We start from the raw sequence: 57,671 nt of genomic DNA on the forward strand, positions 1-57,671 counted from the left end.
GTGATCGTGCCGCCGTTGGCTTCACTCAATTCACTGTTATCTGCGCTTAAGGTTACCGTCGTATCACCTTTATTACCTGCATTGCCAGAATTGCCTGTATTACCAGAATTACCTTTGCCGCCCGTATCACCAGTAATATTGGTATCTACTAAAATTTTAGTTTCTGTTGTTTGGCTAAAAGTTTCAGTCTCAAAGTCAGCCTCTGCCAGAGTTTCATCACCAGTACGTTCTACAGAAACTGCAGACGAACGGCCACCATCACTCGCACTACCGGCAGCGGTACTAACAGGATCGATAAACTCTTCATCAGAAAGGATTAATTCTTGAATGGCACGAATGTCAGCTAAAACATCATCACCAACTTGCGGTTGGCCTGGTGTTGGTTGATCACTCGCTTCAGTAATTTCATCTAACACATCCATCGCTACATCAGACGAGTCAGCATTATCAGTTGCTTTAAAATGCTCATCAATGATCACTTGTGACCCATCTGCATACTTCAATATAACTTGAGCACCAGACGTGACCTCAATTTTGCCGCCCGCAGCTATTTCATAACCACTTTCCAAGGATTGACTATCCTGCTCAAGTATATGTTCCGCTTTACCGTTAACAGATACAACTTGCGCTTGCTGGGGAATGACAAATGTAATCATGAGTAAGTCCTTTTAACTATCTTGTTCCAGGGAACAGGTAAATACCTGCATAATTATCGATTTACACTATGATCATATATACAATAACCACTATTTTTACCGATATAACAATTAACCTAATTCAAGCATCTAATTTAGTACATAATACTCACATTAAAAGCAGAGCGATTAACGTTAAATACACATCTTCAATAAAGAATTAGTTCAAATGGCTTTTTATTATACATATTTAACATTCAATAAACCATTGTATGTTAATAAGTTTAGCTTCACAGAAATGCCTATTCGCCTACCAACAAGTTTAACACTATGGTAACAACTCCTAATTTCAAGTAAGCGATTGTAATTAATAATTATTTTTATTTCATAACGTAAGCATTAACTTGCTATACATACTGACGCTCATAAAATTTAAACAAAAAAAGCCCATCGTTATTGCTAACGATGGGCTTTTAAACTATTGAATTTATAGAATTGTCGGTTATATCACGTATTTCAAATACGCTATTTCCACCATAGCGCCAATTCAGGGAAGATAATAAGTAACGCTAATGCTACAACTTGTAAGCAGATAAACGGTACAAGTGCGCTAAAGATTTCACCTAAGCTAATATCTTTTGGTGCTACCGATTTAAGGTAAAAAGCGGCGGGTCCAAATGGCGGAGATAAGAAGGAAACCTGCATATTCATGCAGAACACCACACCAAACCAAATCGGATCAAAACCTAAACCAACAACAATCGGCACAAAGATAGGCATAGTTAACAGTGCCACACCTACCCAATCCAGGAACATACCCAATACAAACAGTACCGCCATCATGATTAAGATAGTCCCCATTGGGCTACCACCACTCATCGCAAGAATACCTTCGCTGACGAAATCAATGCCGCCCATCAAGTTGTAAACACCAACCAATGCGCTCGCACCAATACCAATCCAGATAATCATGCCACAAGTACGTAATGTCGCAATCGAGCTTTCTTTTAACATGTTCCAGTTAAGCTCACCACGAATCGCAGCACTAATGGCAATACCAACAACACCTAATGCTGATGCTTCAGTAATTGACGCAATACCACTGTAGATACTACCCAATACCACACCAACAGATAGCATTGGAAATAATAAGGCTTTCTTAAAGTTAATATCTTTCGCTGCATCTTCAGCTAATTCTTCAGCCGTCGGTAGTGGCGCTAATGACGGGTTTAAATAACAACGAATCAATACATACAAAATATATAATAACGCTAATATCGCAGCCGGTAAGAATGATGCTTTAAACAAGTCGCCAATGGAAACACTTGCCGTGAGACCATAAATAATCAATACGATACTTGGCGGTAACATAGTACCCAACGCGCCACCAGCACAAGTCGTACCAATCGCCAGTTTACGGTCGTAACCCAAGCGCAGCATTTGTGGTAATGCCAGAATACCAAGTAATACCGTTTCGCCACCAATCACACCTGACATAGATGCAAGTAATACCGCGACTAATAACGTTTGAACGGCAACGCCACCACGGACGTTACGCGCGACCTTTTTCATTGCATCGAATAAGTCACGCGCAATACCAGAACGGTCAAGCAAGGCGGCCATCAATACAAACATAGGCACGGCTAAGAATACGTAGCCACTAACAAAACTATAAATTCGGCTGGTGATCAGTGGTAAAACCTCTGGACCAAACCAACCAAATGTGAAAATAACAGCCACTAAGCCAGTTACAAATGCCAACTGCATACCTGTTAATAACAGGCCAATCATGAGCACCAGCATTAACAAACTGCCGTAACCAATACCGATAGATGAAAGATCAAACATATTATTTATTCTTCTTAACTAAGTCGTGGATTTCTTGAATCAGGTGCAACACAAATTGCACTGACATTAAGCACAGAGTACCAAAAATTAACGCTTTAAGTAGCGCTGGATATGCAGGATCCCAAGCAGAGCCCGATGTTTCTAAACGCATTTCACCCCAAGGTGCATACCAAGCACCTTCAGTCATTGTCCATGCCGCAATAGAAAGTAAAACAGTGAACAATAACCCCATAATATGATGGAATACATTCAAGTACTGTTTTGTACGTTCTGATACATGATCATAAATAAGAACAACACGAACGTGTTTGTCTGTCGCTAATCCATAAGCGCCACCAATTACAAATAATGAGCCGCCAATAAAGGATGCTGTTTCATGTACCCAAATCGTCGGCGCATTAAATACATAACGCATCAACACTTCATAAAACGATATTAATACCGTAAATAAAAACAGCACACTAATAGCATTACCTGCCCATATAATGCCCGCATCAAGGCGGTTTCTTGGTTGCAGCTCTTCTGGATTACTCATCGATTTAGTCATCTTTTAAGTGGGAAAAAAGGCTGCAGCGCAGCCTTCAGGTATAGCACTTACTTAAATTACAGTAAGTTTTTCGCTTTCAAATGTGCTGTTACAGAATCATATACTTTTTGTGCGTTTGGAGAACGTTTTGCATAAACTTCCCATTGGCTACGTGCAATAGTACGGAATTTTTTACGTTCTTCTGCTGGCCAGTCATGTATTGTAATTTTTGGATCTGCCATTGCTTCTGCAACCGCTTCAGCATCTGCTTTCTTTAAGGTATCAACCATAGTGTAAGCAAACGTTTTAACTGAATCTTGCATTATTTTTTGTAAATCAGCTGGTAGTTTGTTCCACGATTTTGCACTAATTGATACTTCAATTGCAGGTAAAGAGTGGAAACCAGGATAGACAGGATGCGGTGCAACGTCATTTAGACCGGCTTTATGGTTCGTTGAAAATACCGTGTAATCGGCAGCATCAATAACGCCTTTACTCAAACCTGTAAATACTTCTGAACCCGGTAAGTTAACTGGTGACGCACCTGCAGCTGCAAATACTTGTTGCACTAGACCTTCAGGCGCACGTAGTTTAAGCCCTTTAAGATCGGCTACACCATTAAGCGGCACTTTAGAAACAAACGCTTCAAGACCCGTTGCTGATGCCCCGATATAGTAGATACCATATGGCTGGTAAATTTCACGCATTAGCTCGTTACCGCCGCCATTATACATGTAATCAAGTAACTGCTCAGGTTCAGACCAAGCGCCTACGGTATTACCCATCAAACCAAATGCAGGATCTTTACCAGCAAAGAAACCCGTTGCCGTAATATGACCTTGTAAAACACCAAACTTAATCGCATCTAGCGTTTCTGTGTGCTTAACAACAGCACCGACAGGCAGCATAGTCACATCGATACGACCATCAGAATCTTTTTCTAGTTGCTCCGCCCATGCTTGTTGCACTTGGAAGTTCTTCTCACCTGATGGATCTGATGATTGGAATTTAAAGTTAAACTCAGCAGCGAATGCCGATGCACTCATTAATGTTGCAACAGACGCTGCAATTATCGTTTTTGAAATCGTTTTCATTAGTAGCGGTATCCTTGTTTCTGGTAAACCCGATAATGATGTTATGTTAACTTTTATGTTAATTATTATGTTACCGGTAACTGTTGGAGCAATCTTACTCTCACAAACCGTTAAACTCTAGGGGTAACATCACATTTTCACATAAAACCATCGGATAACTTCAACTTTAAAGTCACTATTGTTACATATGCACAACTTTTTAGTTTCATTTGAAAGTTAAGTTTGGGGATAAAAAAAACGGCCATATTTTGATTAAAATATGACCATTATTATCTTTTATGAATGTACTGATATTTTATAAAATCAGCAGTAATCAATACAACATCGCCACACTATTTTGCTGATAAAGCGGCTACGCTGAGCGTTACAATGTTATCAATTGTACCATCAATAGGCACAGAAAGTACGTCGCTTTCATCTGCTAAAGGCTGCTCTAACGTATTGAACTGACTTTTTAACATCTCATCACCGCTAAAGAAGTGGCCTGCTCGTGCTTTCATACGCGTTAAAATTAAATCAAAGCTGCCATCTAAGTAGATAAATGTCACGGCTTTATTACCGTCACGAATTTGATCACGGTAATCTTTGCGTAATGCAGAACAAACGATAACGCCTGTTTCGTTCTTCTGCTCAATACTAAAACACGCATCACGGATACGTTCTAACCAAGGTTGACGGTCTGCATCATTTAATGGCTGGCTCGCGGCCATTTTTAAAATATTCGCTTTCGGATGCAGGTCATCGCCGTCAATAAACTTAACGCCAAGTTGCTGTGAAATTTTTAATCCTATCGTGGACTTTCCGCTGCCAGAAACGCCCATGACAATAATGCTTCTACCTATCATATTATGTACTTCTTAACATTACTCGAAATCAACACGGTAATGTTACCGTTAACACGACAAAACACAAGTATTATCAGTACATATTAGGTAGAAGCACGCTCTGAAATAATAAAACCGAGATCCAGATGCTTATTTTCAATCGGTTCATCGTTGATTCTTTTAAGTAACATTGTTGCCGCTTGCTCACCAATATCAAAGCGAGGAATCGCCACAGAGGTTAATTTGGGGTTGGTCGCCGCACAAATATCAAGATCGTTAAAGCCAACTAAGGCGATATCTTTCGGTACTTTCAGGTTACGACGTTGGCACTCAAATAGCGCGCCAGCCGCTAAATCATCATTACAAAAGAAAATACAATCAGTATCTGGCCACTCGCCTAAGATCTCGGTCAGCATATCAGCCCCCATCTGGTAAGTAGACGCATAGTTGCTGGTGACAACACGCTCATCGCTCAAATCGGTTTCCCAAATCGCTTTACGCCAACCATCCAAACGCAGCTGTGCACGTAAGTCCATACGCGCGCCGGCAAAACCAATATTTTTATAGCCTTTACCAATTAAATACTCTGTCATTTTATAGCCAGCTTCTTCATGATCTAAACCAACCGACATATCAATGGCGTTACCATTACATTCCATGATCTCGACAACAGGTAAGTTTGATTTACGTAACAGGCGATTACTGCGTTCGGTATGATGGGTTCCCGAAATGATGATACCGTCGATACCAAACTGTAAATAGGTTTCAATCAAACGTTCTTCTTCTAACAATGAATAACCCGAGTGACCTAATAAGATCTGAAAGCCTTGCGCTAACATCACATCATTAATACCGCGTACAACATCAGCAAATACGCCATTAGATAATGACGGCACAATTAATACCACCGTTTTACTTTGCTTAGCACTTAACATGCTAGCGGCACGGTTAGGTATGTAGCCCATTTGATCTATGGCTTTATGGATAGTTAAGCGTAATGATTCCGATACTTTCTCAGGTGTGCGGATCGCCCTAGAGACGGTAATTTTAGTCACGCCTACTTTATTTGCAACATCTTGTAAGGTCACTCGACCGGACTTACGACTATTGGAACTCATACGCCTAATATCCTTAGTTATAAAATACTTACCACATTATACCTATCTTCAATTAGGGGTAAATAAACTTTTCAATTAACTTTAAATTAGCAAAATCGTATAGTTTTCAACATATTTGTTAATACATTTAACCATTAATGCTACTGATATGTTTAAAGAAATGTTCACAGATACAGTTATATAAACATATTAGTAATTTTAGCTATATTTATATAATTGGGCAGGAAAGAACCAATCTTAAATTTATACAAACTATGATAGTGTGAGGTAGGTCTCATAAGACAATGCGGATTAACCATATCAATTTTAATGATTTAAAATTAGTTTATCCAAAAAGTGTGATTTAGATGAAAAAGACAAATAACGATAGCGTTAACATTGTATCTTTTGCTACTTTCTATATCATGCCTTAAACAATCAGGCATTAGCCAATTCTCACCTTCATGACTTGCCAAGGCACAGAGGAACAGATGAACAATAATATTGATATTGCAGTAATAGGTTTAGGCGTAATGGGTGCCAACATGGCATTAAATTTAGCAGAGCGCGGATTTTCCGTTGCCGCTTTTGACATTAACGAAAGCCGTCGTACTGACATCGTTAAGCGTCATCAACCTCTCACAGCAGCAAAATTAATCGCTGTTGCCGATCTTGCAGAACTAATTAACCAACTAGACACGCCACGTCGTATCGTGCTTTCTGTTCCAGCAGGTCCTGTTGTTGATATTATTTGTAATGACCTAATTGCAGCTGGCTTAGAAGCAAGCGACATTGTGGTAGATACAGGTAATAGCCAATGGCGTGATTCAATTACACGTGCAGATTCTTATGCCGGCAAGTTTAACTTCTTCACTTGTGCAATTTCAGGTGGAGAAGTGGGCGCTCGTTTTGGTCCTTCACTTATGCCAAGTGGCGACAAAGCAGCATGGGAATTGTTAAAACCTATGTGGCAAGCAATGTCAGCGAAAGTAGACCCTGTAACAGGTGTTGAAATTGCGCGTACACAAGTAGACCAGCCGTTACCTGAAGGTGAACCTTGTGCCGAATATATCGGTCCAATCGGTTCTGGCCATTTTGTTAAAATGGTACATAACGGTATCGAATACGCTGATATGCAAATGATTGCTGAAGTTGTGCAATTCATGCGTCAAATCTTAGGTATGTCAGCTGTTGAAGTTGGCGAAGTATTCAGTGAATGGAATAAAGGCAAGCTGCAAAGCTACCTTATCGAGATCACAGGTAACATCCTGAAAGTTGTTGACGAAGCAACAGGCAAACCTATGGTTGACGTGATCATGGATCAAGCAGGCCAAAAAGGTACGGGTAACTGGACTGCACGTGAAGCACTCGAGCTTGGCGTACCAGCAAACGCAATTGCAGAATCTGTATTTGCACGTTGCCTAAGTACCCAAAAGTCTATCCGTCAGGTTGGCGCGATGAAACTCGCAGGTCCAGCAGTTACTATCGAAGACCGTAACGTATGGTTAGAAAAATTATCTGACGCATTATATTGTTCAAAAATCTGTAGCTACGCGCAAGGTTTTGAATTAATGACTGCGGCTGAAAAAGAACATAACTGGACACTTGATTACGTTGCAATTGCAAAAATTTGGCGTGCTGGTTGCGTGATCCGAGCGCACTTCTTAGATGATATTTCGAAAGCTTACCAAGCTGAACCTGAGCTATTAAACTTAATGTTAGCTGAACGTTTCACTAATACACTAGCTGAAAGCCAAATGGCATGGCGTGAAGTGTTAGCGAAAGCAATCATGCAAGGTATGCCAATGCCTTCAATTAGCGCAGCAATGAGCTACTACGATTGTTACCGTGAAGCAGATTCATCTGCAAGCTTGATCCAAGCAATGCGTGATTACTTCGGTGGCCACACTTACCGTCGTAAAGATCAAGATACAAGTCAAAGCTTCCACTATGATTGGCATTTTGGTACTGGCGAGCACAAAGCACAGCACTAATTGATTGATTAATCATAAATCATAAGTAATATGCCTTTATTGGTGTAACTATTTAAAAACCCAGTGCGCTGGGTTTTTTATTACCTCCATTATTTTATTCCCCACAACATGCTACAACATAGTGCACCACCGCCATCACAAGGACTAAGCGATGCAGGATCAACAAGCCGACCCAGAACAAGTACCACAATCAAAACTAAAATCAGCATTAAAAGGCGCCGCAGCAGCAATGCCACTCAGTATTGCGGTGATCCCTTGGGGTATCTTGGCCGGCTCTTACGCCATTGAAGCTGGGTTAGACATGCTCCAAAGCCAAGCAATGTCGGCGATTGTGTTTGCGGGGGCGGCGCAATTGGTTGCTGTCGGTATGATCAAATCAGGGGTGGGGCTAACCAGTATCCTATTAACGACATTACTCATCACTTCACGGCATTTCTTATACGGCATGGCCATGCGTCAGCAAATGAGTCCCCTGCCCTTACGCTGGCGACTGACATTAGGCTTCTTGCTCACCGATGAATTATTTGCCGTATGCAGCGAAACTAAACAGCATAAGTTCGATCGCTGGTTTGCTTTTGGCGGTGGCTTTAGTTTCTATCTCATTTGGAACATTGCTTCTGCGGTCGGTATTGTCGCTGGTCAGCAGATCCCTAATTTAGATGAACTAGGGTTAGACTTTGCCATTGCAGCGACCTTTATAGCGTTAGTCGTGCCAGCCATCAAAACACCCTCGATCCTCGTCAGCGTACTGGTATCACTAGTTATGGCTGTCGTCTGCGAACTATTCCATATTCCCGGCGGATTACTTATCGCAGCATTATCAGGCATGAGTGCAGGAGTGCTAACCGCTAAATTCACCAATGAAGCGCATCCGAATAAAACCCTATTAACAAGACCGGGAGACGACCTATGATCTGGCTAACTATCCTATTAATGACGGTCATCATCTTTTTCAGTCGTTATATCTTCATTGAACCTAAATTACCCCTACGTCTAAGTGCTGGCATAGTAAAGTTTTTAAGCTACTCTGCACCTGCCGTACTCACCGCTATTTTAGCGCCGATTGTATTTTTACAAGACAATACTTTGCACCTAAACCTTGATAACAGTTATTTAATCGGTGCTGTATTTGCGGTATTGTTGATCTTGCTTACCCGCAACACCTTACTCACTGCAGTATTAAGTATGTTGCTGTTTTTCTTGGTCCATTAACATCTAGGGTAACCGTTATGCATAACTTTGATATGAACCTCATTAAGCCTTTTATTAAGGTTTATGAGTTTAACTCTTTTACCAAAGCGGCTGATTTTTTAGATGTTTCACAGCCAGCGATTAGTGCCTCAATAAAGCGCTTGGAAGAATATTTAGGTTATCAATTATTCATTCGCAGCGGCCGTAATTTAACGACAACAACCAGTGCTCAACAGTTTTACCAACAAGTTGTGGGCGTTATTGATGTAGTCGATAATGCCATCGACACAAAAAAGCAATTTATCGTCACTGCACCAGAGAGTATTCTTTTACAATTAATCGGCCTGCCTAATATCCAGCTCATTCAATCTGGCGATACTGAAGAAAAAACATTTAACGACTTGCGGATGCGCACGATTGATTTAGCCATTGATAACATCACTCAAAAAGACAGTAACTTTTGTTTTGAGTTAATCCATACAGAACCTTTAGTATTGATTTGTTGTCAAAATCATCCAGAAATTCAAGGCCAGATAAGCTTAGACCAGTATCGACAAGCAGGTCATGTGGTGATGAGGTTATTACGTCATAATATGCATGCGGTAGAATTTTTTAGTAAAACGACAATACTACGAGAGCGAGATGTGAGGGTGCAAGTATCTAGCCCGGCAAATTTAATGCTGGCGGTACAGGGAACCCCTTACATTGCAGCAATGCCAGCAGGACTCTCTCACATTGCCAAATCTTTAAATTTACAAGTCCTACCATTGCCTTTCGCGATTAGTGATATTGAATACCACATGATTTATCACAAGCGTTTCATTAAAGACCCTGTACACAAAAAACTGCGAGAAACATTCAAGGACAAACTTATTTAATATAAACACTGGTTATAATAAGTATATCCCCCACCCTATTTTTAATTATACCTAGGTCACTTATAGTTCGCTCATCAAAACGAGGCGATGCATACCGTCTTATCTTATTTTTAATATGAGTGATGATAATATGAAAAAAACAACCTTAGCAATTTTAATATCTTCGATATCATTCGGAGCAATGTCAGCTCAGCATCCTCACGAACACCTGAGCGATATTGGTAACCAAGGTGGTAAAGCTGCAACGAAAGCAACTGTTGAGTATAACAACGAGTTTGCTAAAACACTTAACTACAAAGATGTCCAAGCTTTCAAAAATAACAACCGTGGTCTAATTGCAGAGTTTGATCAAAAAACTGGCGATATCATTCACAACAGTTTCAACTTCATTGATCCTGATGCTGCAAAAGCAGATCAAGCACCAGACTCTGTAAACCCATCTCTATGGCGTCAAGCGGTATTAAACCAAGCAGCTACAGGATTATATGAAGTAGTACCGGGTAAAATCTATCAGGTACGTGGTACTGACTTAGCTTCAATCTCATTTATTCGCAGTGACAACGGTTGGATTGCATACGACGTACTATTAACACAACAGTCTGCTGCACAGTCACTAAAATTCTTCCAAGAGCACGTGCCTGAAGGCGGAAATCTGCCCGTTGTTGCGATGATTTACTCGCACTCACATGCTGATCACTTCGGTGGTTCTCGCGCAATTAAAGAAGCTTACCCAAACATAAAAGTATATGGTGCCAAAAACATCACTAAAGAAATTGTTGATGAAAATGTACTTGCGGGTAATGCAATGTCTCGCCGTACGGCATACCAATATGGCGCAACATTAGACCGCCATGAACACGGTATTGTTGATGCAGCGCTCGCAAAAGGCCTATCAACAGGCGAAATAACTTATGTTCTACCTGACTACGAACTAAACCATAAAAGTGAATTTGAAACATTAACCATTGATGGTCTAGAAATGATCTTTATGGATGCATCGGGCACTGAAGCATCATCTGAAATGGTCACTTATATTCCAAGTATGAAAACACTATGGTCGGCAGAGTTAACTTACCAAGGCATGCATAATTTATACACACTACGTGGTGCAAAAGTGCGAGATGGTCTACTTTGGTCTAAAAAAATCAATGAAATGCTACATACATGGGGCAATGAAACTGAAGTGTTGTTCTCTGCTCATTCAGCGCCAGTTTGGGGTAATGAAGAGATCTCAGACTTCTTAAAAATGCAACGTGATGCCTATGGTTTCACCCACAACCAAACGCTTCGCCTAGCCAACAATGGTTATGTAATGCAAGATTTAGGTGACAAGATTTATGATGTAATGCCTAAATCGATTCAAAAAGCGTGGTATACCAATGGTTACCACGGTACTTATTCACATAATGCTCGTGCCGTTTATAATATGTATCTAGGCTACTTTGATATGAACCCTGCAAACCTTAATCCGTTGCCTGTTACACCGCAAGCAGAAAAGTTTGTTGACTACATGGGCGGCAGTGAAATTATTGTCAAAAAAGCTCAGGCTGACTTTGATAAAGGCGAATACCGTTTTGTCGCCACCGTATTAAATAAGGTAGTTCAAGTTGAACCAAAAAACCAAGATGCACGTAAGCTATTAGCCGATACCTACGAGCAACTTGGTTACCAATCTGAGGGTGCTGGTTGGAGAAATATCTACTTAACAGGTGCTCAAGAATTGCGTATCGGCACTAAACCTGGCGCACCTAAAACTGCATCACCTGATGTACTTGCTAACATGACAATTGAAAATCTATTTGATTACATGGCAGTACGTGTTGATTCATTAAAAGCACAAAATACCCCATTCACACTGAATGTTGTGTTGCCGGATTCAAAAGAAACGTTTTTTGTCGAGATGTCTAACGGCAACATGAGCAACATCAAGGTAGATAAAGCCTTAGAAGCAGATGCTACACTTTACGTTAACCGTACTGATGTGACGAAACTGGTATTAAAACAAACGACACTAAAAGCCTTATTCGAATCAAAAGCCGCCGGACTTAAAGGTGACAAAGAAGTATTAAACAAACTCATGGCATCTTTAGTTGTATTTGATGAAGAATTTGAAATTGTACCGCGCCCAGCCAAAGGCGAAGAAGTCGATGCGCAGTTATATGAAAAAACTGACGACCATACAGGCCATAAACATTAACATTAACATTAACATTAACATTAACATTAACATTAACATTAACAACGTTTATTAGCGTCACTACTAACACCACGATTAACTTCACTATTCAAGCCAGCTTATGCTGGCTTTTTTAGCTTCTAAACTTATTCCTTATTTAAGCATTAAAATATTAAAGTCAGGCTTGGATTAGATCCAGCATTAGGGATATACGAAACATTAATCGGCGTTAGTTTCATTAATTATGCTGAAACCACACATAAAGAGTAAGTTTAAATAGACAAACGAAACAAACGAAACTAAAATGCAACCACTTCGAAACTTTCATTGTGTAAAATACGATTTTAAGTACCTAAAGATACTTAATAAAGTAGATAAACTTCAATCAGCCGCTATATTTAATGAAACGTAACCAATACCTTTCATTAAAGTTACGTTTAAAATTGGAATATACAATAATCATTTAATAAAAAAGTTTCGCTCTCGAAATCATTAAAACAAGTTGTATAAGGACGCACGTCTTCACGGACCGATAGACAGTACTATCACGTGGTTATTACTTGTTTACAAAATATTATACAATTTATAAAGCTAGGAGAAGACCATGTGTGGGATTGTTGGTGCTGTAGCACAAAGAGATATCGCTGAAATTTTAGTTGAAGGTTTACGTCGTTTAGAATACCGCGGGTATGATTCTGCTGGTGTTGCAATTGTTGATCAAGATAACAACCTGCAACGTATTCGTAGCTTAGGTAAAGTAAAAGAGCTAGCAGCAGCGGTTGATATTGAACAACCTATTGGCGGTACGGGTATTGCCCATACACGTTGGGCAACACATGGTGTACCTTCGCAAGAAAATGCCCACCCACATGTATCTGGTGACATCGCCGTTGTACATAACGGTATTATCGAAAACCATGAATCACTACGTAAATTATTACAACAACGTGGTTACGTTTTCCAATCGCAAACAGACACAGAAGTCATTGCTCACTTAGTTGAATGGGAACTACGTTCAACGGATAGCCTACTGGATGCAGTACAAAAAACCGCAGCACAGTTAGATGGCGCTTACGGTACTGTGGTACTTAACCGTTTAGAACCAGGTAAATTAATTGTTGCGCGTTCAGGTAGCCCTATTGTGATAGGTTTGGGTGTAGGTGAAAACTTCCTAGCATCAGATCAACTGGCATTACTTAGCGTAACACGTCGCTTCATGTATCTTGAAGAAGGCGATGTCGCGGAAGTAACTCGTCGCGATGTAAACGTATTTGATATTAACGGTGACGCGGTAACACGTGAAGTAGTTGAATCAAACGCTGAACATGACGCTGCCGATAAAGGTAAATTCCGTCACTACATGCAAAAAGAAATCTTTGAGCAGCCTGTTGCATTAACCAATACCATGGAAGGTCGTCTTTCAGCTAACAGTGTGATCACCCAAAGTATTGGTGTTAACGCCGCAGAGATCTTACCTAAAGTTGAACACGTGCAAATTATCGCTTGTGGTACTTCTTACAATGCTGGTATGACTGCCCGCTATTGGTTTGAATCATTAGCTGGCGTAAGTTGCGATGTCGAAATTGCATCTGAATTCCGCTATCGTAAATTTGTAACGCGCCCGAACAGCCTACTTATCACCTTGTCACAATCAGGTGAAACAGCAGATACCTTAGCAGCATTACGTCTTGCTAAAGAAAAAGGCTACATGGCTGCAATGACTATTTGTAACGTGGCTGGTTCTTCGTTAGTACGTGAGTCTGACTTTGCATTCATGACCCGTGCTGGTACTGAAATTGGCGTTGCTTCAACGAAAGCATTCACTACCCAACTTTCTGCTTTATTAATGCTAGTGACTGCATTAGGTAAAGAGAAAAAGGTAATTAACGCCGAAAAAGAAGCTGAGATTGTGACTGCACTGCACGCTTTGCCTGCACAAATCGAAACGTCATTATCATTTGATAAAGAAATCGAAGCGCTGGCAACAGATTTTGCCGATAAGCACCACACATTATTCTTAGGTCGCGGTGAGTTCTACCCAATCGCAATGGAAGCAGCGCTTAAACTAAAAGAGATCTCTTATATTCACGCAGAAGCATACGCAGCTGGTGAATTGAAACACGGTCCGTTAGCGTTAGTAGATGCAGACATGCCGGTTGTGGTTATTGCACCGACGAATGAACTGTTAGAAAAGCTGAAATCGAATATTGAAGAAGTACGTGCTCGTGGCGGCCTACTGTATGTATTCGCTGATGCAGACGCTGGTTTTGTAGAATCAGAAGGCATGAAAATCATCACTATGCCGCATGTAAGTGAAATTACTGCACCGATCTTCTATACCTTACCAATGCAGTTGCTTTCGTACCATGTAGCGCTGATTAAAGGCACAGACGTGGATCAACCAAGAAATCTTGCCAAGGCTGTTACGGTAGAATAGTCATTAATTATCGCGACTAAAGAAATAGCCGAGTAACAACGCCCTATACATAGCCTGTTTGTATTATTCTCAATAATTGAGTAAATATAAATGGGCTTTTTTATGTCTAAAAAGAACCTTGTTCCCAAATCGATTGAATCGTCAGTTTGTTGTTAAATGATTTTCAGTTTAATTTACTGTGATCATTGCATTATTCATTCATTCATTCATTCATTAACAACAATGGGGATTATAACTAAATTAGCCATCAAAATTTATTGAATTGTTATTTTTTAGTTTGAAAACAGTGATTTCCTCAAAATAATTGCTGTTATTTTCTATTTATTAGATTTTTGTAAAATTATACAATCCATCGCCTTTTACATGCTTTTCGATAGTTAAGCACGCTCTATCTTCAGGCGTTAATCATCTGTGCTCCTACGTAATCAACACCCAGCATAATCATCTACACCTAAGCGCCTTGGTACAGTTTTCTAGCATTGCCTAACGAATTTTTAATAGGTAATCTCACTGAATTGCTTGTTGAATATCTTTCGTTTAAGCACGTAGATTGAAAATATAATAGATAATGATACTAAATAGAGTTCATTTATCAGGGTGAAGTTTTACAAAGGAGTGTTTTTTATGAAGCGTGAACAATGGGGATCTCGCAGCGGCTTTATTCTTGCCGCAGTAGGTTCCGCTATCGGATTAGGTAATATTTGGCGTTTTCCATACATGGCGTATGAAAATGGTGGCGGGGCTTTTTTCATTCCTTATTTATTTGCGATGTTAACCGCGGGTATTCCATTTATGATCATGGAATTTGGTATGGGTCATAAATACCGGGGTTCTGCTCCGCGCACATTTGCAAAAATAAATAAAAAATATGAATGGTTGGGCTGGTTTCAGGTTCTGATCGCCGCGGTTATTGCGGTGTATTATGTAGCAGTGATTGGCTGGGCCATCTCTTACTTTAGTATGTCGTTCTCACAATCTTGGGGACAGGATACCAATGCTTATTTCTTTAAAGAATATTTACAGCTAGGTGAGAATTCGCCGAGCAAATTGGGCAGTATTCAGTGGCATATAGCGGTCCCAATGATGATTGCTTGGGGCATTACGTTTGCGGCTATTTTTGGTGGTGTTAAAAGCGGTATTGAGCGTGCAAGTAAGATCATGATGCCATTATTATTTATTATGGTTGTTGGGCTAATTTGTCGCATGGTATTTTTACCGGGGGCGTTAGATGGTCTTAACTATTTGTTCCAACCTGATTTCAGCAAAATATCCGATCCCAAAGTATGGTCTGCAGCGTATGGCCAGATCTTCTTCACCTTGAGTGTGGGTTTTGCCATTATGTTGGCATATTCAAGCTATTTACCTGAAAAATCCGATGTCAATAATAATGCCGTCATGACCGTATTGATTAACTGTGGTTTCTCGATCGTGGCTGGTATCCTTATTTTCTCTATTCTGGGTAATATGGCGCAAGAACAAGGTAAACCAATCACAGAAGTCGTGACTGCGGGTGTTGGTTTAGCATTTGTAACGATTCCTGCCGCGATTAACTTATTACCGGCACCGTACATTCTAGGTCCGCTATTTTTCTTAGCACTCGTTGTCGCAGGTTTAAGTTCACACATTTCAATTATTGAAGCGGTGACATCTGCGTTTATTGATAAATTAAATTGGTCACGTAAAAAAGCGGCCACGGTGGTTTGTGGTATTGGCTTTGTCGTGTCAATGGCTTTTGCGACCAACGGTGGTTTACTATTACTCGATCTAGTTGATTACTTCATTAATAATATTGCCTTGTTAAGCAGCTGCCTAGCTGAATTAATCATTATGGGCTGGTTGGTTAAACTTGCTGATATTCGTAAATATGTTAATGAAATATCTGAGTTCACTATCGGTAAATGGTTTGAGGTATGTTTACGCTTTATCAGTCCAATATTCTTAGTAGTGATTTTGGGCACTAACGTTATTAATACGATTAAAGATGGTTACGGCGGTTATGCGCAATCGGATTTATTGCTATTAGGTTGGGGACTGCTGGCGGCTATGCTAGTGGTGAGCATCATTGTAAATCGATCAAGTAAAGAGGTGTAACATGACATTAGGTGCAATTATTATGATGGCACTTGGTTTAGGCATTACTTGGGGTGGCGCAATTTTGTGTATCCGCAAAGCGATGAATAGCTAAGTATTTAATATTATTTTATTGTTTAAAGCAGACCAGTTAACGGTCTGCTTTTTTATTGCTTAGCAAACCCAGAATCAATCTCCCCACCCGATTAAAATATATTTCATATTAACCTCAGACCTCATTAGGCATTAAAAACCGACGAGTAAGGCTCGCATGCTTTTCATTGATAACCGCTCATGGCTTAATATACACCGCAACATGTTACCTATAGTTAAAACCAATCGAAATATCATTACCGATAGATTAAGCATAGCTTTTACCTATCAAAATAAAAGATTCAATCGATTAGACCAATACTGTGATATTTTGCATAATAGCTACATCAAGACGAGGCAGACACAACGTCTTAACCGAATACTTTTTATAAAGAACAATTTATATCAAACACTTTAAATAAAAAAGTAGCTTAATTAAGAGCTACATTAAGGAAAATATTATGACTACATTAGTATCGAAAGAAGGCCAAGCGGTTCCACAAGTTACATTTCCAATCCGTCAAGGCGATGCATGGGTAAACCGTACAACTGAAGAGTTATTTGCTAACAAAACTGTGATTGTATTCAGCCTGCCAGGCGCATTCACACCAACTTGTTCATCAAGCCATTTACCACGTTACAACGAACTAGCAAGCGTATTCTCTGCACACGGTGTTGATGACATCCTATGTGTATCAGTAAACGATACGTTTGTAATGAACGCTTGGAAAGACGCTCAAGAAGCAGAAAATATTACTTTCATCCCAGATGGTAACGGTGCATTCTCTGAAGGTATGGGCATGTTAGTAGACAAGTCTGATATCGGTTTTGGCAAGCGTTCATGGCGTTACAGCATGCTGGTTAAAAACGGCGTGGTAGCAAAAATGTTCATCGAAGCTGACGAACCAGGCGACCCGTTCAAAGTTTCTGACGCTGATACTATGCTTGCTTATGTTGCACCAGAATATAAGGTTCAAGAGTCAATCACAGTATTCTCGAAGCCTGGTTGCCCGTTCTGCGCTAAAGCAAAACAAACATTAATCGACCAAGGTCTAAGCTACGAAGAAGTAGTTCTAGGTAAAGATGCTACAACAGTAAGCCTACGTGCTGTAACCGGTCTTAGCACAGTGCCACAAATCTTCATCGGTGGTAAACACATCGGTGGCAGCGAAGAGTTAGACGCACACTTCGCTTAAGCATTCGGTTTCAATTATTACTGAGAAAAAGACCAAAAGCAGTACTCACGAATAGTCATACTCACATGCCTTGTTCGTCACTTAAGGAAGCAGCAATGCTTCCTTTTTTCGTCTCTAATTCTGTCTATAAAATCCCCACCAGCCCAGCTCAATAAGCATTAACTAACAATCACTAAGCTGTCAACCTTAACTTATATTATTTATCAACGGCAGTTCACAAATACACATCAAGAATGACATTTATAGGTAACTTTTTGTAAAAGCATCATTTAACTAACTACACTTAACATCAATTCAATAACTTACTACAAAACCTGATGATTAAAGCACTCTTACAGGATGTAAAGCGAGGCGCTATGCTAAAAAATCTTAAATTCACGACCAAATTATATGCCGGGTATGGCGTAGTATTATCACTAATGGTGAGTATTACACTCGTCGTTTTGTTTAGTGTTAAATCATTAGAAGACAATTTTAATTGGGTCAATCATACCCACGAAGTCCTCGCCAAAGCATCTAAGATAGAAGCAGCAGCCGTTGATATGGAAACAGGCATGCGCGGATTCTTACTCGCAGGGAAAGAGCAATTCTTAGACCCTTACAAACAAGGTAAAGCTCAGTTTAATCAATTGAGTGATGAACTTGCTGATGCTGTCGCCGATAACCCAGCACAAGTAGCGTTACTCACAGAAAGTAAGCGCACGATAGATAACTGGATAAACATAATAGCCGAAAAACAAATCGTATTACGACGCCAGGTTGGCAATGAAAAAACCATGGATGACGTTGCTACTTTGGTTGGACAAGCTAAAGGTAAACAGTATTTTGATAAATTCAGACAACAAATAGCCACCTTTAAAGCAACCGAATCTAATTTAATGGCCAAGCGTATGGTGTCATTAGCTCAAACCGAATCAACTGTCATCAATATCGCCGTTTTAGGCACGCTTCTGGCTGTGATCATAGGTTGTTTAATTGCAGTATGGTTAACTAGACATATAATGAACTTACTTGGTGGTGAGCCGACTTATATTGCCGAGATCGCCAAAAAAGTCGCAGCTGGTGATTTAAGCATAAAGTTACACAGCACAGGTAAGGATCGTGGTATTTATGCCGAAATGAAAAATATGATCGCCAACTTACAAGATAAGGCAACACTCGCACAAGCAATCGCAGCAGGTGGGCTCGATAATAAAGTGATACTCGCTTCCGACCAAGACTCCGTTGGTCTCGCATTGCAAGCAATGACCAATAACTTAAATGAAGTACTCGGTCAAACTCAATTAACCAGTATTGAAATATCACAAGGCAGCTACAGTGTTTCAGAAACCAGTGCTTCGCTATCTGAAGGCGCATCTATTCAAGCCTCAAGTCTAGAGAATATTTCAGCTTCATTAAATCAACTAAGCACGCAGATCAGTGTCAATGCTCAGAACGCGAACCAAGCACAAGAGTTAGCCATGCTAGCGCAAAGTTCAGCAGAGCAAGGCATCGAAAAAATGGAAACCATGATTGCTGCTATGTCTGAGATTTCACACGCCAGTGAAAGTATTGCAGAGTTCATTAACACCATTGATGACATTGCCGCTCAAACCAATTTACTGGCTCTAAATGCAGCAATTGAAGCTGCTCGAGCAGGTGAGCAAGGTCGTGGTTTTGCCGTAGTAGCAGATGAAGTCCGCAACTTAGCCGCTAGAAGTACAACAGCAGCCGAAGAAACCTCAAAACTGATTGCAAGTTCTGTCGATAAAACTAAAAATGGCAGCTTGATTGCTAGCGAAACGGCACAAAGTTTAAAAAGTATTTTTGAAAGTGTCAGTCAAACTGCCGCGCTAGTTGATCAAATCGCCAATGCCAGTAATGAGCAAGCCATCGGCGCTGAAGAAATTAACAAGGGCGTGAGTGAAGTTGATGGGGTTACACAACAGAATAACAGCGCAGCACAAGAAAGTGCCGCTGCTGCAGAGCAACTATCTCAACAAGCTGAATTACTAAAATCCATGTTATCTCGCTTTAAGCTTGCTGAAAACTACGCATAACACCCACAAAATTCAAAACTGTAGTGCTCTTAAAAAGAAGAACGCTACAGTTTCATCTCTTATATTAATAATACCCCCTTTAAATTGACTAATAATACCGTTAAACCTGTCGACGATTATCTTTAAACCAGCCAACAATTACCTTAAAATTCAACGCCAATCAAAAATAAAACAACAAGTTAATGGTGAATTATTACCTTTAAGGTAATAATCTTTTACCATTTCAGCATATTGTTTTGTTCCTGCCCAAATGTAGAATGCCCTTCATCGAAACAGAAACCACAATCAAAACTAAATAATCAGCACACATGTGATTTGATTCTATAAAGGATATTAGATGTCTACATTAACCAACAAACCGGGTATTTTTCTTTTTAAATCAGGTTCATTCAAATTAAATGATCTAAGCAAGTTGCTTGAAGTGGAAGGCCTAAAAAGCCAAATGGCAGAAGTTGCCGTCACCAACAATAGCAACGCATTAACGATTGGTCATTTTGCAATGCAACCAGGTGTTGAATTTGAATATGCTTATGATTCAGTTGAATACAAGGTTATCACCAAAGGAACGATCATAGTTCGTGACAAAGAAGGTAATAAATACATTGCAGAAGTTGGCGACGTGATCCTTTTCTCACCAGACGTAACAGTTATCTTTGATGCAGAAAGTGATGGCGAAGCTATCTACACTGCACACAGAAACGCTGACGCATCATTCGCACCTGCATCAAACTAATTGGAATTAAAAATGATAAATAAAATTATAAACAAATGTAAAAGTACATTTTGCACAGCAAGTAACATCAATATCCACCCAGCAATGGACGGCGGTATCGCACCAACAGCAAGTAACTTTAATGGCGGTACTCTGCAGTGCCACTGTAACAGTAATAAAGTAACTGTGAAAATCGGCAGCCAAACAGCACATAACCATGCTTGTGGTTGTTCAAAATGCTGGAAACCTAAAGATGCTTTATTCTCACAAGTTGCAGTCGTGTCAAAAGATAAATTAAGCGTAACAAGCAACGCTAAGAAACTAAATGTGGTTGACGCAACAGCAACGATCCAACGCTTTGCGTGTAAAGATTGTGGCGTGCACATGTATGGTCGCATTGAAGATCAAACTCACCCATTCTTTGGTTTAGACTTCGTTCATACAGAACTGTCTAGCGATAAAGGTTGGTCTGCACCAGAGTTCGCTGCATTTGTTTCATCAATCATTGAAACAGGTACTGACCCGAAAGACATGGTCGCAATCAGAGAGCAGTTGAACGCACTCGGTCTTGAGTCTTACGACTGTCTATCTCCAACATTGATGGATGTGATTGCAACACACGTTGCTAACAACAAGTAGTTAACTTTAGATAAGAGAATTAATCTCTAGATATTTAGTTCTGGATAAAACCGTTAATACCTAATGCCAAATATGAAAAAAGCCCGCTAGATGTTATCTAGCGGGCTTTATTCTTTTTATAACACGGTAATAGCTAATATTTCACTAATAAAATACAGCTTACAGCGCCTAACTAATCAACTTTAAGCTTCATAACCAAATGGGTCATCAATCGAGTGCGATGGTTGGGTAAACCACTGCGGTCCTGCATCTGTCATGTAAAAATGATCTTCTAAACGAATACCAAACTTACCAGGAATAACTAACATAGGTTCGTTACTGAAACACATACCTTTCGCTAGTGGCGTGGTATCGTTACCCACTAAATATGGCCATTCATGAATATCTAAACCAATACCGTGACCTGTACGGTGCGGTAGTCCCGGTAAATCATAACCCGGTCCAAAACCATCTGCTTCTAGTGATACCCGCGCCGCCGCATCAACATCCTGACAAGCGACATTAATCTGCGCTGCATCAAACGCTGCTTGCTGGGCATTTTTTTCACTTAGCCAAGCCGCACGTACTTCATCACTGGCTTCACCAAATACATAAGTACGAGTAATGTCAGAGTTATAACCGTGTAGCTGACAACCGGTATCAATCAATACCACGTCGTCTTGCTTTAAGAATTGTGGGTCTTTCACGCCGTGTGGGAACGAGCTAGCTTTACCAAATAATACGATGCAGAAATAAGAACCTTTTGGCGCACCCACTGCTTTATGGGCTTGATGAATGAATTCTTCTACTTCTGTCGTGCAAATATCTAAACGTAAGATACGGGCAGCGGCTTTATGCACTTCTATTGTCATGTCTTTTGCACGTTGTAATAATGCAATTTCAGCGTCTGATTTTTGCTGACGGCAACCTGCTGTAACTACTTTGGCATCGATATATTCAAACTGCGGATGGGCATGGCGAATGTTATTAAACATAAAGAAGGCTGTTGCTTCATCGATACCCACAGTACCGTCGGTAATATCAAGTTTCGCTAAGATCTCACCAAATAACTGCGCAGGGCTTTCATGTTCATGCCAGCAATGTAGCGGACCTTTTACAACCATAAATTCATTAATGGTATCTTGTTCAAAACGCGGTGCTATAAACTGTACATCACCCACAGCTGGTAATATAGCGCCAACCAGTCGTTCACCCGCGCCCCAACGCATACCAGTGAAATAATACAAGTTTGTACCTGCATTAAGATAAATAGCGTTAATGCCTTCACGCTGCATGATCACTTGTGCGCTTTCGATACGATCATTAAATTCTTGTAACGAGACTGCGTTAACATCTGCAGTCATATCAGCCAGTTTAGCTAATTCCAATTCAGCAGTTGAACCACCAATACCAATAGTCATAAAAATCCTTGTTATACAGCATAATTAACAAAATATAGATGAAATCACTTTAGCATACCTTTATAGCGAGATGTAGCACCAAACAGCGCTAACTTAACGCCGCTTCACACTTGCTGCGTAACATATCGCGCAACATCAACATCGCCGGGGTAACTTGGGTACGGTTAGGACAAATTAACCATAAATTAATCGGTGAAGAATTAAAATCACTCAGTAATTCAACCACATTGCCCAAACGCAAGTCCACGGCCATATCTAAGCGCGATTTCATGGTAATGCCTTTGCCAGCAACAACCCAGCGGTGCACAACATCGGCGTCATTACTTAACCGATTACCGGCCACTTTGACATTATATTTACCCGTACTATCCGCAAATGGCCAAGTATCATAAACACGCTCGCCAAACCGATAGAGTAAACAGTTACGTTGTGATAATTCATGAGGATGCATCGGCTCACCATATTTCGCTAAATAGGCTGGTGATGCACAGACCACCCGATCTATTTTGGCGATCAGAAAAGCCACCAGCGATGAATCGTCAGGTTCGCCATAACGCAGCGCCATATCTACTTTGTCATGATAAAAGTCAGCTAAATTATCACCAACATTGAGCTGTATAGATAACTCAGGATAGGCATCCATCACCTCATCAAGCCAAGGCAAGACAATATTCCGGCCTAAATCAGAGGACGCAGATAAACGAATTTCACCGGCAATTTTACCCTGCATTTCATTTAACGACGCTTTGCCTTTCTCTAACGCAGCTAACGCCTCAGTGCAGTGCAATAAGTAACGTTCACCTTCCGCGGTGATCCGTAATTTACGTGTCGAGCGAATAAAAAGTTGTACACCTAACTGTTTCTCTAGGCGTTTTAAGGCTGCACTCGCCGCTGCTGGTGACATTTCCAACTGCAGTGCGGATGCGGTGATATTACATGTTTGCGCTGTTCGCACAAAAAGAGTTAGGTCTTGAATGTTCATTATCAAATATTTTTTGAAACTGTTAGTTGTATTACCATCTTTTAAGAATAGCAATAATCAGGGATAATGTCCTCACTCACTAAGTGAACAACGAATAAAAGGTAGATGAATATGACTATGCCATTAACGCTTGTTGCCAATATCGAAGCCAGAGCAGATAAGATTGAATTCGTCAAAGCCGAATTATTGAAGTTGATTGCACCAACCCGACTTGAAGAAGGTTGCATCCAATACGACTTGCACCAAGATAATAGTAATCCTGCGCAGTTTACTTTTATTGAGAACTGGGCAAGTAAAGCATTATTAGAACAACACCTTAACAGCCCACATTTAACTATGTATGTGCAAGCAACTGAAGGTGCTGTAGTGAATTTCACGTTAAACGAAATCACTAAAATCGCATAAAATATTAATCCCAATTAAACATGATCACTACTTGTATGCCCAAATTTATTAAGGTTTTATTATGACACACCAAATTATCAAAGATTTAAGCAACCGTTATACAACTAAAAAGTTTGATGCTTCAAAAAAAGTATCTCAAGAAGATCTTGCCGTGATCATGGAAGCAATGCGTTTATCTGCATCATCAATTAACTCACAACCGTGGAAGTTTATTGTTATCGAAAGTGATGCAGCAAAACAGCGTATGCACAATACTTTTGCCAATAAATTTCAGTTTAACCAACCGCATATCTTCACTTCATCGCACACGATTATTTTTGCGCATAACCCCGCTTATACTCGCGAAAACTACGAGGCAGTCATTGATAAAGGCATCACAGATAAACGTACTAAACCGGAAGAAAAAGAAGGTGCATTCGGTGCGTTTGCTTTTGTTGAATTAAACACAGGTGAAGATGGCGATACATCGGCTTGGACTAAAGCACAGACGTATCTAGCGCTGGGCAATACTATGCACACATTGGCACGCTTGAATATTGATTCAACACCAATGGAAGGCATTGATACCGATTTAGTTAGCAAAGAATTTGCTGTAGAATTAGATGGTTACGTTACTGATGTGGCGCTCGCAATCGGTTACCGTGATGCAGGAAACGATTACAACATCGCACCACCAAAATCACGTTTAGCAATGGAAGATGTGATAGTAAAACTATAGCTTTAACAAGAACAACCGTACTCTCCCTTTGATACACACTGTTCGTATCAAAGGGATACGCCTTCAGAAAATAGCCATTATCAATAGTTAATCCAACGCACTTCTATCCAGCTCATTCTGCAATAATTCTCTACCATTGGTCTCAATATGCTTTAAAAAAGCAGAGGCTATTAATGTTGGACGTTTCGATGTTAACCACAAAAAGAACCAATGAGAATCTATCGGCAACTCTTTAACCGGTAAACGTATTAATCCGCTTTGACCACCATAAGTAAGCGTGTGAGCAGATATAATAGTGATGCCTAATTTAGACATAACAGCATGCTTAATAGCTTCATTACTTTCGATTGTCATTTTTATATTCGGTTTCAATCCATTCTTTTTAAATAATTCTTCAATCGCATATCGCGTACCTGATCCTTTTTCGCGCATTAAAAAAGGTTCATCACACAAGTCCGCTAAACTAATTGATTTGAGCTTACCGAGCGGATGATCTTGATGGGCAATCGCCACCAAAGGGTTCTCTAGAAACTCCAGACTTTGCGCATCAATATCCTGTGGCGGATGACTAAAAACATAAAAATCATCGACGCCCTGCTTCATCCGCTCAATGGTTTTCTCCCGATTACCAATATTTAATTGAATATCAACATCAGGAAACTGCTCGCAGAAAGGCCCCAGCAGATGAGGAATAAAATACTTTGACGTGGTCACCACGGCCAACCTTAAGGTACCGGGTTTAGTCTTGCGTATATTGCCTAATGTCATGTCTAAACGCGCAAAACTATCGAGTACTTCGACCGCAGTTTTCACTAACTCTAAACCCACATCGGTAAAAATAAGCTGACGGTTTACAAATTTATATAAGGGCTCGCCAATCGCATCGCTGAGTTTACGCATCTGAATTGAAACGGTCGGCTGGGTTAAAAATAACGCTTTAGCAGCCTCATTAATACTGCCCTGATCATGCACAGCCAACAAGATCTCAAGTTGCCTCATGGTGCCAATATGAGCATGAATACGTGATTGCATAATAACTTCCCTACTATATTACGACATGTTGCGGTGCTACGGCATGATGCTAACGCCAACTAAGAATAAATAACCATATAGATAATAGTCTATAGCTAAGATAGATAATATCTATTTTTATCTATTGCAACTTATTGCTATTTTTACCTTCATCGTAATAACACGTTAGATAATTAGGATAATAACAATGACACAATATAAAGTAGCTATCATCATGGGTTCTAAATCAGACTGGCCAGTAATGCGTCACGCGGCTAAGGTGCTTGAGCAATTTGAGATCCCGTTTGAAGCCATGGTGGTGTCAGCGCATCGCACACCAGAGAGATTGTATGAGTTTGCCCAAGCAGCCGAAGAAAACTACAGCGTCATTATTGCTGGAGCAGGAGGCGCTGCGCATCTTCCCGGCATGACAGCAGCGCTTACTTGCCTACCTGTGATTGGTGTACCGGTAAAAAGTAATGCGTTAAAAGGCATGGATAGCTTGTTATCTATTGTGCAAATGCCTAAAGGTGTTGCAGTCGCGACTCAAGCCATCGGTGAAGCCGGTGCCTTTAATGCTGGTTTATTAGCGGCTCAGATGCTGGCAACCCACAACTCTGCATTACAAAGCAAAGTAAAAGCATGGCGTAAGGAACAAACTGCAAGTATCGGTTGGGAGGTAGAATAATGCGTATAGCCATTGTCGGTTGTGGCCAACTGTCGCGTATGTTGGCCCTAGCAGGATTACCTTTAGGGATTAAATTTAGCTTTATTCACGACGATCTAAACCAAAACCAAGACTGTGTGGCAGGTTTAGGCATCATCACACCAGCACCGAATAAATGTGCAACGAGCCAGTGTTATAACGACCAAGACGTTGAGCAGTTGTATCAAGCATTAGGAAAACCTGATTGCATTACCGTTGAAAAAGAGCAAGTCGACCTCGAGTTATTAAAAGCGTTAACGGCTTATTGTGCCATTTACCCGAGTATTGCTGCGATAAGAGCCTGCCAACATCGCGGTGAAGAAAAACAGTTATTAACCAGTTTAGCCATACCAACATCACCGTATCTTTATAATACTAGCGCGCAACAAGCAGTGCAGGCATTAGGCTACCCTGTGATGGTGAAATCATGCACCGAAGGCTACGATGGCAAAAATCAATGGCTGATTAAAAACCACGAAGATGCCCAGCAGTTTGATACGTTAGATATTAAAGACTACATCATTGAAGCCTTTGTCGATTTTGATAAAGAAGTATCGCTGATCTCTGTTCGCCATCAAAATGGTCAAATTGAGCACTACTCTCTTACCGATAATGAACACGTGCAAGGCATGTTAATCCGCTCTACGGCCCCTGCAGCGAACATCACTGTTGAGCTGAGATTGCAAGCCCAGTACTACATGGCAAGCTTGCTGAATAAATTAGATTATGTCGGCATTATGGCAATGGAATGTTTTGTTATTGGCGATAAGCTGATGATTAATGAGCTAGCGCCTCGTGTACACAATAGTGGTCATTGGACGCAACTAGGCAGTATTACTTGCCAGTTTGAAAATCATATCAGAGCCTTAGCTGGACTCAGCCTCGGCAGTACCGCACAAATAGCCCCCACAGGTATGCTGAATATTGTCGGTACTGAGCGCCCGCCTTTTGCCGCGATAGCCGAAAATGCCAAGCTATACTGGTACAACAAAAGCGTTAAACCTAAGCGCAAATTAGGTCATATCAACTTTATTGCTGATAACCAAAATATGCTTAGCCAGCAAATGGCGCAATTTAGCCTGGATAAGTAATGCCAATATAAGCCCCTTGAATAGCGTTTTTACTACGGAGATTTGGATTTTGTTTGGAAATCGTTTTGCAAATATCAATTTAAAAGGTGATGTTTTTGGTGGTGTTACCACAGCTATCATCTCGCTGCCATTGGCATTAGCCTTTGGTGTTGCCTCTGGCGCAGGAGCAGAAGCTGGCCTTTGGGGCGCCATTATGGTCGGCTTTTTTGCGGCGCTTTTTGGTGGCTCGACGACGTTAATTTCAGAACCCACTGGGCCAATGACAGTGATCATGACAGCCGTACTCACCAGCATGATGGCGAAATACCCAGAAACCGGCATGGCGATGTCCTTCACTGTAGTGATGATGGCTGGCGCCTTTCAAATATTACTCGGCACCTTAAAACTGGGGAAATATGTCACATTAATGCCTTACAGTGTCATCTCAGGTTTTATGTCTGGCATCGGTGTTATTCTAATCATCTTACAATTATCACCACTCTTAGGTCATGCAGCACCGTCTGGTGGTGTCGTCGGTACCTTATCAGCATTACCGGATACCTTAGCAAATGTCAGTTTCAGCGAGCTATTTTTAGGCTTACTCACTTTAGCGGTACTATTCTATTTCCCTAAACAATACCGCAAGTATGTGCCTGCTCAGCTGGTCGCGTTAGTGGCCGTAACACTGTTGTCAGTACTGCTTTTTGATACCGACAGTATTCGCCGCATTGGTGAAATCCCCGCAGGGTTACCGTCATTAGTATTACCGCATTTTAATGCCGAAATGTTCACCACTATGGTTATCGATGCCTTAGTACTTGGTACCTTAGGTTGTATTGATACCTTGTTAACCGCAGTCATTGGTGACTCGTTAACACGTAAAGAACATGATTCAGATAAAGAACTGCGCGGCCAAGGCATTGCCAATATGATTTCAGGTTTATTCGGCGCGCTACCAGGTGCAGGTGCAACGATGGGCACAGTAACCAACATACAAGTTGGCGCTCATTCACCACTGTCAGGTATGGTTCGAGCTCTGGTGTTAGCACTGGTGGTATTAATCGCAGGTGGATTAACAGAACCAATCCCAATGGCGGTATTAGCAGGTATTGCGGTGTATGTGGGGTTTAATATTTTAGATTGGAGCTTCATTCAACGGGCGCACAAGGTCAGTATCCAAGGTATGGCTATCATGTACGGCGTGATGTTCCTCACCGTGTTTGTCGATTTGATTGTTGCTGTTGGCCTAGGGGTCTTTATTTCCAACATCATCATTATTGAGCAATTAAGTCGAGCGCAAGCACGACAAGTTAAAGCCATTAGCGATACTGATAACGATGTGCCGCTGACCGAAACTGAGCGTGTCATATTGGATAAAGCCAATGGCAAAGTATTATTTTTCTACTTATCAGGACCGATGATATTTAGCGTATCAAAAGCGATATCGCGCCAGCATGCCAGTATTGCCAATTATCAAGTGATGATATTAGATTTAAGTGATGTGCCTATGATAGATGTGACCGTAGGATTGGCACTAGAGAATGCCATAAAAGATGCATTAGACGCTAACTGTGAGGTGTTATTGTTATGCCCGAATATCGACACGCGTGAGCAATTAGAGAAGTTGAACGTATTGAATTTGATCCCAAGTAACAATCACTGCACATCGAGGGAGCAAGCATTACAATCCGCGCTTGACCATGTGATAAGGTAAAAAATGGCAGCTAAGAGGTGATAAGGTAAAGGGATGACCAGTGGGGGTTGCCGATAAGAGTTGTTGCGGTTAAATATGGTGTCCCCTACAGGATTCGAACCTGTGGCCTGCTCCTTAGGAGGGAGCCGCTCTATCCAGCTGAGCTAAGGAGACACTTGGTATTTATTATATATAAAACAAATACAAATAGCAGCATCACATCACGTTAAAGTAACAATATAAGCTAACATTTGATCAATTTGACCTAACGATCACATTACTTCCTATACGGCGAGACGATGGTGTTTCCAGTTTCCGCATGCTGAGACACGATAACAAAGTCTTGATACAAACGATGGATGTTGGCTTTTGTCAAAACATCACTCGGTTTTCCTTCCGCGATGATCATCCCTTTATCCACTAAAATAAGACGGTCACAAAATTCTGCCGCGGTATTTAAATTATGGATAGCCACTAATGCCGACTTACCTTGCTGGCATTGTTGATATAACACATTCATCAGTTGTGATTCATGGCCAATATCCAGACTTGCCGTCGGTTCATCAAGTAGCATCAACGGCGCACCTTGCACTAATAAACGCGCAAAATGTACCAACTGTTTCTCACCACCCGATAATGCGGTAATAGAACGGTCTTTTAAATGACCGATACCAACTAACGTAAGTGCGTCAATGGATTGCGCGGCAATTATTTTTGCTGACATAGGTTGTGTTTGTTGCTGTACATGAAAACCAAAAGCCACAGTTTCCATCACACTAAATGGAAAGGCAATTTCACTGTACTGTGGTAAATAACTAACATCACGAGCTCGGTCTATATCTGATAACTGAGTTAATGACAGGCCTTTTATTAATACCTCGCCACCGCTGTATCTTTGAAAGCCACTTAAGCATTTCATTAAGGTACTTTTACCAGCGCCATTAGGGCCAATAATGCCCACCAGCTCACCTGGTTGAATAGATAGTGAGATATCGCTTAATAAAGTTTTGTCTCCGGCTTTATAACTTAACTTGGAAACACTCAATAATGTAGTATTCATACAAAGCTGCCTTTACGCTGAAAGCGAATAATTAAGGCTATAAAATAACAACCACCAATGAAGGATGTAATAATGCCAACTTTCAGTTCATTGGGAGCAATAATCCAGCGCCCGAGAAGATCGCAAGCAAGCAGAAAAACAACCCCAAACAGCGCCGAAAACGGCAGCAGTTTCTCATGCGTAGGCCCGACGATTAAACGCACCAAATGCGGTACCATCAAACCAATAAAACCTATGGGTCCGGCGACAGCAATTGACATAGCCGTTAGTAAGGTCGCGTACAACAACAATTTAAACCGCGTTTTTTTTACATTTAAGCCTAAGCCATGAGCACTTTCTTCTCCCAAGGCTAAAAGATTTAACGAGCGACTTTCTCGTAACAATAACACCGCCACAACAGTGATAACAGGTGCTGGCCACATCAACTGTGACCAGGTTCTACCATCTAATCCCCCCATCGCCCAAAATACAAACTGGCTCATTTCATATTGCTGTGCCATTAACAACAAGCCCATTCTAGCCCCTCCTAACAAACTGGATAATGCCAAGCCAGTTAAAATAAGAAACAAAATCTGGGTGGAAGAATGACGAGAGGCTAATAGATAAATTAACCCAGCAGCAACCAATGCACCCACGGTTGTAAAAATAGGTAACCACATTGGGTCCATCACAGCTAAGCCAGTTACAATCGCCAGTACCGCGCCAAAACTACTACCAGAACTAACACCTAATACATCCGGACTCGCCAATGGGTTTTTGAATAACCCTTGCGTGCAAGCACCAGCAAGTGCTAACGCTCCACCAGCGAAAATAGCCGCACAAGCTCGCGGTAAACGGATGTGCAGCACAACCGCAGATGCTAACGGTTGTTCTGCTAGTGCTAATTCGCTGCCACCGACAAGATAGGTTTTAAACAAATCTAAAATATCTCGAATAGGAATATGGATAGCACCTAAGCTCAGATACAGTAAAAACAGCCCTATAAATAGCAACACAGAACACAGTATTTGTATTGAAGTAAATCGATAAAAAGGCATCTTTATTTCTTATACACTGAATGATTAATAAAACGGATCGCATCGACATAATACTGGCTATATACACCGCGCAGCGCATGGGGGACTTGATAAATACGGTTATTTTTAATCGCACTAACCGATTGTAACGAAGGATCAGATAAGACTTGTAGCTTAAATTGCTCGGCGGTATTCTCATCGCCATATACCCACGCCGGTATAAACAATACCTCTGGATTTAACGTGATGATCATTTCTTTAGAAATAGGCACCTGTCCGTATTTATCTGTCGTATAGTCTTTAATTATATTAACCACATTAGCTTGTTCTAACAGACCATTCCACGAAGAATCTCTGCCACTGGAGGTTCCCCAAGGGTTGTAATCCATGCCAGTAAATTGATGTTTAGCAGGAATAATATCTGCTTTTAAACGTAACCGCATCGTCGAGATAATTTGTTGTGCTTCATCACTTTTATTCACGATCATACCAACCCGTAATATCTCAGTTTCAATCTCATCGATATTTTTAGGCGCTTGTAAACGAAACACGGTAATACCCACATTTTCTAAAATACTGAGTTTTGCAGGATCACTCCAGTTCGCCGCAAACACAATGTCTGGGCGATTAGCGATAATCATTTCAATATTTAGCCCCAATAGCGGCATGCTTTCAGGTAAACGGTCAATAATCAGTGAATAATTGGGGTTGATAGCCAGATCGGTTAAGCTCGATAATGCCGTTTCATCAACCAGATCTAATAACACCGCATCGCTAAATAACGTTTTTGATGAAATTCGTTGTGGTTGTTTTTCAATGACAATGGCATGACCTAATCCATCGAGCACTGTTAATGGATAGCTGGTATTCGCCAAAGATGGAAATGAAATAAATAAAATTAGCGTATAGAAAATATGCTTAAAACTAGCCCAAGGCATGGTAACTCCTGTAAATCGCGTACAAATTGAAACGATTTACCGCATGTAAATCGTGCTCTTCGTATCTGACTCAGTGTACTTAGCCCTGCCAATGCAGCTAGTGACACCACACAGTGGCGCGCCCGTTACGGATTTTCACCGTATTCCGAAGATGGGGGCATTGTACTTTGCTCTAAATAGATATGCTACCGAGAGCCAATAAAGAAAAGCAGATTCAATCGCCTATCTCCAATAAATCACCAAGCATGTTAAAGTAGCGAATTATAATTCTAATTAAATGGTAACGTGATGACATTAAAAGCGTCGGGCAACATAGATGAGCTTTGCTATCCTTTCATCTTTGAAGACAGCCCACTTTGTGATTTTGAGATCTTAACCGATGAGTTATGTACTTATACTGGCTTAGCGTTATCGCAAGTAACCAACACTGAAGTACGTGCATCACTGGAACGTTTACAGCCAAAGATTTTTAATTTGAATGGTTCGATTCGAGGTAAATGCGGAATATTTGAAGACGACATACAAGATCTATTAACAGATCTTAATTACTTTAAAGCCCAAGTCACTGATAATGCAAAACGCTTTGTACTGCCAAGAGGTACAGGCCCGGTGATCCAATTACATCAATGTCGCAGTTTAAGTAAGAAGGTCGTGCGCCAATTAGTATTGGTTGATAAAGCAGGCAAGAAAATCCCGGAAACCCTGCCCCGCTTTACAAATGCCTTAACGAACTATTACTTCGCGCTTACACGGGTATTAAATCAAGACGCTGGTGTTGAAGAGCCTGAATACGTTAGTATTAATTATCCAAAACCGAAATAACCAGTTAAAGCCGTAATATTTTATGGTAACTGGCGACTTCAACATCAAATTTAGTATGTTGACGTAAATGATCTCGCATCGCTTCACTGGCATCGGGATCACCATGCACTAATTGGATGCGCGTATTTTTAGTCAGCTTTGACGCTTGCAGCCAATTGGTTAAATCGACGTAATCACCATGACCAGATAAACCATCTAATACCTCAATATCAGCTTTTATCGGTAACCATTCACCATGAATTTTTACCCGTTCACAACCAGCCAGCATTTTCGCACCACGCGTGCCGCCACTGACATAACCAATAAACAATACCGTGGTGCGATGATCGCCAATCAGCCGTTTCATGTGATGAATAATACGCCCCCCCGTCGCCATGCCACTACCAGCAATAATAATATGTGGCATAACAATGTCATGCAGTAATTTTGATTCATCAACATCACGAGTGAATTTAACCAAGTTGGTCATATCACGGCATTGTGATCTGTTTAACCGGTGTAATTCATCAAATTCGCAGTAGATATCAAACACACTAATGGCCATGGGACTATCGAGATAGATGGGTAATTTAGGAATACGCTCTTCCGCAATCAAGGTTGCCAGCATATGCTGAATAGCCTCAGTTCTCCCCACTGCAAAACTGGGTATTAATAATGTGCCACCCTTTTTCGCCGTGGCGTTAACCACCTGGGCTAATTGTTCATACGGATCATCATCGCCGTGTAAGCGATTACCATAGGTAGACTCAAGCATTAACAGATCAAGATCTGGTAAAGGTTTAGGCGGATACATGATGACATCATTAGGCTGACCCACATCACCAGAAAATCCGATGCGTTTACCTTCAACCTGCAGGATCACACTCGCAGCCCCTAAGATATGACCGGCAGTTTGTAATGTCACCGTAATATTCCCAATGGTAAAGGCCTGATCGAACGGCACAGCCTTGAAGAGTACTAAACTTGCCTCAGCAGTAGCCTTGTCATACAAGGGTTCCGGTTTGCCATGCTTACTGATTTTATATTTATTAAAATAACGCGCGTCTTCCTCTTGGATCTTACCGCTATCCGGCAACAGAATACTGCATAAACTGATCGTCGCAGCATGTGTATAAATAGGTCCGCGGTAGCCTTGTTTATATAGCGCAGGAATAAAGCCAGAATGATCTAAATGAGCGTGAGTAAGCACGATAGCATCGAGGGATTGAATATCTAACGGTAGCGGCTCACGGTTACGTTCTCGTAACCATTTGTAACCCTGGTACAGACCGCAGTCGACTAAAATCTTAGTATTGCCTGATTCCACAAAGTATTTTGAACCTGTAACCGTTTCCGTACCACCAAGAAAAGTAATGTTCATCGTTTACACTCCTGCTCTAATATAGCCGCCAATAACCACCAGCACAGGTCGGTTAATTATTTGACAATAATACGTTAAGAGTAGAAGAGAACAGCGTAAGATCCATACCGATATTCAGTCAACACTAAATCAGCTAAACAAAATAGTATAAACATTGATTCACATCTGTTTTTCACCCTGTTTAAGAAAAACCGATAACGAACCAATACAATGATTAATCGTCATTACACTTTAGTATGAAACTTATCTATCGCTAAATTAAACAGTTCTCGTGTACGGCGCTTTTCTTCTGCTGTGGGACGATTATCATTTTCATAGATCCAATCACACGATTTAAGAATACTTTCACGTTCATGCATACTGGTTTCTGTATGGGATTCAGAAGGGGTTGCCAAAGCCGTTAACTCAATAATCAAACGACAATTATTATAATGAAATGGGACCCGGTGGAAAGCTTTATAAGCGTAGCTTATAGCTTGATTAGCCGCATTTTCTTGACGCTGCTCTAGTGCTTTTTCGGTTAATTTTTTGCCTTCTTCTAAACGTTGTTGAATCTCAGTTTTTGCACCATCTAACATCTTAACTTGACTTAACATTAAAATATCATCATTTGTGTTTTTACACAGTTCCTGAGCACATAACACAGACCTTTCATACAAATCGGGAATACCACATAATCCATATAATCTTGTAATATTCAATTCAGTATAGAAGTCGACTACTGGTTTATCAGCAGTGCTCACTTTATGTACCACGATCAATGCACTTTTAATATCGCCATTGATATAAGCAAGGATCCCAAGCCCTATTAATAAATTAAACTCAGCAATACGATCCCCTTCCGCTTTAATACTAAAATGCTTAATTTTACACTGTGCCTGACTCAGTAATTCATCGTGTTCTTGAGTTACTTCGGTATACAAGCTAGCCAGTAAAAGTGATACATAGGTATTCATCGCTACGCCGTAACTATAACGGCTGGTATCTTCAACTTTGGCTGTAAAGCGTTGAAAGCCAGCCGCCGCTTTGTCATGTTGCTGTAACGCTGTATATAAATTGGCAAGTATAAGTTCACGATGTGGATTTGCTGGATTAACTTTATGCGCGACGTTAAATTCATGAATTGCATCTGGCAGTTTATCTCTCACCATCATACAACTAGCAAGATTTTGACGAGCGACAGGCTGACGCGGGTGCTTGGCTAATATGTCTTTAAAAATATTTTCGGCATTATCCAAATCACCTAACGATTGGTAGGTTTGGCCTAAGCCTATTTCAGACCAGAGGGAGCCAGTTTCTTCGCAGGATTTTTGATAAAATGCCAAGGCTTCATCATGCCGCTTTAAACGTAATAAACAATCACCATAGATACGATCTACATAATTGACATACTGCGTATGGCTGGTGCGATAGTCCTCACATAAATTCAGAACTAATTGATAATCTTGATTGTCCATTGCCGATAGTAGCGGAGCTATCATGGCTTTACGAGTTAGCACCGCTTCGATCCTATGGATGAACTCTTCTGAGCAAAACGGTTTAAGCAAATAATCATCAGGCTCTAACTCAATGAAATGCGTTACTACAGAAACCGAACTATCGCCAGTAACACAAATAAACACGGTATTACGTCCGATTAACTTACGCTGTTTTACTTCATCAAAAATAAGCGCGCCATCAATGTGATGATTCATATTGTAATCACAAATAACCACATCATAGCGATGCTGAGACAATAAACGGATAGCTTTTAGGCTGTCAGTCGTACTATAAATAAAATCATTCGAAACACCGGCACTGTTAAGTATCCAGCGTATTAAAGATATGCTAAAAGTTGAATCATCAATGACTAGGAACTTTTTTTTATTTATCACATTGCCACCCAAAATCCTTTTGAAAAATAACACTCTTAAATGAATATTTCCCTTATTAAATAAAGAACTAAAGAGATTTTATATCATCACACAACTATAAAAGTATTTATGTTACGGTATAGACATAAAAAGATAATGTTATTATAACTATCGTGTTTTAGATGTAAAAATCAGTATCAAGCTCACCAGTGTTGAAGCGATTTTAAGAAACAAAAAAGCCAGTTAGCAACTTTATAACGGCAATTAACTGGCTTAATAAGCATTAACTCTACTCACTATTTATAACTGATATTCGCAATGACACGACGATTTTCTAAACGGCCTTCTTTGGTATCATTACTAGCAATCGGTTGCTCCTGACCATAACCGACAGCAGACACGCGAGCTGCATCAACACCATAATCACTCACTATAATATCGCGAACTGCATCTGCACGACGTTGTGATAATGTCTTATTGTAAGTCGCATCACCGCTACTATCCGAATGCCCTTCAATTTCAACATTAGCATTTGGGAATTGCGTCATCAAATCAGCAACCGCTTTAATCTCACTTTTAGCACTTTCTGGTATTTCAGCCGAATTATTAGCAAATTTAACTTCTAACTTAATCGATTCAGGTTGTTCCATGGCAACGACTATCGCACAACCATTCTCATCTAAATTATCCAGTGACGGACTATCCGGGCATTGGTCTAGGTAATCAGGAACCCCGTCACCATCGCGATCGAATGCGCAACCCATTTCATCAACATAGACACCATCGGGCGTATTGGGACATTGATCATGTTCATCAAGGACCGAGTCGCCATCACCATCAAGTAATACCACGATAGGCGCCGCTTTACTCTTGCCACCAAACGCATAGCTAATACCAGCAGTAACCAACGAATCCCAACGCTCGTCATCTAAACTGTTGATCATTTTGGCCTGCAATCGCGCTGACCACTTTTCGTTAAAATGATAACGACTACCGAGACCTAGATTAAGTTGGGTTTCTTTGGTATCAGCAGATCCAGCATCAAATGTGCCATGACCAACACCGGCATTTAGAAAGGGCTGAAAGTTACCGACCTCAGGTGTGTAATAGAGGCCATCGAGGGTATATTGAGAATTATCGACACTTAGATTTACATCTTTCGCGTCAGAGCTACCATAAAGGTAACTGACTTCGGCACCAAACTTAGGGCTAATAACATATTCACCACCAATCACTAGCGCTTCACTGTCTTCAACACCCAATTTAGAACCAAACATATGATAACCAATAGCAGGGTTTAAATAGATTTTGCCTTCCGTTTCAGCAAGCACGGGTTGCACCGACGCAACCATACCGCACATAATTAAACTTAGCTTTTTACTTAAAGGTTTCATCAACCATCTCCTTGTTTTTTAACAAGACTAGTTGACGAAAATTGAAAGTGCTTTGTTTTATTAATAATACTAATTTAAACAGACGAAGAATACCGAACCAAAACATTGCCTTTGATTAACTAGTATTTTCTATAACAGATTAGTATATAAACTCTACTCCCAAATGCTTATTTAACCATTTATGTGAACACATACGCCTAAGCACATACCAATGTATGTATAATAAGCTCAGATATGAAGTGTTTAATATTAAAAGATGGGATATATGATTAGAAAATATTGTAAATTTGCAATAAGCAATCCAAAACTCCACAAGCTACATATTACGGTGTTGTTGTTTATTACTTTTTATTCAACCTATGAACTTTTAGAAAACAATAAAATTATCTTTGCTCTCGGTTTTGTTATTGTCATTCCATCGTTAGTGTTACTGATTAAATCAGCTGAATACGCGAGAAAATATTTTCCTTAGTATTGCTTAGTTAGCATCGAAAGCGGCTGGATAATCCCCCTACCGCCTATTTCTATCAACTCTTTTCCCTACTCAATAGTTGCCACAGGTTTACGTTTAAGGTGTGCTAATATCAAGGCAATTAGCCCCATTACACCAACCGCAATACCCGCTGGCTGACTCATTTCTTGCGGTAAGCCAAGGCCAATGCCAGCAGTCATGATGTAAGACACCGTAATACTAGTGCCGATAACCGCGGGTAAACTCACGATCCAATGGAACGTGCCGCGATCAAATAAGTACTTAGTCGCTAACCATAATACGCTGGTAGAAAGAAGCATGTTTGAAAATGCGAAATAGCGCCAAATCAATGAGAAATCGATTTTAGTCATGAAATAAGCAATCACTAAGATTGGTATTGCCACTAATAAACGGTTACGCATACTTTGTGGAATTTTGAAGGCATCAATAATGGTTAAACGCAGCGAACGAAAAGCAGTATCGCCCGACGTAATTGGGAAAATAGCCACGGCGATAATAGCCATAATGCCACCAGCAGCGCCAAGATAGGTAGTCGCCACTTGGTTAACCACTAAGCCAGGGCCACCCGCATCAAGAATACTTTTTAGCTCAACATAACCACCAGGGAATGCCGCAATACCCGCTAATGCCCATACACAAGCCACAATACCTTCACACATCATTGCGCCATAATAAACAGGGCGAACATATTTCTCATTAGTTAAACAACGCGCCATGATCGGTGCTTGCGTTGAATGAAAACCACTAATTGCACCACAAGTAATAGTCACAAACAGTAACGGCCAAACCGGTAATCCATCTGGATTTGGTTCTAACAAATCATTGTTGTAATGACTGTGATCGAAATAAGCAAAGATATCACCCATTTCAGGTAACTGCGGTGCACTAAATATTAACGCCACTGCCATAGACACTGTCATCACGATCATTAACAAACCAAATATTGGGTACAATTTAGTAATGATTTTATCAATCGGTAACATAGTTGCTAAGAAGTAATAGCCTAAGATCACTAATACCCAAAACACATTATTCGCCAAAAAGGTGCCTTCAAAATATTCTAAATTACTTAGCAAACCTGCTGGGCTCATAATAAAAACCACACCAACAAAGAATAACAACATGGCAGTAAATACCAGCATCACCCCTTTGAAATAGACATTAAAGTAATGCCCAGCGATCTCAGGTAAACTTTTACCGTCTTCTTTAATACTCAGTACACCAGAATAATAATCATGAACTGCGCCACCAATAATATTACCTAATACGATCCACACTAATGCTATCGGACCATACAAGGCACCCAAAATAGGACCAAAAATTGGACCCACACCGGCAATATTTAGAAATTGAATTAGGAAGGCTTTGACTGGGTGAACAGGAACATAGTCCACGCCATCTGCAAAGCGGGATTGCGGTGTTTTTGCTAGTGGGTCGATACCCGCTTGACGTTCTACAAACGGACTGTAGAACTTGTAAGCGAGCAGTAATAGTGCAATACAAATAAAGAAGATCAGCATATTAAATAGTCATCCATGTTATGAAATTATTAGCTTTTGTTATTAACGTCATAAACTTACACCTACTTTTTAAGTAAGCAACCCTTAATGGGTACGGCCGTGCACTGCGTCGTGTTTTTATATTTTTTGACCATTTCAGGTCTACCCAGCAATATTATTGTGACATTCTCAACTACACTCAGACAAAGCTGCGCACTTACGTCACTCTATAAGTAAGTTAAAAACCGCCACCTCAGCGAGGAACGCTATCGCAGTACAACAAGCCATTGCAGCCCTGATTAGACAAAATAAACAGGAAAACTTATGCGAATCCCTACAACCTTTAAAAAATCCACCATTGCATCCATTGCTCTTACCACACTTGCGTTCAGCCCAATTGCTAACTCAACTGGCAGCGGCGGTATTGTCAGCGATGACACCTCATCGATGTTCTCTGCAGGTAAAAAAGCAACCTACTCACCCTATGCACAGCGTAACTTCCCGGATAGACCGCTGTGGGGCGATACCCATTTACATACCGCAATTTCATTTGACGCTGGTACTTTTGGTGCCTCGCTACTGCCAGCTGATGCTTATCTTTTTGCCAAAGGTAAAGAAGTGACCTCATCAACAGGTCAGCCAGTCAGGTTATCGCGACCGTTGGATTTTTTAGTGGTGGCGGATCACTCCGACAACATGGGGCTATACCCTGAATTACAGTCCGGAGCCCCCTTTGTAATGGCAAGTGAAAAAGGCCGCGAATGGAATTCTATGATTAAAGTTGGCGGTCAGGAAGGGGTTAAAGCAGCAGCGGATATTATTGGTCTTTTTTCTCAGGGAAAATTCCCTGAAGAATTAATGTCGGTGCCAGGTACCAGCCTCTATCGCAACACCTGGGATGGTATTATAGATGCTGCTGAAGATGCTAACGACCCCGGTCACTTTACGGCTTTCATCGGTTACGAATGGACCTCGTTGGATAAAGGTAATAACTTACACCGCGTAATAATGTATCGAGATAATGCCGATCGCGCCAAACTATTAGAGCCATTTACCGCCACCCCTCCATTAGGCAGTAATGATCCGGTAGATCTATGGCATTGGATGGATCGCTACGAAGAAAAAACGGCGGGTCAAGTGTTAGCCATTGCCCATAATGGTAATTTGAGTAACGGTATTATGTTTCCGGAAACCAGTACCTTTAAAGGCATTGAACTCGACAAAGAATACGTCGAAACCCGCGCCAAACGAGAGCGGCTATATGAAGTAACCCAAATTAAAGGCGACGGTGAAACCCATCCCTACTTGTCTACCAATGATGAGTTCGCCGACTATGAAACTTGGGATATAGGTAACCTCGATATCAGTGCGTTGAAAAAGAAAGCAATGTTAAAAGGCGAATATGCGCGTTCGGCATTGAAAACCGGATTGCAACTGGAGGACAAGTTCGGTACTAACCCTTACAAATTTGGTTTGATCGGTTCCACCGACAGTCATACTGGTTTAGCAACCGCTCAGGAAGACAATTTTTTCGGTAAACATTCTGGCGGCGAGCCCAGCAAAGATCGCTACTTACATCCGATGGCTAAAGTAGCTAAAGGTGAATACAAGGGTTATGCGCCAGTAGCATCAGGCTGGGCGGCGGTATGGGCTAATGAAAATACCCGCGCTTCTATCTTCGACGCCATGCAACGCAAAGAAACCTATGCAACCACTGGCAGTCGCATGGTGGTACGCTTCTTTGGTGGTTGGGATTTTGATATAAAAGACGCCAGCGACCGTCAACCTGCCAGAGCCGGTTATGCCAAAGGCGTGCCGATGGGCGCTAATCTAACCTCGCAACCGAAAGGCAAAAAAGCACCGACGTTCCTGGTAGCGGCATTAAAAGATCCTCTCAGCGGTAATCTTGATCGTATTCAAATTATCAAGGGCTGGTTGGACAACAAAGGCGCGTTGCATGAACAGGTTTATGATGTAGTTTGGTCTGATGATCGCAAAGCTGACGCGAAAGGCAAACTGCCTGCGGTTGGTAACACGGTAGATATCGCCAGTGCAACCTGGACTAATTCCATCGGCGAACCGGAACTCATCACGGTTTGGCAAGATCCAAATTTTGATGCCAAACAAAGTGCTTTCTACTATGCTCGGGTTATCGAAATCCCCACCCCTCGCTGGACCGCTTACGAGGCTGAATTTTATAACCTAAAAATGCCTGCGGAAGTGCCGATGATCACCACCGAACGCGCTTATACCTCACCGATCTGGTATACGCCGGTTAATTAAATACACGTATGCCATACAGACGATAGGACGGTAACCAGTATAATGAAGCAAGTATTTAAAGAACCCTTGTTAGTATTTCTATTGATTGGTGCGGCGATATTCGTGCTATTTCAGCAGGTGGCGGATGATCCGTTAACCGCAGATGCTGAGATAGTCGTCACCGAGGGTCATATCCAAGTACTGACATTGGGTTTTGAAAAACGCTGGCAACGTTTACCAACGGAGCGAGAACTAGAGGGCTTGATCCAACATTATGTGCGTGAAGAAGTGCTTTATCGAGAGGCATTAGCGCTCGGGTTAGATCGTGACGATACAATTATTAAACGGCGTTTGGTGCAGAAGTTGCAGTTCTTATCCGAAGATATAGCCACAGCGGACGAACCCGAAGAACAGCAACTACTCACCTATCTGGCTGCGCATCAAGAAAGCTATCGCCAGCCATCACGTTTTAGCTTTCGTCAGGTTTATATTAACGCCAGCAACCACGATGAAAACGCACAAAGTGAAGCGCTTAAACTATTAGCCATACTCAACAGCAACGATAGTAATGCCGATACTAATGCCGACACATTGGGCGATCCATTAATGCTCAGTCATCAATTTGAGCGGATCCCGGAAACCGAGGTTGAACGCGCATTAGGGGAGCCGTTTTTGCAGTCTCTACGTAAGATGCCTACTGGCAGTTGGCAGGGACCGATAACATCCGGTTTTGGTTGGCACTTGGTGCGTATCGATGAGCGCATTGATGGCAAGCCAGCCAATCTTAATACCGTACGTAAACAGGTCGTGCGTGACTGGAAAAGGCTGCAACGTCAACAGGCTAACAAAGCTGTTTATGAGCGTTTACGTAAAAATTATAAGGTGACAGTACCCAATTATGTAAGCACTGATAGTGATGTTAATAGTGATATCCAGAGCTCGATACAGCTTTACATGAGTAAGCTATCGTTATGAAACAATACCTTTGCAGTGTCGTGTTATTACTGCTTTCGGTCGCAACGGCCTATGCCGATGAATATCGCCCCGCTTATCTTGAGTTGCAACAACGCAGTGCCGAAGATTACGCAGTGCTGTGGAAAGTACCAACCCGTGGCTTGGATAAAAAATTGCCGCTGCAGGTGGTGTTTACCAATGATATAAAAATCATCAAGCCGATCAGCCGCACAATTGTTGCAGGCGCGTTCATTGAACGATCTATCATTAGTCGCCACGGCGGACTGGCAGGGACAACCATTACCATCGCTGGATTAACCGCAATATCCAGCGAAGTACTCGTGCGCATCCACCGACTTGATAGTTCCACCGACGTATTGCGCTTAACGCCTGCCATGCCAGCATTTGTGGTAACCAGTGCGCCACATCGCTGGGACGTAGCTAAAACCTATTTAGTGTTCGGTGCTGAACATATCTGGCAAGGCATAGACCATCTATTGTTTGTGGCTTGCCTTATTTTTATCGCTGGTTCATGGCGACGTATATTAATCACCATTACTGGCTTTAGTATTGCCCACTCCATCACTCTGACATTAGCCGCGCTGGCATTAATACAGGTTCCGGTACCACCGGTTGAAGCTGTGATAGCGCTGTCAATCGTGTTTCTGGCCAGAGAAATAGCACAGCCGCAGCGTGACACTTTAACCTGGCGTTATCCGATCCTGGTATCGGCTACGTTTGGCTTATTGCACGGTTTTGGTTTTGCTGCGGCGCTGGGTGATATAGGCCTACCACAAGCAGAGATACCAGCTGCGCTGCTGGCATTTAATGTCGGTGTTGAGATTGGTCAAATAGCCTTTGTGAGCGTGCTGATGGCAATAGTTTGGATTGTGACCTCGTTGCTAAAAGCAATGCAACACTTACCTTATTGGCAAAAGCCGCAAGGCGCTATAGCCCCTCCAGTGGACGGATTAACTTGGTTAGAGAAGCCGATAGCCTACGCGGTTGGTGGTATCACGATGTTCTGGATGATTGAGCGGATAATTATTTTTTGGGGGTAAAGACAGTATATAATTTTGACGTTAAAGACAGTATGTAAATAGGTGCCGATTTCCCGACACCTATTCTTAGTGGTACAGCTCACTTATAACGCGAAATACATTTTAATCCCTTCAAGGGTATTCGCCGTTGCGACTGAAGCCAAAATTAACCCCATAACGCGGCTAATCACACTAGCGCCACTATTGCCAATCACCCGATGGATACGACTTGCTCCCAGCATTAAGATCAGCGCGATCAATAAAACCACCAATAATGTACCAGTCACTTGCAACTGCTCAAAAATAGAATATTTGGCATTTTCGGTCAGCAATACTGCCGCCAGCATCGCACCTGGGCTAGCGATTGACGGGATCGCTAACGGGAATATCGCCGTTTCGCTGACATTGGTTGCCAACTTTACTTCTTGTTCCGGCTTGCTCTCACCAAAGATCATCGATAAGGCAAACAAGAACAGAATGATACCACCAGCAATTTGAAATGCTGACAGCGGTATATTCATCGCGGTCAGAATAATTTCACCGACCACCACAAAGAAAATTAAAATACCCGCCGCGGCGAGTGTGGCAATAAGGGCTATTTTTCTTTTCTCGCGTTCACTGTGTCGAGCAGTAACCGCCAGAAAAACAGGTACGGTCCCAATAGGGTCGATCACTGCAAATAAAAAGATAAAAACTGATATATAGTCAATCATGATGTTTCTCCGTCGCATTTATACCGACTCGCGTATAAATGCTGTTTTAATGATGCTGTAAGTTCGAAAAAGCACCTTTAATCGCCGTAAAAACCAATCGATTCAGCCATGGTCAACCCGTTATTATTTAAGTATTCTCGCGCGAACTTACTCCGTAGATTAAGGGGTGTTTATAAACTATATTATAACGAAAGAACAGGCGTGTATTTTAAAGTATTGTAAAGCTGACGAGTACAGCCAAAAAATAGCATGATTGCGGATATAAATAACGCCAAAATCTGTTGTTGATCCATAAAAAAACCAGCACTAGGCTGGTTTATTCAATTATGCTGATTCAGCCGTTTACGACTTAGCAGGATACCAACGATAAAACACGGTCGCCAGTGGCGGTAGGGTTAATCGTACTGAATCGCTAAGTCCCTGACTCTGCACTTTCTCACTATCTGTACTGCTCACCAGCGGATAATTACTACCCGCGTAACAGCCAGCATCGGTATTTAATAACAACTCATAGCGACCAGAATTCGGCACACCAAGACGGAAATTATCTCTTGGTATTGGGGTGAAGTTGCTGATCACTAAGATACGCTCACCATTGTCACTAATACGTTCATGGGCGAGTACACTTTCAGATTTATTATCCTGCAAGCGCCATTCAAAACCAGCAGGATCGCAATCCAATTGATGCAACGCCGTTTGCGTCTGATACAGCTGATTCAAATCTGCCGTTAAATGCTGAATACCGGCATTATTGGGATTAGCGAGCACCCCCCAATCTAGCTGAGCATCATGGTTCCACTCCGCTAACTGACCTAATTCAGCGCCCATAAAGTTGAGTTTTTTACCTGGTTGGCCATACATATAACCGGTATAGGCACGTAAATTAGCAAACTTCTGCCATTCATCACCCGGCATTTTACCCAACAACGAACCTTTACCGTACACCACTTCATCATGCGACAAAGCCAGTACATAGTTTTCACTAAACGCATAAACTAGCGGGAACGTGATGGTATCGTGATGGTACTTACGGTTAATCGGCTCTTCTTGCATATAGCTCAAGCTATCGTGCATCCAACCCATGTTCCATTTAAAACCAAAGCCTAAACCGCCTAAGAAAGTCGGTTTCGATACACCAGGATATGCCGTCGACTCTTCTGCGATCGTCATGGCATTAGGAAAATGGGTATACACTTCTTCGTTCATCCACTTTAATACCTTGATGGTATCGTAGTTATGATTACCGCCATCGCAGTTCGGGATCCACTCGCCATCATTACGCGAATAATCCAGATACAACATCGACGCCACAGCATCAACGCGAATACCATCAACATGAAATTGCTCTAACCAATACAAGCTATTCGATACTAAGAATCGTTGTACATGGTCACGGCCACAATCATAAATATAACTGTGCCAGTCTTGATGCCAACCGCGTTTCGGATCTGGATCATTAAATAATGGCGTGCCATCAAAATTAGCTAAACCATGGTCATCTTCAGGAAAATGCGCTGGTACCCAATCGATGATCACACCAATACCGGCTTGGTGACACTGATCGACAAAGAATTTAAAATCATCCGGACTGCCAAAGCGACTGGTCGGCGCAAACATGCCAATCGGTTGATAACCCCACGAACCGTAAAACGGGTGCTCTGAGATCGGCATCAATTCGACATGGGTGTAATGCATTTTTTGTAAGTACGGGATAAGTTTTTCCGCCAACTGGCGATAAGTTAAAAACTCACCCTGTTCATTACGCTGCCAAGAACCAACATGCAGTTCATAAAATGACAAAGCTTGTTCATGCTTAGCTGTTACTGGGCGTTGCTGCCAGACGTCATCTTGCCATTGATAGCTATCTTGCTGATATACCAAGGAAGCAAACGACGGATACTGCTCTGCATGTGCCCCCCATGGATCAGCTTTATGGGGTAAGCTTTTTCCAGCATGATCAACGATAGCAAACTTATAACGCTCGCCAACCTGTAAATCAGCAATGAATACGCCCCACAAGCCCGCATCTAATTGGCGCAAGGCATGATCGTTGGTATTCCAGTCGTTAAAATCACCGACCACACTGACTTTACTGGCATGCGGTGCAAACACTAAAAAGCGTACACCAGATACACGCAAGCCGTCATGCATAAAGCTAACACACTGCGCCCCCATCTCTTTGTGCATGAGTTTTGGGGTATGCAAAGTATCCATGCTTGGCATTAAATCTGGGTATTTCTCAAGATTGTGGATCACGGCCACATTAGCCTGTGCCACGACGCGATTTGCTACAACAGTGTGCGCTGCTTTTGAAGTTGCCTGCATTGAAATATCCTTCTTCTCATTAAAGCAAAACAAGGAGGCTGGCAAACCAGACTCCTTGTTTAATTAAACTGATATAGTAAGTAATTTAAACTAATACAGGGTTAATTTACCACAAATTAACCCTGTTCATTAGCTCATACGCTGGCTTTGGCGCGGGCAGCTGTCAACTCTGCCGCTAAATAATTAACATTCGGGCAGCTAAACATATCATCCAATGTAGCTGATAGTTTACGACGCCAGTTCGGGTATTCATCAACCGTCCCAGGTACGTTAACAGGCTTATCCATTGCTAGCCAGTCTTCAAGCTGTAAACTCAACAAGCTACTTGAACCTGCTGCTAAATGTAATTGTAAGCTGTTACTCAATGCTTGGTCCATAGGCACATAGTCGGCATTGCGGCCAACGGATTCAGCTAATTTACCGTGCCAAGATACACTATTAAGTATTTCTTGTTTCGACTTACTGCGATCATCAAACAGCCCATTTAACTGAGATTGATCTGGATAAAGGCCGATGGTTTGACCTAATTTAAGATCTTCGCAATGCCAGAAACCGCGTAATGTTGGCATGTCATGCGTACACAAGGTTGCCATTGATTGCGCTTGGTAATGTGCTGGTGAAAAATAACCGCCATCTTCGGCAGTTTCAAAAAAGAATACTTTGTAAGAATGAATACCCGCTTCACTTAACAAGCTAACGATCTCGTCAGGCACAGTGCCAAGGTCCTCACCAATCACAGCGCACTGATGACGTTGACTTTCTAGCGCCAGAATAGCTAGCATATCTTGCACTGGATAATACATGTAAGCGCCAGATGTGGCTTTTTCACCTTTCGGTATCCACCACAGACGTAATAAACCTAATACATGATCGATACGCAGCGCACCACAATGCTGCATGTTGGCACGTAATAGTTGAATAAAGGCATCATAAGCAGTGGCTTTTAACTGCGCTGGATTCAACGGTGGTAAGCCCCAGTTTTGCCCTAAAGGCCCTAATACATCGGGCGGCGCGCCAATACTCACGTCTTGACATAAAGTACCGTCATCAGCCCACACTTCAGCGCCACTATCGGCAACACCGACAGCAAGATCGCGGTAAAGTCCCATGTTCATGCCTTGCTCTAAAGCAAACTTCTGTACATCGCCGATCTGTTCATCAGCAATCCACTGCAAGTACATATAACGTTGAATAGCAGGCTGATTTTGTTTAATAAACGCTTGTACTGCATCACTGTTAATATCACGTAATTCAGCAGGGAAAACTTGCCAACCCCACACGCTATCATCTTTATCGTGTAGCTGTTGATGCAGTGCATCGAAGGTTGCTTGATGCAATAAGCTTTCGCCACCTTTGGCTACAAACGCAGTGAACGCTTGCGCACGAGTGCTATTCGTCGCTAAGTGACGTTGTTGGAACTCCGTAAATAGCAGCGGTAACACACTCATTTTCAAGCGTGATACTTCGCTGTAATCCACCCATTCTGTGGCACGAACGGCATGTAAACCTTGTTGAAATTCATTACTACCAACACGCTGTTGCGCAGCAGCGCACAAGGCAAATTCAGGTACTGCAGATACATCTATGTATAACAGATTTAACCAGCGACGCGATGATGGGCTGTACGGGCTAGCGCCTTCTGGATTGGCTGGGAATAAAGAATGAATTGGGTTCAAACCAACAAAATCACCACCACGGGCAGCAATATCAGCCACCAGTTGTTTCAAATCACCAAAGTCACCGATACCCCAGTTATGATCGGTTTTCAGGGTATACAACTGAATACTTGGGCCCCAAGACTTATTGCCTTGTTCAATCGCAGGTTGTTTATAACAAGCTTTAGGCGCAATGATAAGGGTCATTTCATAAGGCGATTTACGACGACGGCGTAATACCTGTAATTGGTGATAACCCAAAGCTAAATCACCCGGTAGAGAAAAGGTCAGTACCCCGCCTTTGTCACGCGCATCGGTGACAATTTGCGATTGTAAATAACCTTCAACAACGTCACCTTGTTCGGTGGTTAGCTGCCAGCTAAAGTCACTGACTCTAGCGCTCAGTCCCAAATTCAGCTCAATATGAATGGGTTCACCTTTTTTAACGACTTTTACCGCCGCTAAAATTGGCATTTGGTGTTTTTTATCAGCCGACGCCAGTAGTGTTTGTTCAGATTCGGTGTCATAACCTAGCGCTGCTAATAAGCTGGTTAGCGTTTCATCAGAAACTAATTCATTGTTACCCCAAGCGTTGGTATAGCTATCTGCTATACCCGCCTGTTCAGCAACTTGTTTCAGCACATTACTTTGTTCCATTCTATCCTCCATGAATACTTAACGGCTAACCGCGTTTAATTGCCAAATGTTGTTAGCATAATCACGAATACTACGATCAGAGCTGAACTTACCATTGCGTGCTGTATTTAAAATCGCCATTTTTGCCCAGCCTTGCTGGTCACAATATTGCTTATCAATACGTGTTTGCGCTTGCACATAATCGGCAAAGTCAGCTAATACCAGATACGGGTCGCCGCCTTCTAATAAGCTATGACGTGTGGCATTCAATAAGCCAGGTTGACCCGGGGTAAATTCATCACCTTGTAATAAATCTAACGATGCGCGCAGTAATCGGTCTGAATTATAATAGTCATTGGCGTTATAACCTTGTGCCTGTAGTGCTTGCACTTCATCAACGTTAAGACCAAAGATAAAGATGTTGTCGTCACCGACTTCTTCACGGATCTCAACGTTAGCACCATCCATCGTGCCAACCGTCAACGCACCATTCAGAGCCATCTTCATATTACCGGTACCAGAGGCTTCTTTACCCGCTGTTGAGATCTGTTCAGACACGTCCGCAGCAGGGATAATGATCTCTGCAAGACTGACACGATAATCAGGCATAAATACTACTTTTAAGGTATCACCGATTCGTGGATCGTTGTTAATCTTTTCTGCTACCTTGTTAATTGCAAAGATAATTTCTTTAGCTAGCTCATATCCTGGCGCCGCTTTTGAAGCAAAAATAAACACTCGAGGCTGCATTTTGAAATCAGCATCGTTAATGAGACGGTGATACAGCGACAAAATATGTAATAAATTAAGATGCTGTCGTTTATATTCATGCAGGCGTTTAATCTGTACATCAAAAATAGCATCAGGGTTAAGGGTTATATCCATGTGCTCAGCAACCCAATCCGCTAAACGCTGTTTATTGGCTTTCTTAACTTGCATAAAATCAGCTTGGAATTGACTATCATCGGCAAATTTTTCTAATTTTTTTAACTGGTCGAGATCTTTGATCCAACCGTTGCCAATTTTACTGCTAATTAAATCTGACAGTAATGGGTTACAGAACTTCAACCAGCGACGTGGTGTAACACCATTGGTGACATTGTGTAATCGACCAGGGAAGAGTTCATTAAACTCTGGGAATAAATCACGCTTCACTAGCTCTGAGTGCATTGCCGCCACACCGTTTACGGCATAGGTACTAGCAACACATAAGTTAGCCATGCGTACACGACGCTCACTACCTTCTTGAATAATTGACAGCTTACGTAATTTATCTAAATCATTTGGCCACTTGTCTGCTACTGCGCCCATTAGACGTAAATTAATATCAAAGATGATCTCCATGTGACGTGGTAATAACGTCATCATCAAGTTTTCACCCCAAGTCTCTAGCGCTTCAGGTAACAAGGTATGATTAGTATAAGCAAAGGTTTTTGAGCTGATCGCCCAAGCGTCATCCCAACTTAATTTATGTTCATCAAGTAAGATGCGTAATAACTCAGGAATAGCGATCGTCGGGTGGGTATCGTTAAGTTGAATAGACTCTAACTTAGCTAAATCCGTGATTGAATGACCTGCCGCTTTATGGCGACGTAAAATATCAGCGACTGAACAAGCACAATGGAAGTACTGCTGCATTAAGCGCAGTTCTTTACCTTTATCGTGATTATCATTTGGGTATAATACTTTGGTTAGGTTACCGGCTTGAATATGGCTAGCTTGCGCTTCAACATAGTTACCTTGGTCAAAACGGTCAAGATTAAACGGTGCAGGCGCGCGACATTCCCATAAACGCAGTGGATACACAGAGTTATTATTATAACCAACAATCGGTAGATCCCACGCCATACCTTCTACTTGTAAACCCGGTACCCAGCGGCGATGACTGATGCGATCATTATCTGTGTACTCTTCGACATGACCATAAAAACCGACTTTTTGCGCTAACTCAGGGCGAATAACTTCCCAAGGATAACCCGTTTCATCGCGCCATACATCGGGTGCTTCTTGTTGACGTCCGTCATTAAAGCTTTGCTTAAACAGGCCATATTCATAATGTAAGCCATAACCTACCGCAGGATATTCCTCGGCAGCCAGTGAATCCATAAAACAAGCGGCTAAACGCCCTAAACCACCATTACCTAATGCTGGATCGCGTTCTTCTTCTAATAAATCGGTGAGGTTTTGGCCGAACTCAGCCATCGCAGCGGTTACTTGTTCATACAAGCCCATGCTGATAAGGTTATTACCAGTCAGGCGACCGATTAAAAATTCTAATGATAGGTAGTTTACGCTACGAGCATTTTTGATTTTCGGATCTTGTTCGGTAGCCAACAAGTTCATCGTGGTTGTTTCTGCCAGTGCATACTCCATCGCTAAGCGCCACGTATGGGCATCTGCTTGCGCTGGTACTGTGACTAATTTCGTCGTTAAGTATTTATTAACGGCGGCTTGGAATGCTGTTTTATCAAAGCTTTTGTTTACTGTCGATTTCATCTTACATCCTAATGCAATGCTGCAGGTTCAAAGTTTCAAAGTTTCAAAGTTTCAATTAAATATAAAGTTAAACTTACATATAAAGTTAAAAGTTAAAATTAGATAAATTTTCAATGAGATGAATCTTGCCTGAATGCGTAAAGTCCAACATCCTCCCACGCCTACAAATTCAAGGAGGAGGAGTTTGGGCGTAGATGTGTCGACTTCTAGGCTGCCTGCGGGACGGCGTGATAAAGCTCGCAGTTTATGGGGGAGGATGGGGGCATTTCAGTGATTTAAGTCGCGTTATTCGCCAACATGAATCACGACTCGCTTGTCTAAACAGCAGATAATTAAACAAGCGACCAAGATTAAAGATGCACGACCTTAAGGTATTAACATAAAAATGGTTATGAAACAGCCGTCATCACAATAGCGCGGCTGTGTAGTCCAGCTGCCAACGTTAACGTCAATGTATGCGTGGGTACCGGATGCAGCGCCTCGCCGGTCCATAAATCTCGCCACATCGCCGGAAAATCGGCAATTAAGGTATGTGCAACCGCCTCACTATCGGCATAATTAAACAAACAGTGCAGTTGATACTGATGGGCTAATTTTAAAATACTATGGCTATTGGCTAACGATTGGAACTGTGCAGATTCTTGGCTAAGTCGCTGACGAGTCAGTAGCTTAGTCCAAGTATGTTTGGCAAATCCCGTTAATGCCGGTAATGGGTCGCCGGATAAGGTGAGTCCACCAGCCGCCAAAATAACATCACGATGGAATTCATAGTTAGCTTGCTCAGTACCTTGGTCTATTAATGACGTTAAGGTGATGCAGTCAGGATCTATTTGCCATAATTGGCGATGCTGCCAACTGCGATTAAACGTCTCTTTGGCAATTTGTTCAAAGCGTTCAGGTCGACGTTCAACATCATCTGATATCCGCATTGCATCGACTAACCCGAGCGACGGCCACATTGGCGCATTGCAACCAAGAATCAACGCATCACCCGCACCATCAATAATCGCCTGCATGCCTAAACGATACGCCTCAACACCAGTGATACCTTTCTGCAATCGCTGACCGCGTAAGCTGCCCCAGTAATTTGCATCTAGCTTGAATAATTCTACGCCCCACTCTTGTTGCATGGTGCGAACAACTGCGGTTAAATGCGTTTGCACTGCAACATTAGAGGTATCAAGAATATACCAAGGTGTGCAACGCCAGCCGCCATAAGTAATGTCTTCCGCTTTTAGCAAGTCACCATTAGCATGGCGAATAAACCAATCTGGATGCTGTTTAAATACCTCAGACTCTGCTTGAGCAATAAACGGCGCTAACCAAATCGCCGGTTTCTTGCCCTTGGCTTTAATCGATTGTAATAAGCTTTTAATGCCGTGAGGGAATTTATCTGATGGTGTTAACCAATCGCCCATAAAAGCCTGATAACCATCATCAAGCAGCACCCATTCCAGCTCAGATTGGCCATCACACATGACATCGACATTATCTAAAATATGCTGTTCAGTCACCTGTGCATAATAAGCATACCAAGAACACCAACCAACTGGCGCATCGACAGTTACCCCTGCGCGACGCGGATGTTGCAGCTGGATCTTAGCGCTATAATCGGCATAAACATCTGCTAATACAGTGCCTTTAATAACAGTAACCGTTTCCATCTGCTGGCTACGCCAATCTTGCGTCTGAGTATGCTCACCATCAATAAAGGCCATGATATTAATGCCTGCTTGATGTTGCTGGATCTCAAAATAACCAGCAAAGCGGTGACAAGAGGTAAAACCAAATAAGGTAAACCCATGGCTTTGTTCAATGACTAAATAATTATAAAAACGCTTCGCTGCTTGCGCGGGGTATAAACGATAACTGGCATTATTATCGGGGCAACGGCCAATATCTTGCGGTGCATTTAGCTGGCCACCCGTTTGCGCTAGCATCTGAAAGCCATCACCGAGTATTTTGGCATCATCCTCAAACTGATTCGGAAACTGCAGCACAGCAAAGTGATCATCAATTATCTGGTTATCGATCCCATTAAATTGCATGGTTATTTGTTCATTGCTTAATACATAACTGAGATCGGATTGCAGTGGAATAGCGGCTTGAGAATTGGCGAATATCATTGAAGTCATGTGAATAACCTTATAAATATTATTGAAATAATAATACGTTACTCCTAATCCCCCGCTTTGGGGGATTTTAATGGTATTTTTGTGTCATTTAAATGTAACAAAGTGAAACAAACAATGGGCCTATCACCGTTTTTCACATCATATTTAGGTATTATTCAGTTATTATTTAGTTATTGTTTATTACTTAGTTATTTATTACTTAGTTATTAAGTAAGTAATAACAATACTAGAAAAGCAGTAAGACGCTGTCTCGCCTTCATACTCGGAAAAATAAGAATAGCTTATGTGGATAACATCAAAATTAAATCGCCCAACTCGCTTACACAATTCGATTACCCGCACCCGCATTTTAGGTCATCTTCAAGAAGCTGCATTTAATAAATTAGTCTTATTTCGTTCACCTGCCGGTTACGGTAAAACCACCATGGCCGCCCAGTGGCTAAAAGACCACAACCAAGTTGGCTGGTTCAATATCGATGAAACCGATAACGATACCTTTCGTTTTGTGAACTATTTTATTCAAGCAATTAACAAGGTTACCGAGCAATCCTGCCTCAATTCGCAAGCACTGGCTGAACGTCGCCAATATAGCTCGCTACCAAATTTGTTTAGTGAACTGTTTGCCGAACTGGCTAATTATCAAAGTGAGTTCTATCTGGTACTCGATGATTATCACTGTATTAACAATGACGAGATCCATGAAGGTCTACGTTTCTTCCTTAAATACATGCCAGCGAACTGCACGTTAGTCGTCACCAGTCGTACCTTACCGCCGCTTAATACCGCTAACTTACGTATTCGCGATCTGCTCATTGAACTAGACAGCGAACTGTTAGCATTTGATGATCTAGAAGTAGCACAATTTTTTGAACAACGTATTGGCTGTAGTATGAGTGATGCCGAGATCCAAGCATTGCAGCAAAAAATCGAAGGCTGGCCGTCGGCATTACAATTAATAGCTCTGCAAGTAAAACAGAAACAGCACAGTGTCGCTGAATCGACCGAGTGGATATCGCAAATCAAGCAATCTCATCTGTGGGACTATTTAGCCGAAGAAGTATTTGATTTATTGGATGAGCCATTACAAGTATTTTTAATGCAGTGCTCAGTCTTTACCATTTTCAATACCAGTTTAATCACTGAGTTCTTTGATAATGAAGCGGCCAATAATTTACTCGAATCATTAGACAAACACGGGTTATTCCTGCATTCCCTCGAAGGTGAGCAGCACTGGTATCGATTCCACAATCTGTTTGCTGATTTTTTGAAACACCAACGTCATACCAAGCTAGCCCAAAGTAGCAAACAGTTACATAAAGATGCCGCGCGCGCTTGGTTAAAACATGATAATCCCCAGCAAGCCCTGTTCCATGCCCAACGTGCTAAAGACAGTAGCCTAACCGCAGAGATCTTATTAGCACACGGTTGGCACATGTTTAATCAAGGTGAATTAGAGAACTTAGAAACCACCATCAGTCTATTACAGTCGGATACCTTATATCAAAGTCCGCGCCTGCCGTTATTACGTGCTTGGTTAGCCCAAAGTCAACACAGTTATGATCAAGTTGGCGATTTATTGGCGCAAGCATTAATCGAATTAACACAGCGTAATATCGAGCTTAGCATAACCCAGCAAGGCGAATTCAATGCCCTGCGCGCGCAAGTAGCGATAAACCAGAACAACCCCGAGTTAGCCCTGCAACTGGCTGAAAATGCGCTAGAACAGTTAGACCCGAGCAATTACCGTAGCCGCATTGTCGCCACCTCGGTGATTGGTGAAGTAAACCATGTACTCGGTCATTTAGACCGCGCCTTATCCATGATGCAACAAGCAGAACGTATGGCGCGTCAGTACCATACTTACCCGCAAGCCTTATGGTCGCTGTTACAACAAAGTGAGATCTTAATTGCCCAAGGTCATATCCAATCGGCGTTTGATCTACTCGATAGCGCAGACCAACTGGCTGACAAGCAGCATCTGCAACAGCTGCCTCTGTATGAATTTTTGCAACGTATTCGCAGTCAAATCTATTGGCGCTGGAATCATTTAGACCTCGCCGAAGAGTTTGCCCATAAAGGCTTAAATGTACTGCCGAAGTATTGCCAATCTAAGTATTTACAATCGTATGCCATCTTAGCGCGCGTGCATATTTCACGTGGTGAATTGGATAAAGCCGGTCGTTATATCGACCTGTGTGGTGAGCTTATCGACCAGTCTGATTACCATGCCGATTGGATAGCCAATGCTAACTTCTCCCAATTGTTATATTGGCAAGCGAAGGACAATAACACCGCGATTGAAAAATGGTTAGTACAAAGTAAACCTGTGGCAGACAGTGCTTGTAATCACTTTACCCAACGTCACGGCCGTAATATCGCCCGTGCTTATATGCTAACCGAGAATTATAACCAAGCGCTGCAGACGTTAGCGCATTTACAACAAGCAGCAAGCCAACATCAACTGCTGTTTGAACAACAAAAAAACGCCACGCTAGAAGCTGTCATTTACAGTCAGGCAGATGATCAAGAGCAAGCACTAAGCAAATTACAAACTGCACTGACCTTGGCTAATACCACTAGCTCAATTTGTGATTTCTTAATTGATTCAAAAGTGATTGCTGAATTACTTAACCGCTTATTGAAACAAGGTAATATGGCGGAGTTAGCACGCTATCGCGCCGAAAAATTACTCGCAGAGATGTCGATAAAACGTCACAACCGAGCGGTTTATTTTGATAAGGCGTTTGTACATAAACTATTAAATAATCAAGATGTGCCAGAACTGATACGCACTAGCCCACTGACCCACCGTGAATGGCAAGTACTTGGCTTGATTTACTCGCGTTATAGCAATGAACAGATCTCGATAGAGTTGGACGTGGCATCAACAACCATCAAAACCCATATTCGTAATCTGTATCAGAAGTTGAATATTGCTAATCGTAGAGAGGCTATTGAAACTGCAGAGAACTTATTGAAGATGATTGGCTATTAGCCCTAATAAGTAATCAGGATGCAGTTATCTGCGTCCTTTAATAAATAATAATCCATGACCTAGATGCTAGCAGACGATATCAACGTCGGTATCAACATAGTACTGTTAGCATTTTTTCTATATTAGCTAGGCTAATGCCGCCCATCAGTTCCGGGTCTGCTAAAGCGTAGATATAACCTTCAATATCGCTGTATTCCAGTTCATCTCGACATTCTATAAAGTTAGCCCAAAGCTCTAAATCATCGGCATCAATCACGCCTGACAGATACTTGGTTAATACTAAAATCAGCGCCTGACTATCAACACTAATCACTTCAAAGCTCGGATCCCAGCCAAACTTAGCCAATGCGCTAACCGCCGTGTCTCGTTGTTCGCCAAATGCTATAATCTGTTGTAATGCTTGCTGTCTATTCATCTTTATAGTGTCCGTAAACATGAACTGAATATGAATAAGTCACTCAGTCTGGATTCAGTATAGGTATTATATAATCTCTGCATAAAAATAACATATAGAAACAAAACATACCGCTGTCGAGGTGGATCTAGAGCCTCGCATTTATCAACCGAGAAGTCATCCAATGAAATCTATTC

45 protein-coding genes, 1 tRNA gene and 1 riboswitch (1 of these 47 running past the window's edge) are annotated in these 57,671 nt (G+C 41.7%); of the genes, 23 read left to right on the forward strand and 23 right to left on the reverse strand.

Going from position 1 to position 57,671, the window contains the following annotated elements:
- The 6 genes from CXF93_RS00005 to CXF93_RS00030 all read right to left on the reverse strand — a co-directional run.
- The coding region (locus CXF93_RS00005) for a hypothetical protein (protein WP_198551548.1) at positions 1-656 on the reverse strand (656 nt) is incomplete at its 3' end.
- A 504-nt stretch (positions 657-1,160) separates the two neighbouring features.
- Positions 1,161-2,483 carry a TRAP transporter large permease subunit gene (locus CXF93_RS00010; protein ID WP_101060154.1) on the reverse strand — a complete coding sequence of 441 codons (1,323 nt, stop codon included), beginning with the start codon at positions 2,481-2,483 and terminating at the stop codon, positions 1,161-1,163.
- Between the two features lies 1 nt (position 2,484).
- Positions 2,485-3,018 (reverse strand): TRAP transporter small permease subunit, encoded by a 534-nt coding sequence (locus CXF93_RS00015; protein ID WP_232784034.1) that lies wholly within the window; start codon positions 3,016-3,018, stop codon positions 2,485-2,487.
- A gap of 68 nt (positions 3,019-3,086) precedes the next feature.
- Entirely contained in the window at positions 3,087-4,103 is a 1,017-nt protein-coding gene (locus CXF93_RS00020; RefSeq protein WP_101060158.1) for a TRAP transporter substrate-binding protein, read from the reverse strand.
- Positions 4,104-4,435: 332 nt separating this feature from the next.
- Positions 4,436-4,948 (reverse strand): gluconokinase, encoded by a 513-nt coding sequence (locus tag CXF93_RS00025; RefSeq protein ID WP_101060160.1) that lies wholly within the window; start codon positions 4,946-4,948, stop codon positions 4,436-4,438.
- Positions 4,949-5,031: 83 nt separating this feature from the next.
- On the reverse strand, positions 5,032-6,045 hold the full coding sequence (locus CXF93_RS00030) for a LacI family DNA-binding transcriptional regulator (RefSeq protein ID WP_101060162.1): 1,014 nt from the start codon (positions 6,043-6,045) through the stop codon (positions 5,032-5,034).
- Positions 6,046-6,515: 470 nt separating this feature from the next.
- On the opposite strand from CXF93_RS00030, the gene gndA reads away from it, so the two are divergent.
- From gndA to gfa, 12 genes are all read left to right on the forward strand, one after another.
- Positions 6,516-8,018: an NADP-dependent phosphogluconate dehydrogenase gene (gndA, locus tag CXF93_RS00035; protein WP_101060164.1), complete on the forward strand. Its 1,503-nt coding sequence runs from the start codon at positions 6,516-6,518 to the stop codon at positions 8,016-8,018.
- A 151-nt stretch (positions 8,019-8,169) separates the two neighbouring features.
- Positions 8,170-8,931, forward strand: a complete 762-nt coding sequence (locus CXF93_RS00040; RefSeq protein ID WP_101060166.1) for an AzlC family ABC transporter permease — start codon at positions 8,170-8,172, stop codon at positions 8,929-8,931.
- On the forward strand, positions 8,928-9,230 hold the full coding sequence (locus tag CXF93_RS00045) for an AzlD domain-containing protein (protein WP_101060168.1): 303 nt from the start codon (positions 8,928-8,930) through the stop codon (positions 9,228-9,230). Before CXF93_RS00040 ends, CXF93_RS00045 begins: the two co-directional genes overlap by 4 nt.
- 17 nt (positions 9,231-9,247) lie before the next feature.
- A complete protein-coding gene (locus tag CXF93_RS00050; RefSeq protein ID WP_101060170.1) occupies positions 9,248-10,087 on the forward strand; it encodes a LysR family transcriptional regulator in 840 nt (279 codons plus the stop codon).
- 115 nt (positions 10,088-10,202) lie between these two features.
- Positions 10,203-12,284 carry an alkyl/aryl-sulfatase gene (locus CXF93_RS00055; RefSeq protein ID WP_101060172.1) on the forward strand — a complete coding sequence of 694 codons (2,082 nt, stop codon included), beginning with the start codon at positions 10,203-10,205 and terminating at the stop codon, positions 12,282-12,284.
- Between the two features lie 583 nt (positions 12,285-12,867).
- Positions 12,868-14,700, forward strand: a complete 1,833-nt coding sequence (glmS, locus tag CXF93_RS00060; protein ID WP_101060175.1) for a glutamine--fructose-6-phosphate transaminase (isomerizing) — start codon at positions 12,868-12,870, stop codon at positions 14,698-14,700.
- A 624-nt stretch (positions 14,701-15,324) separates the two neighbouring features.
- The gene (locus CXF93_RS00065; RefSeq protein WP_101060177.1) at positions 15,325-16,791 is read left to right on the forward strand and encodes a sodium-dependent transporter; all 1,467 of its coding nucleotides are present in this window, start codon (positions 15,325-15,327) and stop codon (positions 16,789-16,791) included.
- 1 nt (position 16,792) lies between these two features.
- Complete coding sequence (locus CXF93_RS00070; RefSeq protein WP_101060179.1) at positions 16,793-16,885, forward strand: MetS family NSS transporter small subunit; 93 nt, start codon at positions 16,793-16,795, stop codon at positions 16,883-16,885.
- 439 nt (positions 16,886-17,324) lie between these two features.
- Positions 17,325-18,059: a glutathione peroxidase gene (locus tag CXF93_RS00075; protein ID WP_017220827.1), complete on the forward strand. Its 735-nt coding sequence runs from the start codon at positions 17,325-17,327 to the stop codon at positions 18,057-18,059.
- A 356-nt stretch (positions 18,060-18,415) separates the two neighbouring features.
- Positions 18,416-20,098, forward strand: coding sequence for a methyl-accepting chemotaxis protein (locus CXF93_RS00080; protein ID WP_101060181.1), 1,683 nt, complete (start codon positions 18,416-18,418; stop codon positions 20,096-20,098).
- A 337-nt stretch (positions 20,099-20,435) separates the two neighbouring features.
- Entirely contained in the window at positions 20,436-20,831 is a 396-nt protein-coding gene (locus CXF93_RS00085) for a hypothetical protein (RefSeq protein WP_101060183.1), read from the forward strand.
- Between the two features lie 12 nt (positions 20,832-20,843).
- A complete protein-coding gene (gfa, locus tag CXF93_RS00090) occupies positions 20,844-21,449 on the forward strand; it encodes an S-(hydroxymethyl)glutathione synthase (RefSeq protein ID WP_101060185.1) in 606 nt (201 codons plus the stop codon).
- A 182-nt stretch (positions 21,450-21,631) separates the two neighbouring features.
- Here the strand turns inward: gfa and CXF93_RS00095 are convergent, their stop codons facing one another.
- Both CXF93_RS00095 and CXF93_RS00100 read right to left on the reverse strand, forming a co-directional pair.
- Entirely contained in the window at positions 21,632-22,849 is a 1,218-nt protein-coding gene (locus tag CXF93_RS00095) for a Xaa-Pro peptidase family protein (protein WP_101060187.1), read from the reverse strand.
- Between the two features lie 88 nt (positions 22,850-22,937).
- Entirely contained in the window at positions 22,938-23,831 is an 894-nt protein-coding gene (locus CXF93_RS00100; protein WP_101060189.1) for a LysR family transcriptional regulator, read from the reverse strand.
- Positions 23,832-23,942: 111 nt separating this feature from the next.
- On the opposite strand from CXF93_RS00100, the gene CXF93_RS00105 reads away from it, so the two are divergent.
- Positions 23,943-24,236 carry a putative quinol monooxygenase gene (locus CXF93_RS00105; protein WP_101060191.1) on the forward strand — a complete coding sequence of 98 codons (294 nt, stop codon included), beginning with the start codon at positions 23,943-23,945 and terminating at the stop codon, positions 24,234-24,236.
- Positions 24,237-24,297: 61 nt separating this feature from the next.
- Positions 24,298-24,954 (forward strand): NAD(P)H-dependent oxidoreductase, encoded by a 657-nt coding sequence (locus CXF93_RS00110; protein WP_101060193.1) that lies wholly within the window; start codon positions 24,298-24,300, stop codon positions 24,952-24,954.
- A gap of 87 nt (positions 24,955-25,041) precedes the next feature.
- Here CXF93_RS00110 and CXF93_RS00115 read toward each other — a convergent pair whose 3' ends face one another.
- Positions 25,042-25,986: a LysR family transcriptional regulator gene (locus CXF93_RS00115; protein ID WP_101060195.1), complete on the reverse strand. Its 945-nt coding sequence runs from the start codon at positions 25,984-25,986 to the stop codon at positions 25,042-25,044.
- Between the two features lie 187 nt (positions 25,987-26,173).
- On the opposite strand from CXF93_RS00115, the gene purE reads away from it, so the two are divergent.
- From purE to CXF93_RS00130, 3 genes are read left to right on the forward strand one after another with little or no spacing between them, the layout of a single operon-like run.
- Positions 26,174-26,653, forward strand: coding sequence for a 5-(carboxyamino)imidazole ribonucleotide mutase (gene purE, locus CXF93_RS00120; RefSeq protein ID WP_101060197.1), 480 nt, complete (start codon positions 26,174-26,176; stop codon positions 26,651-26,653).
- A complete protein-coding gene (locus CXF93_RS00125) occupies positions 26,653-27,762 on the forward strand; it encodes a 5-(carboxyamino)imidazole ribonucleotide synthase (protein ID WP_101060199.1) in 1,110 nt (369 codons plus the stop codon). The genes purE and CXF93_RS00125 overlap by 1 nt, the downstream gene beginning before the upstream one ends.
- A 49-nt stretch (positions 27,763-27,811) precedes the next feature.
- Positions 27,812-29,455 carry a SulP family inorganic anion transporter gene (locus CXF93_RS00130; RefSeq protein ID WP_101060201.1) on the forward strand — a complete coding sequence of 548 codons (1,644 nt, stop codon included), beginning with the start codon at positions 27,812-27,814 and terminating at the stop codon, positions 29,453-29,455.
- 76 nt (positions 29,456-29,531) lie between these two features.
- Here the strand turns inward: CXF93_RS00130 and CXF93_RS00135 are convergent.
- The 4 genes from CXF93_RS00135 to CXF93_RS00150 all read right to left on the reverse strand — a co-directional run bounded on the left by CXF93_RS00135 (position 29,532) and on the right by CXF93_RS00150 (position 32,448).
- Positions 29,532-29,608: transfer RNA gene (locus tag CXF93_RS00135), tRNA-Arg, on the reverse strand.
- 103 nt (positions 29,609-29,711) lie between these two features.
- Positions 29,712-30,494, reverse strand: a complete 783-nt coding sequence (locus tag CXF93_RS00140; protein WP_101060203.1) for an ABC transporter ATP-binding protein — start codon at positions 30,492-30,494, stop codon at positions 29,712-29,714.
- Positions 30,491-31,531 carry an iron ABC transporter permease gene (locus CXF93_RS00145; protein ID WP_101060205.1) on the reverse strand — a complete coding sequence of 347 codons (1,041 nt, stop codon included), beginning with the start codon at positions 31,529-31,531 and terminating at the stop codon, positions 30,491-30,493. Before CXF93_RS00145 ends, CXF93_RS00140 begins: the two co-directional genes overlap by 4 nt.
- 2 nt (positions 31,532-31,533) lie before the next feature.
- Positions 31,534-32,448: an ABC transporter substrate-binding protein gene (locus tag CXF93_RS00150; RefSeq protein ID WP_101060207.1), complete on the reverse strand. Its 915-nt coding sequence runs from the start codon at positions 32,446-32,448 to the stop codon at positions 31,534-31,536.
- Between the two features lie 61 nt (positions 32,449-32,509).
- A riboswitch (cobalamin riboswitch) is annotated at positions 32,510-32,595 on the reverse strand.
- Between the two features lie 141 nt (positions 32,596-32,736).
- On the opposite strand from CXF93_RS00150, the gene CXF93_RS00155 reads away from it, so the two are divergent.
- Positions 32,737-33,270 carry a cobalamin adenosyltransferase gene (locus tag CXF93_RS00155; protein ID WP_101060209.1) on the forward strand — a complete coding sequence of 178 codons (534 nt, stop codon included), beginning with the start codon at positions 32,737-32,739 and terminating at the stop codon, positions 33,268-33,270.
- Positions 33,271-33,274: 4 nt separating this feature from the next.
- On the opposite strand, the gene CXF93_RS00160 is transcribed toward CXF93_RS00155, so the two are convergent.
- The 4 genes from CXF93_RS00160 to CXF93_RS00180 all read right to left on the reverse strand — a co-directional run bounded on the left by CXF93_RS00160 (position 33,275) and on the right by CXF93_RS00180 (position 39,890).
- Entirely contained in the window at positions 33,275-34,630 is a 1,356-nt protein-coding gene (locus CXF93_RS00160; protein WP_101060211.1) for an MBL fold metallo-hydrolase RNA specificity domain-containing protein, read from the reverse strand.
- A 224-nt stretch (positions 34,631-34,854) separates the two neighbouring features.
- On the reverse strand, positions 34,855-36,504 hold the full coding sequence (locus CXF93_RS00165; RefSeq protein WP_232784038.1) for a response regulator: 1,650 nt from the start codon (positions 36,502-36,504) through the stop codon (positions 34,855-34,857).
- 275 nt (positions 36,505-36,779) lie between these two features.
- Entirely contained in the window at positions 36,780-37,877 is a 1,098-nt protein-coding gene (locus CXF93_RS00170; protein ID WP_101060213.1) for an OmpA family protein, read from the reverse strand.
- A gap of 540 nt (positions 37,878-38,417) precedes the next feature.
- Positions 38,418-39,890 carry a carbon starvation protein A gene (locus CXF93_RS00180; protein ID WP_101060217.1) on the reverse strand — a complete coding sequence of 491 codons (1,473 nt, stop codon included), beginning with the start codon at positions 39,888-39,890 and terminating at the stop codon, positions 38,418-38,420.
- Between the two features lie 303 nt (positions 39,891-40,193).
- Between CXF93_RS00180 and CXF93_RS00185 the strand changes: the two genes are divergently transcribed.
- From CXF93_RS00185 to CXF93_RS00195, 3 genes are read left to right on the forward strand one after another with little or no spacing between them, the layout of a single operon-like run.
- Positions 40,194-42,152, forward strand: a complete 1,959-nt coding sequence (locus tag CXF93_RS00185; protein ID WP_101060219.1) for a DUF3604 domain-containing protein — start codon at positions 40,194-40,196, stop codon at positions 42,150-42,152.
- 42 nt (positions 42,153-42,194) lie between these two features.
- Positions 42,195-43,106 carry a peptidyl-prolyl cis-trans isomerase gene (locus CXF93_RS00190; RefSeq protein WP_101060221.1) on the forward strand — a complete coding sequence of 304 codons (912 nt, stop codon included), beginning with the start codon at positions 42,195-42,197 and terminating at the stop codon, positions 43,104-43,106.
- Positions 43,103-44,146: a HupE/UreJ family protein gene (locus CXF93_RS00195; RefSeq protein WP_101060224.1), complete on the forward strand. Its 1,044-nt coding sequence runs from the start codon at positions 43,103-43,105 to the stop codon at positions 44,144-44,146. Before CXF93_RS00190 ends, CXF93_RS00195 begins: the two co-directional genes overlap by 4 nt.
- A gap of 83 nt (positions 44,147-44,229) precedes the next feature.
- On the opposite strand, the gene CXF93_RS00200 is transcribed toward CXF93_RS00195, so the two are convergent.
- The 5 genes from CXF93_RS00200 to CXF93_RS00220 form a co-directional block, all read right to left on the reverse strand.
- A complete protein-coding gene (locus tag CXF93_RS00200; RefSeq protein WP_101060226.1) occupies positions 44,230-44,838 on the reverse strand; it encodes a MarC family protein in 609 nt (202 codons plus the stop codon).
- A 342-nt stretch (positions 44,839-45,180) separates the two neighbouring features.
- On the reverse strand, positions 45,181-47,163 hold the full coding sequence (gene glgB, locus CXF93_RS00205) for a 1,4-alpha-glucan branching protein GlgB (RefSeq protein ID WP_198551549.1): 1,983 nt from the start codon (positions 47,161-47,163) through the stop codon (positions 45,181-45,183).
- A gap of 134 nt (positions 47,164-47,297) precedes the next feature.
- Positions 47,298-49,475 carry a 4-alpha-glucanotransferase gene (malQ, locus tag CXF93_RS00210; protein WP_101060228.1) on the reverse strand — a complete coding sequence of 726 codons (2,178 nt, stop codon included), beginning with the start codon at positions 49,473-49,475 and terminating at the stop codon, positions 47,298-47,300.
- Between the two features lie 18 nt (positions 49,476-49,493).
- The gene (locus CXF93_RS00215; protein ID WP_101060230.1) at positions 49,494-51,950 is read right to left on the reverse strand and encodes a glycogen/starch/alpha-glucan phosphorylase; all 2,457 of its coding nucleotides are present in this window, start codon (positions 51,948-51,950) and stop codon (positions 49,494-49,496) included.
- 389 nt (positions 51,951-52,339) lie between these two features.
- Positions 52,340-54,085: a glycoside hydrolase family 36 protein gene (locus CXF93_RS00220; protein WP_101060232.1), complete on the reverse strand. Its 1,746-nt coding sequence runs from the start codon at positions 54,083-54,085 to the stop codon at positions 52,340-52,342.
- Between the two features lie 283 nt (positions 54,086-54,368).
- On the opposite strand from CXF93_RS00220, the gene malT reads away from it, so the two are divergent.
- Positions 54,369-57,080, forward strand: coding sequence for an HTH-type transcriptional regulator MalT (gene malT / locus CXF93_RS00225; RefSeq protein WP_101060234.1), 2,712 nt, complete (start codon positions 54,369-54,371; stop codon positions 57,078-57,080).
- A 91-nt stretch (positions 57,081-57,171) separates the two neighbouring features.
- Here malT and CXF93_RS00230 read toward each other — a convergent pair whose 3' ends face one another.
- Entirely contained in the window at positions 57,172-57,495 is a 324-nt protein-coding gene (locus CXF93_RS00230; RefSeq protein WP_101060236.1) for a hypothetical protein, read from the reverse strand.
- A gap of 163 nt (positions 57,496-57,658) precedes the next feature.
- Here CXF93_RS00230 and CXF93_RS00235 point away from each other — a divergent pair, with 163 nt between their 5' ends.
- Positions 57,659-57,671, forward strand: the beginning of a protein-coding gene (locus CXF93_RS00235) for a ferric reductase-like transmembrane domain-containing protein (protein WP_101060238.1). Its footprint extends 1,322 nt past the window's final position; 13 of the gene's 1,335 nt are visible here — the first part of the coding sequence; its start codon is at positions 57,659-57,661; the stop codon falls past the right edge of the window.

The sequence above is a fragment of the Moritella sp. Urea-trap-13 genome (assembly GCF_002836355.1).
GTDB lineage: Bacteria > Pseudomonadota > Gammaproteobacteria > Enterobacterales > Moritellaceae > Moritella.

Coding starts and splice junctions, on each gene's coding strand:
- CXF93_RS00010 (WP_101060154.1), bottom strand. CDS start 2,483: ATGTTTGATCTTTCATCTATCGGTATTGGTTACGGCAGTTTGTTAATG.
- CXF93_RS00015 (WP_232784034.1), bottom strand. CDS start 3,018: ATGAGTAATCCAGAAGAGCTGCAACCAAGAAACCGCCTTGATGCGGGC.
- CXF93_RS00020 (WP_101060158.1), bottom strand. CDS start 4,103: ATGAAAACGATTTCAAAAACGATAATTGCAGCGTCTGTTGCAACATTA.
- CXF93_RS00025 (WP_101060160.1), bottom strand. CDS start 4,948: ATGATAGGTAGAAGCATTATTGTCATGGGCGTTTCTGGCAGCGGAAAG.
- CXF93_RS00030 (WP_101060162.1), bottom strand. CDS start 6,045: ATGAGTTCCAATAGTCGTAAGTCCGGTCGAGTGACCTTACAAGATGTT.
- gndA (WP_101060164.1), top strand. CDS start 6,516: ATGAACAATAATATTGATATTGCAGTAATAGGTTTAGGCGTAATGGGT.
- CXF93_RS00040 (WP_101060166.1), top strand. CDS start 8,170: ATGCAGGATCAACAAGCCGACCCAGAACAAGTACCACAATCAAAACTA.
- CXF93_RS00045 (WP_101060168.1), top strand. CDS start 8,928: ATGATCTGGCTAACTATCCTATTAATGACGGTCATCATCTTTTTCAGT.
- CXF93_RS00050 (WP_101060170.1), top strand. CDS start 9,248: ATGCATAACTTTGATATGAACCTCATTAAGCCTTTTATTAAGGTTTAT.
- CXF93_RS00055 (WP_101060172.1), top strand. CDS start 10,203: ATGAGTGATGATAATATGAAAAAAACAACCTTAGCAATTTTAATATCT.
- glmS (WP_101060175.1), top strand. CDS start 12,868: ATGTGTGGGATTGTTGGTGCTGTAGCACAAAGAGATATCGCTGAAATT.
- CXF93_RS00065 (WP_101060177.1), top strand. CDS start 15,325: ATGAAGCGTGAACAATGGGGATCTCGCAGCGGCTTTATTCTTGCCGCA.
- CXF93_RS00070 (WP_101060179.1), top strand. CDS start 16,793: ATGACATTAGGTGCAATTATTATGATGGCACTTGGTTTAGGCATTACT.
- CXF93_RS00075 (WP_017220827.1), top strand. CDS start 17,325: ATGACTACATTAGTATCGAAAGAAGGCCAAGCGGTTCCACAAGTTACA.
- CXF93_RS00080 (WP_101060181.1), top strand. CDS start 18,416: ATGCTAAAAAATCTTAAATTCACGACCAAATTATATGCCGGGTATGGC.
- CXF93_RS00085 (WP_101060183.1), top strand. CDS start 20,436: ATGTCTACATTAACCAACAAACCGGGTATTTTTCTTTTTAAATCAGGT.
- gfa (WP_101060185.1), top strand. CDS start 20,844: ATGATAAATAAAATTATAAACAAATGTAAAAGTACATTTTGCACAGCA.
- CXF93_RS00095 (WP_101060187.1), bottom strand. CDS start 22,849: ATGACTATTGGTATTGGTGGTTCAACTGCTGAATTGGAATTAGCTAAA.
- CXF93_RS00100 (WP_101060189.1), bottom strand. CDS start 23,831: ATGAACATTCAAGACCTAACTCTTTTTGTGCGAACAGCGCAAACATGT.
- CXF93_RS00105 (WP_101060191.1), top strand. CDS start 23,943: ATGACTATGCCATTAACGCTTGTTGCCAATATCGAAGCCAGAGCAGAT.
- CXF93_RS00110 (WP_101060193.1), top strand. CDS start 24,298: ATGACACACCAAATTATCAAAGATTTAAGCAACCGTTATACAACTAAA.
- CXF93_RS00115 (WP_101060195.1), bottom strand. CDS start 25,986: ATGCAATCACGTATTCATGCTCATATTGGCACCATGAGGCAACTTGAG.
- purE (WP_101060197.1), top strand. CDS start 26,174: ATGACACAATATAAAGTAGCTATCATCATGGGTTCTAAATCAGACTGG.
- CXF93_RS00125 (WP_101060199.1), top strand. CDS start 26,653: ATGCGTATAGCCATTGTCGGTTGTGGCCAACTGTCGCGTATGTTGGCC.
- CXF93_RS00140 (WP_101060203.1), bottom strand. CDS start 30,494: ATGAATACTACATTATTGAGTGTTTCCAAGTTAAGTTATAAAGCCGGA.
- CXF93_RS00145 (WP_101060205.1), bottom strand. CDS start 31,531: ATGCCTTTTTATCGATTTACTTCAATACAAATACTGTGTTCTGTGTTG.
- CXF93_RS00150 (WP_101060207.1), bottom strand. CDS start 32,448: ATGCCTTGGGCTAGTTTTAAGCATATTTTCTATACGCTAATTTTATTT.
- CXF93_RS00155 (WP_101060209.1), top strand. CDS start 32,737: ATGACATTAAAAGCGTCGGGCAACATAGATGAGCTTTGCTATCCTTTC.
- CXF93_RS00160 (WP_101060211.1), bottom strand. CDS start 34,630: ATGAACATTACTTTTCTTGGTGGTACGGAAACGGTTACAGGTTCAAAA.
- CXF93_RS00170 (WP_101060213.1), bottom strand. CDS start 37,877: ATGAAACCTTTAAGTAAAAAGCTAAGTTTAATTATGTGCGGTATGGTT.
- CXF93_RS00180 (WP_101060217.1), bottom strand. CDS start 39,890: ATGCTGATCTTCTTTATTTGTATTGCACTATTACTGCTCGCTTACAAG.
- CXF93_RS00185 (WP_101060219.1), top strand. CDS start 40,194: ATGCGAATCCCTACAACCTTTAAAAAATCCACCATTGCATCCATTGCT.
- CXF93_RS00190 (WP_101060221.1), top strand. CDS start 42,195: ATGAAGCAAGTATTTAAAGAACCCTTGTTAGTATTTCTATTGATTGGT.
- CXF93_RS00195 (WP_101060224.1), top strand. CDS start 43,103: ATGAAACAATACCTTTGCAGTGTCGTGTTATTACTGCTTTCGGTCGCA.
- CXF93_RS00200 (WP_101060226.1), bottom strand. CDS start 44,838: ATGATTGACTATATATCAGTTTTTATCTTTTTATTTGCAGTGATCGAC.
- glgB (WP_198551549.1), bottom strand. CDS start 47,163: ATGCAGGCAACTTCAAAAGCAGCGCACACTGTTGTAGCAAATCGCGTC.
- malQ (WP_101060228.1), bottom strand. CDS start 49,475: ATGGAACAAAGTAATGTGCTGAAACAAGTTGCTGAACAGGCGGGTATA.
- CXF93_RS00215 (WP_101060230.1), bottom strand. CDS start 51,950: ATGAAATCGACAGTAAACAAAAGCTTTGATAAAACAGCATTCCAAGCC.
- CXF93_RS00220 (WP_101060232.1), bottom strand. CDS start 54,085: ATGACTTCAATGATATTCGCCAATTCTCAAGCCGCTATTCCACTGCAA.
- malT (WP_101060234.1), top strand. CDS start 54,369: ATGTGGATAACATCAAAATTAAATCGCCCAACTCGCTTACACAATTCG.
- CXF93_RS00230 (WP_101060236.1), bottom strand. CDS start 57,495: ATGAATAGACAGCAAGCATTACAACAGATTATAGCATTTGGCGAACAA.